The following is a 52739-nucleotide window of genomic DNA, read 5'->3' on the forward strand; positions in this document are numbered from 1 at the left end:
TCCTTGCGACCGCCAGCGCGTCCTGCCTGCGAGGTCTTCCCGTTCTTCTTCATCGTTCCGTGGCATTCGGGCAAGGTGGGTTACGTCATACCATTCAGACAACCACATTCAAACGGCTCCCAGGCCTTGCCCCGCAACGCGCCACGTCCCGTTCCGGACACACATTCTGGCCGACCTCGAAAGTCCCCACCGCCACATTCAAACACCTCTCAGACCTTGCAGCACAAGGCATGAGAGGCGATTTCAGACACACATTCTGGCCAATAACCCCACTCTTGCTCTTCTTGCTCTTCTCCTCGCCATCTGCACGTAACTTTTCATACTGCACTCGCTCTGCCTTAGTAGAACTTGCAAGCCTATCCGGTAGATCATTTACTGCAAGAATTGGCTCGATGTACAGCGAATATTTGTAATGTCGTTCATTTAACCCAAGCACTCTCTCGCATTCTTCCTCAAGCTGCGGCGGTATGGTTATGCCGTATTCAAGAAGTAGGTGATGGATTCCATATAGATTCGTAACATTTGACTCCAGATAATCGAAAACACTGGAATAGATTTCCGCCGGACTGATACCGTATTCATCTTTTTCCGTAGACAATGAATACTTTAAGGAGCTTTCTGCAATCTCTTTTACCGTGTTCAAGCTTTTTTCTAGTTCGAGAATTCTATTCTGCTGGAATTCACCCATGGCTTTCCCCGCAACCACGCTCCGAAATTCGTCATCTAGAGGGAAACGATCAGGTTTGCTCTGGATATACTTCAGCAGTTTTCGTCCCACGAACCGAGAAGTCTCTTCGTTGGAGGGACATCCTCCATGAACAGTGCCCCAATCGATGAACGGGATACTCGTTTCAGTCTTTCGGTGAATCCATTTAAGCCCGATCATTGTCCTTGCCGCTGTCATGAAATCTGGTGCGAATGGTGTAAAAGTCACCCACTTACCCTCAACTTTGAGCGCACAGATCCAACCATTTTGAAGCACATACCAGTTTTCATGTGACATCACGTCTCTAGCCAATTCAGTGGACACTCGTTCGTTGTCGCTCCTCGCTAATGATCCTTGCACTTTCCTCGGAAAGAGAGTCGCACTCACATTCAGGCCGTCAACGAACTGTTCAAAGTCGTCCGGCCTTTCGAAATTCAGAACCTCCCTGCGCAAACGCCAAAGTTGCCTGCACCTCTTCAGCTCCGGCAACGGTATATCCACGTTCATGAGAATCCGAAGCACATCATCACCAGTGAGCTTTGATCGTCCTGTAAAGATGCTCTTGGTTCTATCTTTGCTGAATCCCAGCTGCTTACCTACATCTTGCAGCTGCATGTGCTTTGCTTCCGCATAGTTCCTTAGCGAAGCCACCAACATTTTGCTATCGATTTCCATACTCACCTCGGCCGCATCTGCTTTTTCAAATTTAGTTATCCCAATGATATCAAGGTCTCAAGCCACGTCAGGTGTAATTTCTGCACTCGAAATTCGTCAAACCAGAATGCATGTTTTTAGATGGAATCACCGACGAACACGAACGAAAGGAGGTGAGCAACATGGCAAGCACCACGGACCCGATTTTGCACGTAGAAATCGTGCAGGGTGTGAGCAAGGCGGGTAAGCCATACGAGTGTCTCGAGGTTCTTCTTGGAGAGGACTCCGTTGGCCGTCTCTTCCCAACTCCACTGGAAATGCGCTCCATCAAAGCCGCTCTGCAAGATGAATCAGACATGACGTTCTATTTTCTGCTTAATGGCTGTCCCGAAGTGCCGGAGCGAACCTCAGCTCCGGCAATCCATCTTCACTGTTTTCACATTCGTCATGTTCGAACCAGTCCAAGGAGAACCAATGGATTTCATCACCAAAGCGCAACTGTTCGCGCAAGACCACTTCATCGTCATCGCAATCGTTCTCTTCGCCCTCCTCGCTGTGTGCGCGTTCTTCATCGCACGCCACAACAGCCGTGCAGCCCGCAAACATGACACACTGTGTGCAAAACCACTCAGCCTGTCGCCAGGCGAGGAGAAAGCAGTGAAGGTGCGATATGCAAGGAACCCCAAGCGCATGATCTTCTTGTTACCCGCCGTACTCACTACAGACGAAGACGTGAATGCATGGGCAGATGCGGTTGCCCCACGTCTCGGCCGCGCATTCCAAGCAGTGAGCGTAGAGACAGTACCGCAGGGGTTGTTCTCAAATGCGAAATACCGTGTCACATTCGCCCCGATTAGAGGAGCTTCGATGAATATATTCAGACACCATCGGGAACTGCTATCAGACCGATATTCTCTCGGTCTTGACATCGCCGACCCGAAGAGGACAGTCACAATCCCGCGATCTGCACATCTTGCCGTCATCGGAGAGTCCAACAGCGGCAAAGGTAGCGTCATTGCCAACATCATCTCTCAGGAGGTGGCATTCGGCGGTGAAATTTGGTTTATCGATTTGAAAGCAGGCATGGAAGCTGAGAATTACTGCAACGTACTGGCCCGCAAAGCCTACACCCTCGAAGAAGCACATGATCTGCTGACTGATTTCAATTCGAATGTTGACACACTAGCCGCCGAATGGCGCGGTAGGACGCGCTCTCTTACCGACGCCCAGACATGTCACCGGTTGCTTGTCATCGATGAAGCAGCGGACATGGTTCGATCGGGATCGAGCAAAAAGCTATCAGACTCGTGCATCGAGCTAGTGCGATCGATTCTCTCACGATCCCGCGCTCTAAACTGCATGGTCATGGTCGCCACCCAGAACCCGCGGGTAAGCACCAGCTTGCCATATCGAAGCCTATTGCTGACAACCTTGGCACTTCGTCTGAACTCTAAAAGCGAAGCCACCATGGCGCTAGGCGAAGATGCGGTAAAACGTGGAGCTCGCCCATGGCAGATACCTTTTTCTCGACCTGGCGATGGGCGAAGCGTCAGCGAAAGCCCAGAGCCAGCAGAGTCACCGCCTGACAGATGCATGGGGCTACTACGACGCCCCCTGTTGAGATGTGAGATGAGGGACGAAAATGAGTGACAAGAAGAACAACCCGAATGAGAAGGGCCGGTATTGGGCCGGCCTGATCTATCCCGGCGACAGCTGCCCGGACAACTGGCAGGAGCTTATGCAACTGTCGGGTCTGCAAATCCTTGTGTCCCCACTGCACGATCTGGATATTGCTGATGTCAAAACCGGTGAACTGAAAAAGCCCCATCGCCATGTAATCGCAATGTGGATGAACACCACTACGCGCCGGAACGCACAGCGGTTTTTCGAGCAGTTCAATGGCCCCAAGACCATCATTCGTTTGGAAAGCCCTCGGGGCATGGCTCGATATCTCATCCACCTCGACAACCCGGAGAAGGCTCAGTACCTACCTGAAAACGTACTGGCCTTCAACGGTGCCGACTGGCAGAAGATAGCCATCCCCGACGACGACAAGCAGGAGGCGATGTCCATCGTGAATCTTGTCGCCGACAACGGCATCCAAGGATATTACGACCTACTCAAGCTTTGCGAGCAGGAACATCCTGACCTACTGGACTTCGCCGCCCGGCAGACAGTGTTCTGCCGCGAAGTGATATGGAGTTACTGGCACGCAACAGCAACAAGCCGAAGAAGGAGGTCGATCATGACTGAGAACCAAACGGACAACATCGCCAACAATCAGCCTCAGTTTTTGGATGTGTCCGACCTTCAGACGATGTTCGGTGTCGGACGTTCCAAGGCCCGCCTGATGATGGACGCTCTTCCTTCTATTCGAGTGGGAAGGAAGGACTACGTTACCGCTACGGTCTTGAACACCTTCATCGCTGAAAACAGCGGTATTCCCATTAAATGGCCCAAATGCAAACGCTGATCAACAGGTACAGACCATGGAGAGGCCCTGTAAAGTGCAGGGCCTCTCCATCAGGTCACTTCTTCTTCCGCGAACCACTCGGAGCCGCCTGAGAAAGGGCCGATCCTGCCAGCGCCTTTGTTCGAGCACTCGAACGGCCATCGCGAAGGGCCGCAGATGCTTTCCGGGCAACAGCATGGGAAGTTTGCTTTGAATTTCGTCTCGACATGGTTCCACCCCCTTCGGTCTCTTCTATCCCTCAAGCCATGTAACAAGATACCACAATATTCGAACAAGTGTTCGATTATTCTATGAGCATACTAGACACATATGCAAGCCCGACAACCCCAACCGGTACCATGATAGAAAAACTCGGGAGGCGTATCTTAAAGGAAGCTAGGGAGGCACCTGTGATCAACGCAGACAAACCCAATCGTTGGAACGAAGACACACAAGCGTCGATTCTGCAATACAACGATTGGTTCTTTGACTACGCCCCCAGCACTTATCAGTCAGCTCGCGGCGAATGCATCGAAAGTGTTCAACGTCTTCTTGACGACACCGACTATCTTCGTTCCCTAGACGAGCAGTACCTTTGGGACAATCCCGAAAATCTTGCGATAGTTCGCATGTTTTGTGCCCCGCCCATCGCCCGAGAAAGACTGGCCGGACTAGCTCAGGTTAGTAAGAGCATCGTACAGTCCATGGAAAAAGGCAGCGTCCCGCGAGGACGTTCTCACGTGCAACGCAAAGAGGCCATTAGTCGTATGATCCCCGTCCTTAAACGTTTAACAGATACACAACTTTGTGCGTGGCTGACGGAAGGCTCATGCCCATCCGACAGAGAAATCGAAATCGCGTCATGTGTTGCCGGAGATCGCTTGTGCGGTTCCTTAACCGATCCGTTAATCAGGAATGAACAAGAGCACCGCCAACTGTCCAAGCTGGATGCATATCTAGATGCGCGCGGATATTGGAGAGTTGAAGATTCATCCGTACAAGCTTTTGACATGCGCCCCGGCACATACAGCCATCACAAAAATGTCGGCATGTACAAAAACGCCACAGACGCATCGGACGGCATGGTCAACACCCCTGTAGATATGGCAATCATGCCTTTCAACTCCAATCGTCCATTGCTTATTGAGTGCAAATGTGCTGGAGACGCAACCAATACCAATAAGCGTAGAAAAGAAGAGGACACAAAGGTCTCTCAGCTCCGCGGAACTTATGGCGACGTAACCCTTTATCTATTTCTCTGTGGTTATTTTGAAGCGACATACCTAGGTTATGAAGCTGCCAACCACATGGATTGGGTTTGGGAACATCGCATCGAAGACTTTAACGAGTTGGTGCCCCGTGCAGAATAAAAAGGAAAGCACAAGGCAGCGGAGGCAAGAGCTCTTTGATTCCTCCCACTCCCAAGAAGAACGTAATGAGCATGGCCAGTTCCCCACACCATACCCGCTAGCATCTATTATTGCTGAAGACCTGCTCTCTCGGGTAGGGAAAAATGTCTCCGTACTTGAACCTTCATGTGGCACAGGCGCGTTTATTTCCGCGTTATTATCAATATCTGATCAAATCAAGATCACGGGCGTAGAAAAAGATTTATCACTTTACGAGACGGCACAGCAGCTATGGTCCAGCGATACTTGTCACATAATCAATAATGATTTCTTTGACTATGCATCAATGGAATCACAACAGTTTGATGCCATTATCTCCAATCCGCCGTATTCGCGTCATCATCATCTGTCACAGTCCGAAAAACGTTTTTATTCTCAACTCACCGCCACCTTTTCTGGAGTTAGTCTTTCTGGTTTGGCTGGATTACATGCATACTTCTTGTTGACTGGAACGGGAATGCTAAAAGAAAATGGCGTAGGATCATGGCTTATTCCTTCTGAACTTTTCTCAGTAAATTATGGCGCTCCCATTCGTAAATTCCTCACTCAGAATGTTTCACTTGAGCGAATTCACTTCTTCGACCCGGAAAATTTACAGTTTGACGATGCACTAGTTACATCTTGCGTCGCTATTATTCGAAAACGGAAACCGGACACTAGGTCATACGCTGTATTCACTTATGGTGATTTTCTAAATCCTCGCAAGACAATAGAAATTCCTTTGAAAGAATTAACAAAACTGTCGAAGTGGCAACACCTTGAGGGCTACTCAGGCGAAGACGTGTCAAGCGTTCAGATATTGGGCGACTACTTTAAAGCCAAGAGAGGTATTGCTACCGGCGGAAACTCTTTCTTTATTCGTTCCCGTAACGAATGGCATCAAAAAGGTATATCAGACGAATGGCTATATCCCATTTTGCCTTCTCCGAGAACTTTCCATTTGCCAGAAATCACTTCAGATGAAACCGGATGGCCACAAGAGTCCGATACTGCACTACTGAATATACCCAAGTCCTCCAACTATGCAGCACTTCCGCTTTCCATACGAAAACATCTCGACGATTGCCCCGAAAAAATTAGGAATGGTTACATTCTTAGGCACAGGACTCCATGGTACTCGATTGGCAGTGTAACATCTGCACCTATTGTTTGCACCTACATGAGTCGTTCCAAAGAAACTCCTTTCAGATTCATCAGGAATCGGTCAAACGCAACAATGACAAACACATATTTAGGACTATACCCTCAGACCGCAATGTCTGACAATGAACTTGATAATATGTGCGAAGCATTAAACAATATCCCTCCTGAAATATTAATCAATGGCGGCCGCGAATATGGTGGCGGGCTAAAAAAATTAGAGCCGCAAGAACTCATGTCGTTGCCGATTACTTTTTGAAAATCTCGAGGAGACTCAGTTACAATCAGAGTCTCCTCATTATTTCTTTCAATCTTATCTATCCTTCAAGTAACTTACCCATATAGTCAGCTGCTTTACGATCATTTTCGCCAACCTCTTCGGCGTAGATGTTTAATGTGGTGTTCAAGCTCTCATGTCCAAGACGTGCCTGCACGGTCTTGGGATCGACTCCGCCCGCAACCAGTAGCGTTGCCTGTGCGCGTCGCAGCGCATGGAAGTTCGGGCCGACGTATCCGGTCCGTCGTGTGCGTTCGATGCCGCGCCGGTCGATGTAGGTGGTTTCGCTGGCGTAATGGGCGAGTCCTTCCTTGACGAAGTACTGTCTGTGCCATCGGCTGAAGTTGTCAGGGTCAAGGAATCCGCACAACTCGTTGCTGCACACCGGTGAAGACGATGACTGGGAGACGCCCGCCTCCGCGAACAATGCGTGTTGCTTGTCCCGCCATCTGGTTCCTTGCCCTCTTCCTGTTTGACATTTTTGTGTTGCTTCAGAAATCGGTGGAAATCCTTGTCAGTGAACGCCTCACCGGAGCCGTCCTTGTAGATTGCGTTATCAACCCATTCAAGCTTGGTTTCAACATCGGCAGTATGCGTCTGTTCTTTGATGCGCTCAAGCGGAGTCTTCTTCTCTGTGTAGCCTATCTTTGTCCAACCATCATGTCTTGCGATTTCAGGAGTCGTGTAGGCATAGACCATAGGAACTATCGGCGCTAATGGTTGAATCTTGTGAGTATCAGCCATGATTAGTTCATCTCCTTCACATGAGTTTCGATGAACTCAATCTCCTCAGGAGATAAGCTGTACTTCTTGTAAAACTGCTGGTCAATCTCAGGGACAGATTTAGACCAGTCAATGTCAGATGCAGAAGTGAAGTCTTGAAGGGGAACGTACTTCATCTTATCGGCATTCATGTCCTGGGTAACCTTCAAAATACTAAGCAAGCTTCTAAAGAATTTGGTACTCATGTATTTCAAAGCATTATTTGCCGTTAATTCAGAATTAAATCCACCTATGCCTAAAAACGAGTGAGTAAATCCATTATTTGGCTCTAAGATAGCGGGATTCGTAATCCTATCTCCAAATGCACCGCTGCCGTCGGCTTTAGGTATAACAACCTTGTATTGATTTCTCGTTATCTCACGAGTAAGACGACACGCATCCTTCGCATCGTCCAAACCCTAGAACGCTTCACTCCATCGGTGGTTCTTCTACAAAATCAGGCTATCGTGTCATGCCTAACACATATAGCGAAAAAGCAAATGCTTATTGTGATGCCTACTCCTACAACGCCCATGATGAGCAACGCAACAGCCATGCTCTTCCAGACTTGTCTCCTCGCTGAAGAGATCCGTCTCCTACTCAATGCGCCAAACAAAGCAATCAAAATCGGGAATGGTAAACAGAAAACGTTTACCAGAGGAATAATCAAGGTTATGTAAAGCCTTTACAACGAGGAAAACTGCACGTTACCGTAGAAGGTGGCAAATTGCTTGGCGTAGGATGCGCTGCCCCCCCTATAATTTAGATTCCTTCACGAGTAATGAAACAAACACATATTTTGGTCAAGCTCTTGCTGTTGTGCAAGSATTRTCTGAAGRTKAKRTKAWARGYCAGGATACTTSTKTGWMGRTRSATGKWWKTRWTCGGTGGGTTATAGGCCAAWTTGTGTGTCTGGTGGTGGTTTTATTCGGTGGCGTTTGGGTATCTGGTGCTGGTGTGGAATTCGTTCCAGTCGATGCCGGTTCCGTATCGGTTGGGTATGCCGAACGTTTCGTATGCGCCTTGGGGGCTCCGTTTCCCATGCCAGCCTGTGGAGTTCCTCGATTTTCTGGTCGGTGAACGCGTTTTCCACCAGCCAGGATGCGGGTTCGGGATGTTCGGTGCGTTGGTGGCACCACCAGCAGATCGCCTTGATCCGGCGCACCAGGCTCAGTCCCCTGTGATATCGGAGCATGCCGCGGATGCCCGCGTTCCATGACTCTATGAGGTTGTTCGTGGCCGGTATGGAGGCCTTGCAATCCTGCGGGGGTTCGAGGAACGTGAACAGGTGGCCTTCGCGGATGCGCCGTCGGATCATGCGCCTGGCCTCGACCAGCCGCCGGTGCGTTTCGGCGACGGTGCCGTCGGCGTATCTGCTTTTCTCGTCGAGGAATTCGCGGTGTTCCCGTTCCCACCCGTCGTAGGCGGACAGCCATGCGGCGGCTGAGTCAGGACCCGTGACCCGGCTGAGTTCCACGGCGATCTCGCGAAGCCGCCTGCCGGCTTCCAGCCTTGGCCTCATGCCGGTCAGCCGGGTGATGTTCATGCATACGTGGAACACGCAGCGCTGCACCTTCGTGTCGGGCCAGTGCGTGCGCAGCGCCTTGAGCACGCCGCCCCCGCCGTCGACCACGACGGCCAGGGGCGGGGCCATCCTGGCCATGAGATGGCCCCAGGCGGCGGAGTTCTCGCTTCTGGCGACGTACCAGCCGACCACATGGCCGGATGCGATGGCGATGAGAACGACCGCCCTGCGGTGCAGGTGGATGCCGTCGAGGTGCACCACGTCGTGCACCTCGTCGACCAGCGGGACCGGAGGCCACAGGCTCCACATCAGCTCGTTGGCCCGGCGCAGGGTACGTGCCGGCAGGCGGTGTTCCTCCTGGCTTTCCTTGGACAGCAGCCAATCCAGGGACGATTCCAGATCGGCTGCCCGCCGGTCGTAGCCGCGCGTCAGCGACCTGCCGCAGCCGGGATCCTTGCACCGCCAGCGCGTCCTGCCTGCGGAGGTCTTCCCGTTCTTCTTCATCGTTCCGTGGCATTCGGGGCAAAGTGGGGTTCTCATACCATTCAGACAACCACATTCAAACGGCTCCCAGGCCTTGCCCCGCAACGCGCCACGTCCCGTTCCGGACACACATTCTGGCCGACCTCGAAAGTCCCCACCGCCACATTCAAACACCTCTCAGACCTTGCAGCACAAGGCATGAGAGGCGATTTCAGACACACATTCTGGCCAATAACCCGATTTCGCAATGGTATTCATTATCCGGATCAGCATGGAAACGGATATTGGCATATATTTCGCCTAATACTTTGAGTACTTCTTCTGCGACTCGTCCATCAACGGTAGTGATATCTGTCGCAAATTCGCTCTCATCGGCGCATTCGCCGGATATGGCTCCGACCGGGGATTTGTCTATTTTCTCGGTCTTGGTCAACGTATGGGTATCTCTTACGGTTGTTTTGCCATGAAACCCCAGTTTTTTGAGCTCGATATCTTCTTTTGCCGCAGTATCCGTTACCGCGAGTATGAAATCATTCATCTTCCACTCTGTTTTGTTGGAGAGGCCGAGCCTTTCCTCTGCCTCGTCTCCACTCTGAACAGTGGAGTTTCCCAAAATATCAATCACCTGATGGAGGTTGTCCAAGGCTTGCAAAGCGGTCGTATTGACAACAGACCACGCGTGAGCCCCACCGTCGTCCTTCGCCTCATCTTGTTGCTGCTCTGCAAGCAGTGCAATTGAGGACAATGCGCCAGTGACCGTATCGTGGGTGCGACTAGCTAATTCCTGTTCACGTCTCAATAGTGCGGTTTCTCGCCGTGATTGTGCCAGTTGCCGTTCCTTCGCATGAAGCATTAGACCCAATGCCTCATATCCCGTGGAGAACATCACCAGAACCACATACATGAGATACAACACTGAAGCGATAGAGAGCAGAGTCCATGTCACCGCTCCACCCCAATGGAGCCAATCTGAAACAAAGCTTAAAACCAGCACAAATACGGGAAGAATGATGCCTAGACGGGCAAACCACCGATTCTTGTTCACAACCTGCAACACGACGTGAATCCATCTGACAGGATGCTTCCGAATTCCAGCTCTTTTATCGGCCAGCATGGACCAAACGACCGCATACACCACCATCAATAACAACACTGTCAGATTCCCCCACATCCAATCAGCACTATGGTGCGAGCGCCACAGTATGGCGGAAGCTGCGTAAATTATGCCAAGCGGTACCATCCCCGTAATGAATAATTGCAGGCGACCGAGTCTTCCGGTCTCGTTTCCCAGCGCATTCACCTGCTCAGGAACCTGTTCCGTATGCTCACTGTTCATGTGACCTTCCCTTCTCGATCTTCAAAGTCGAAGCAATCGGCCCACGGTTTAATTGGCCGATGTATCGAATGCCGCAATGGTTATCGGAATGTGCTTGCGCATAACGGCACAAGTCATATCCAATACGTAAGAGACTGTTGCTTCAACCGCGTTGTCACCTGTATGGGTCACATGGCAGGGTTTATCACTCCGCGCTGTCTATTGCTCAGCCAGCCACAATGCGACTGCTTGGCTACGGGTATGGGCACCCAGCTTGTCAAAAATCCTATTTGTATATGTTTTGACTGTATTCATCGAAACGTCCAACTCAGTGGATATTTGTTCGGTCGTGTACCCTCGGGCAAATAATGTGATCACTTCAACCTCTCGGCTCGATAATGCACGCCTCTTATCATCGCCAGTGAGCGGGTTCATCTTATGCGCCAAAGCGTTATCAGCGGTATGAAATTCCACATCTTCTATCGATGAAGCCCATATCCCTCCAGATAGCAGCGTTGTGACCGCGGAACGGATAACCGCCAAGCTACGTTTCGGAACGATTCCCTGTGCGCCGGCTTCCGCCGCCAGCGCTGCATACACATGAAGGGGGAATGATGTTATTGCCAATATTGGAATTCTGACACCGGATTCCCTGATCTCGGCAATGCAACTGTCTCCACTCATATCGTTCAAGGACATATCGGCGAGCAGGATATCAGGTCTGGTAGCGTCGTCTCGGCACATTGCTATCGCTTTGCTTCCCAAGGTTGCACACCATACCGTGGCAGGGAGGCTTGTTTCTAAGCAGTGCGAAAGCACCATCAGAGTCAGTTCGTCATTATCCAGGATCCCGACTTTGAAACCGCTAATACCCTGACCCGAACCCATGTCCACAACCTTACGCAACACCCCAACAAGCGCCAATTGTTTATAAGTTGCATGTCACCTAGTAAGGGGACATCGTGTACTACCCGATATTCGAGAGACTTAGTTATGTTCACGACTTCTCAAAGACAGCCTCGGCAGCGACTGTTCGATACCTGACTGCAACGAAGTCAATAAGACCACTTGAATAGGCTCTGCATATTGTGCGAATGGGCCCGATGACACCGGCAGAAAGCCTGGCCATCGGGCTCATCGTATCCATTCATTGCGCACCTATTCATGCCAGCATGCTGAATATCAACGCATAATGTCGGCGCGACATACGTGATGTCATTGCATAGCACCCACAGCACCATGAGTCTGATCCAATCCCTCATATAGAGGGAAATCATCGGCAAGCTTCGCAACTCGCGCCCTCAGCGCGGGCACATCCGCCGATTTGCCATCGCGTAGTGCAGTGGCAATGACATCCGCGACCTCGCTGAATTCCTTGGCTCCGAATCCACGAGTGGCGAGCGCCGGCGTACCGATGCGCAAGCCCGAAGTGACGCGTGCCGGACGCGGGTCCCATGGGACTGCATTGCGGTTGACGGTGATCCCGACTTGGTCAAGGAGGTCTTCGGCGTCTTGTCCGTTGAGTTCGCTGTTGCGCAGGTCAACAAGCACGAGGTGGACTTTGGTGCCTCCGGTCACCAGAGAGACCCCACTTCGAGCGACGTCATCTGCAAGAAGACGTTCCGCCAGTATGGATGCGCCTTCAAGCGTCCGGCGTTGGCGGTCTTTGAACTCTTCGCTTGCCGCAATTTTGAAGGCTACTGCTTTGCCAGCGATCATATGCATGAGCGGACCGCCTTGCTGACCTGGGAAGACCGCGGAGTTGAGTTTCTTGCCAAAGGTTGCAGCATCGCGCGAGAGGAGCATGCCTGAGCGCGGGCCTCCGAGGGTTTTGTGGATGGTGGTGGAAACTACGTCGGAATATGGCACTGGGCTGGGGTGCAGTCCTGCCGCTACGAGTCCTGCGAAGTGTGCCATATCGGTCCACAGGTAGGCACCGACTTCGTCTGCTATTGAGCGGAAGGCTGCGAAATCAAGATGTCTTGGATATGCGGACCATCCAGCAATGATCATTTTGGGATGGGTTTCGAGTGCTTTCTCTCGTACCATATCCATATTGATGCGGTATGTGTCCGGATCCAATCCATATGCCTCAGCATGATAGATTTTGCCGGAGAAATTGATCTTCATGCCGTGGGTGAGGTGCCCGCCGTGTGCGAGCTCCAATCCAAGCACGGTGTCACCCGGATTGACCAAAGCGTGATACACCGCGGCATTTGCCTGCGCTCCTGAATGGGGCTGCACATTGGCATATTCTGCGCCGAATAATGCCTTGGCTCGTTCGATAGCCAGTGTTTCGACTTTGTCCACTTCTTGACAGCCGCCGTAGTATCGCTTGCCCGGATACCCTTCGGCATACTTGTTGGTGAGCACTGATCCCATTGCCTGTAGCACTGCACGTGGTACGAAGTTCTCCGAGGCGATCATTTCCAAATATGTTTGCTGCCGTTTGAGTTCGCCATCGAGCACGGCTGCAACATCAGGGTCTACGGTTGCGATAGGTTGATTGAATACTGACATACGGCTCTCCTCTGTTGTGACCGATACAGCTCAAACCTTGAGACTGCTTCAGAACAACGATTCGCACTCAGTGCTCTTATCCTTCAGCCATCAGGTTTGTTACAAGCCTAACTCACGAATATCGGGTCTATTGTTTCCATTCCGTATCATACGAAAGCCCTCTTTGTACGCTTAACAAGTATTGAGCACATCTTCGCTGCAAGGAATACCGACCCAAAAAGACTTACAATGCACATGGAGGATAAAACATAGCTGCCTTGAGCAAGCGGAAGAAGATGGTCATGGTCCGCTCATTGTCGTGGATGAGAATTGGCATATCGGCGGTGGTTTTTGCCATATTGTCAGCCCTCGTTGAATTCTTTATTTTTGGCGATGCCGCACTGTTTTCGATCAAAGGGATTATTGGCATCGCCATACAAAAGGGAATATTCCTGGCGCTGATGGCATGCACGCCCAAGTACTTGAGCCGCACCAATTCCCCATACTAGGCACTCGCATATGCCGGTAAGGTGCAGCATGAGCCGTTCGCAATTATGACAATAATGCGTGGCTGAACTCATGCACATCCAATCTGTCCCACATGCACCAATGTCAGTCCTCTCCATCATGCCAGTTCAAGATTCCATGAGTATCCGCTGCTCGCGCATTGCACTCCGCTTTGTTCCGGGTTGCCATACCATGGATGCGTGGCCGATGCCTGCGCCACTGAACCTGACACCGACCGGAAGGGGACTCCCATGCAATACGATTTCACATCCGTCATGGATCGCCATGGCAAGGATGCTTTGGCAGTGGATGCATTGGGAACTATGCCGGATATGGCGCCCACTCCCCCAAAAGATGGTTTCAGCCTTATCCCCATGTGGGTAGCCGATATGAATTTCCCTACGGTTCCCACGGTGACTCAGGCAATAATCGATCGCGCTCAGCATCCTGCTTTTGGATATTTCACACCCACCGATGAGTATTTTGACGCCATTATCGACTGGCAACGCAAGCGCAATGGCGTCACTGGGCTGACCAGAGAACATATCGGCTACGAAAACAGCGTCATCGGAGGCCTTATCTCCACTCTTACCGCTTTTGCCGCTCCGGGTGATGCCGTGCTCCTTCATAGTCCGACATATATCGGTTTTACGCACAGTATTGAGAACAACGGTTTCCGCATCGTGCACAGCCCCCTGAAACGCGACGATCAGGGCGTATGGCGCATGGATTTCGACGATATGGACCGCCAGCTCAAGGAAAACAACATCCATGTCGCAGTATTTTGCAGCCCTCACAATCCCTGTGGTCGCGTTTGGGAACGTTGGGAAATAGAGCGTGCCATGGATGTTTACCGTGCTAACGACTGCATTGTGATCGCGGATGAAATCTGGTCAGACATCATCCTTGACGGCCATCAGCATATCCCCACGCAGTCAGTAAGCGAGGATGCCCGCGAGCGCACGGTCGCTTTGTATGCTCCTACCAAGACGTTTAATCTGGCTGGTTTGGTGAATAGTTACCACATTATTTACAGCAAGTATTTGCGTGATCGTGTGGTGGCCAAGGGTTCGAAATCTCATTACAACGAGATGAATGTGCTGTCTATGCATGCGCTGATTGGGGCGTATCGTCCTGAGGGGCATGAGTGGTTGGATCAGTTGTGTCAGGTGTTGAGTGGGAATGTGTCGTATGCGTATGACTATATTTCTACGCATTTTCCTGGGGTTTCGCTGTTCAAGCCTGAGGGCACGTATATGTTGCTGTTGGATTGCTCGGCTTGGTGTCAGGCACATGGGGTCGATATTAAGCAGTTGGAGCGGCGCGGCTGGGATGTTGGCGTTGCTTGGCAGGATGGCGAGATGTTCAATGCGCCGTGTTCGATCCGTATGAATCTGGCTTTGCCGTTCAGTTTGGTGGTTGAGGCGATGCAGCGACTCGAAGAGTATGTGCTTGTGGACTAGCATGCTTCGGATTCGCTAATGGGCTTCTCACATGGGAGGCTGTGCCTTTGCGTGTTTGCGTGTTTCACGTGAAAACACGGCCTCCTATGTCAACGGATTTGCAACTATCGATCCGCTACTCTGCGATTGGCTCGTCATAGAATGACAACACTGCTTTGAGATAGGTTTGCAGTGTCTTATTTGGCATGCTGAATATTTCGTGCAATGATTCGGGGAACTGCAGTTTGGTGATGTTGCCTCCTGCGGATCGGACCCGTTGCACGAATTTGTCTTGTGCTGGATTCATAACCCAAATATCGTGTCCGGCTTGGCATAGCAGCACTGGTGTCGTGATGTTTTGGCAGGCCTGTTCGCTCATCACGTATTGCGATATTTTTACTGATTGGCGAGCCCATTCATATGTGGCCGCATTGGTTTGGTAGCGTTCGTTTTCCGTGCGCAGCTTGTGGAACCAGCGTACGCGCGGCTGGCTTGCTCCCACGTGTAAGGCTTCGTCGAATTCGGGCGTGAATGATTCATGTGCGTATACCATGCGCTCTCCGAATCCCAAACCGCTCATAATATCTCCGAAGAATCCGGCCAGCCATTTGGGCATGCCCAATGCAGGTTCGATCATTGGTGCGGATAGCACAGCCTTATCAAATACGGTGGGATGTTGTTCCAATACCGCCGCTCCTATGCCGCCGCCCATTGAGTGGGAGAACAGGTACAACGGCTTGCCGTCTGCCATGTGACGCCCCACTGTTGAGGCGAATTTCGCCAAGTCTTCCACATATCGATGCCAATCATCGATGTGCACCAGTGACGGGTCGTCAACATCGCGCACGGAATAGCCATGTCCCCTGTGCTCGAAGACACAGACCGAGTATCCCGCCTGTAGGAAATACCATGCCATTTCGCTGTATTTTGCGGCGAACTCGGTAAACCCGTGGGAGATGACAATGGCGCCTTTGAAGCCCTTAGATGAAGGCGACTTCTCGCTTGTCCCTGCCTCGAACCGCTTGAAGTCGTAGCACACATAGTGCAATGAGCCTTCGTTTGGCGGAACGGGCAGGTTTTCGGCCTGTGCTGGCTCCATCCACCCTTCGTCTTTGCACTGTTCCAATGCGGGAAGCACCGTCTGCATCATGATCTGGTCGTATTCAGCCTCGTCCAACAAAGGAATCTCAACCTGACCATTCATAGCCATGACAACCTCCTACCAAACACCGCTCACCAGTGATATCAAGCCTTTCCATAATGCCATTAGGTAGGACCCAAATATTGTGCACCGCCTGATTCCAAAAACAACTAAACACAGATGTCGCTGGCAACGACTCACTTGACGCAATTATCGACCATATTCGCAGATACTCAATTCTGTCTCTACATCACTGAGGCGGCTGCTGTTCAGTGTGTCTCCTGCTTTCAAGATATCCCGCGATGACATCCTTCATCAGGTAACACACGAAATAAAGGTAGAACACAGTACGTCCCACTGCGTTGTTATACACCAGTACGAGCGTGATAGGCACTAAGCACAATAGGATTTCTCTCAGCTTCTGACCTTTCCCTCCATATACTGGTGTGAGACAGAGCCAAACAAAACATGCAAGCATGCCGATTCCACAAATTGACAGAAATACCCAACTTGGCGATTCCCTGCCCATTTCCTCTGCAAAATTCATGGACGTGGTGAACAATAGCAATTCAGACAGCCAAATCGCTTTGTTTGAAGTAGAAGAAATGGGAGGGAAATTCATCATCGCACCTCTTTCACATTATTGCGGAATTCAATGGAGGTATTCCCCATGTAGCCGTTATGCAGATCCCTTTTCTCTGAGCAACAGCTCCAACTATTTTTACTGCCAGGTCAGCGAACCAAGCTGCACCAATGATGGTGATACCGCCGGCGACCACGCCCGATATTGGCCCAAACGCTGATGCCATAGCTGTTAATGTTGCAGCCAATGCAGCGGGGCTTACCGAAGATGCCGCTGTCAGCGCCGCCGCAAACCCTACAGTGAGATCCATATATGTGAGATATACGCCTCCGCATTTCTTGGCCCGAGCGCCTCTGCCATGTACATTGCTGTGCGGCGAAACCCCATTGGCAACATTCAAGACGTCGTTGGTCAAGAAAGCGTAGTCCGCATCAGAGAAATCGTACCCCTCTTTTAGTTGCTGTTCCGATAAGGACAATTTCAATGTTTCCCCATCAAAATAAAAGAAACTCCCTATTCCAGCAATCTTGTCTGTTCTATTCCTAAGCTCCGTACTTATTTCAACACTAGCCACACAGCCGGCAGAACCCCCTGGAAATTCCGCAGCTGATGCTGCACCTAACGGCATTATCGACAATGTCAAGAGCACAGAAACGATCAGTGAAAACAGTGACATTACCCCTTTTTTTTCTTTCATGATTCCTCCTTGAATCAATGGCTCTGCATCGTCGAAGAGCTACTTAATTTTATCTCTACGCCTTTGGTAACGACTAAGCGTTTCCATTTCATATATGACATATCCAGACACTGGCGCAGTCCTTCACAACGATTTTGCGCATGAAAATGTTCGAATGTCGAGAAAACCGCCGTACACCACGTGCGAGAATATCAGACTGCTCACGTCCAAACACCCGCCCAAACACCTCCTGAATGAAGAATTTGCAAGTATTATCAGTGACTTTTGGCGCATGTGCCCTTGCCGCGTAGGATAGGAGACGATTAGAAAGGGATGACTATGAGCGTTCTCGAACGATTTGAGAAGAGCGTGGAAGGCGCCGTCAACGGCGTATTCGCCAAGTTCGGGTCCAAGGACCTGCAACCCGTTGACCTTGCTCGCGCTTTGGAGCGTGAGATTGACGCCGAAGCCATGCCCGTGGACCGCGACCGCACTGTGGCCCCGAACGAGTATCGTTTCAAGCTGAGCACTCCGGACTTCGATCGCATCGAGCAGTGGGGCAGCGAGACCTTGGCGAACGAGCTTGCCGACAACCTCACTCAGTACGCCAAGAGCCAGCGCTATGCTTTCGTGGGCCCGGTTGTGGTGATTTTCGAAGAGGATCTCGACCTCACGAAGGGCAATTTCAAGCTTTCCGCCGAGTCCGTTCAGGGCAATGCCGTACCGGTCACCACGGATGATCAGGCTCAGGACAATCCCATGTTGGAGATCAACGGCAGCCAATACCTGCTTACCAAGGAGCAGACTGTTATCGGGCGCGGTTCCAGCTGCGATATCGTTATCGACGATCCGGGCATTTCCCGCAAGCATTTGGAGATCGATATCACCGATAACGGGGTGATCGCCCGCGATTTGGGATCCACCAACGGAACCTATGTTGAGGGGCATCAAGTTCCAGCGGCTACACTATTGGATGGCAATACGATTACGATTGGCCGCACCCGTATCCTGTACTGGGCTTCATCGCAGGATCAGGAGTAGCCCCGCGCAGGAACTGACAACTAGGTTATGATCACAGAACTGACATTTGCGATCCTCAAGTATGGATTCCTCATCCTGCTTTGGGCGTTCGTATGGCTGGCGGTCCGGTCCTTACACAGAGATATCGAAACCCTCAGCCCACGCAAGTCACGCGCACATCGCCGATCCGAGCGACGTGCGCGCAAAGCTGTAGCCACACCACCCGTAGCCGCACCGGCGCGTACTGCAGGTGGCCCTTCGACCAGCGAAATGCCGTCCACTCCTCGCAGTGACCAGCCAACTTTGCTGATAGTTATTGACGGCCCCTTGGCCGGCTCTTCTGTGCCATTGGGCAACGCCCCGATTACTTTGGGCCGTTCGGCGGCCAATACAGTCGTGCTCGATGACGAGTTCGTATCATCCCACCATGCCCGCGTGTATCGCGATCCATCGTCACAATCCTGGGTCATCGAAGATCTGGGATCCACCAACGGCACCGTGGTCAACCAGCGTCGTATCGACTCTCCGGTCGCCCTTCCTGCGCGCGTACCGGTTCGTATCGGCGCCACCACATTCGAACTGAGGTGATGTGCCCGATGCCGAATGACGCTCCAGCGAAAACGCTGTTCCTCTACTCCACAACCGTTTCAGATGTGGGAACCGTGCGTAGCAATAATCAGGATTCCTCGTTTGCCGGGGAACGCCTGATTTCCGTATGCGATGGTATGGGAGGGCACGCTGGAGGAGACACGGCTTCCACGATAGCCATTCGTTCACTGGCTCATATCGAGCAGGATAATCTGCGCGAAGATGTCGCAAGTGTGGCCAATATGATGGACGTTTCCGTTATGGCCGCCCATGACGCCATCGTTGGCAAGGCCAAGCGCGAGCGCCGCCTTTCCGGCATGGGGACCACCGTTACCGCCGTGGCTTTGGTTGCGGGATATTGGATTCTTGCCCATATCGGCGATTCCAGGGCGTATTTGTTGCGCGATGGCAAATTGATGCAGATGACTTCTGATCACAGCTATGTGCAGCATCTCATCGATACGGGTCATATCACCGAGGCCGAAGCGCGCAACCACCCGCAGCGCAATGTGGTAATGCGTGTGCTTGGTGATTTTGACATTGACCCCCATCCCGATATCGCCATACGAAAAGCTCATCCCGCGGACCGTTGGCTGCTGTGTTCCGATGGTCTGTGTGGCGTTTTGGAGAATTCCACCATTGAAGAGGTGATGTCCACCGTCTCCGATCAGGAGGAATGTGCTCAACGCTTGGTATCCATGGCTTTGAAGGCAGGCAGCACCGATAATGTCACGGCGGTAATAGCCGATGCAACGCTGGCTTTGGACGCGGACGCCTTCGACCTGCCACATCAGACGCCTCTTGTCGGCGGCGCTGCCGGCGCAAGCCTTGAGCCCATCGCCGATATCGTCAACAAGCCGATTGCCTCTGCACCCGCATTGCGTTACGGCAAGCAATCCCCTGCCCAGAGGGCCGCAGCGCTTACTCAGGACAATGAAAATGAAACCGTATCACCGCGTGTTGCACAGCCTTCGCATATGCGCGAAGACTCCGAAGAACTCTCTAATCCAGATACTGGCGAAATTCCAGTAGTACAAAAGCAGGATGGGCGCTATTCCGCGGATCCCAATGATCCAGAGGTTGCAGATGCGATTCATCATGAGAAGGCAGAACGACGCAAGGCATCTCGTAAGCGCCGTCATTGGACTCGGTTGAGCACGATTGCCGCCACGATACTCGTTCTCATGGCTCTTTCCGCTGCAGCATTTGGCGCATACAACTGGAGTCAAAGCAAATATTATCTTGGTCAGAGTGATGGCGTGGTGACGATCTACCAAGGAGTTCCAACCGATATCTTCGGATGGAAATTGTCGCATGAGGTCGAACGAACCACCATTTCCACCGCCAGCTTGCCGCAGGATTGGATTGACCAGCTGAACAGCGGCATCAGCGCAGACAGCCTCGACGAAGCCCGTAGCCATGCCAGACTCATCAGCAGAGAGGCCCAAAAGCTAGAGAGCTCTCAGTCTGGATCTTCTTCAGGTTCCTCCTCTTCAGCCTCACCATCGGCAAGCTCGTCAGCTACCTCTGGAGCCTCCGCTTCAGCGTCTTCTTCGGCGTCGCAGTCGGCCTCCGCTTCTGCTAGCGAAAGCGGGTCCCAGTCATGACTGCATCACGATTACGTCAGATATCGCTTCTGCTCTTCTCGATGGCGATCAGTTTCGCCGCCTTCTTCCAGATGTTTGAACGCACCGCTGGGTCTTTCCCGGGTTCCTTCGCCATATTGTTGGGCGTTGTTGCGGTTATGTTCTTGGCTCTGTGGGCGTTATTGCTGAGATTCCAACCTTATGCGAATCAGTCCATTTTACCGTGCGTACTATTGCTTACAGCCATCGGCACGACGATGATTACCCGCATAGACCAAGAGACAGGCACGGCTGTCGGCCAACGCCAGTTGATCTGGACCTGCATTGCGCTTGTCGTCGTCGGTGTGCTGGTTATCGCCTTGCGAGATTATCGCGTGCTACGCCGATTCTCATACATCAGTATGGTGGTCGGTCTGGCATTGCTGCTCTCCCCTATGATTCCCGGACTCGGTCGTGAAATCGGCGGCGCACGCATCTGGATCGGCATCGGCAGTTACAGTATCCAGCCAGGCGAATTTGCCAAGATCTTCCTGGCTTTCTTCTTCGCATCCTATCTTTTCGACCATCGTGACCAGCTCGCGATTGGTGGCAAAAAACTGCTGGGCATGCAAATGCCCCGTGTCAAGGATCTTGGACCCATAATCGTCGTATGGTTCGCTTCTATGGGCGTGCTGGTCATCCAGCACGATTTGGGCACCTCACTGATGTTCTTCGCCATGTTCGTATCCATGCTGTATGTGGCCACAGGACGCAAGGGCTGGGTTGCCATAGGGTTTGTCGCCTTCGCAATCGGCTGCGTGGTCGCCGCCAAGGTTTTCGCCCATGTCGGCTACCGCGTCGACGCATGGCTCCACCCCTTCGATTCTGAGATTTACAACCGTTATCCAGGGGGTTCCGCACAGATCGTAACAGGCCTGTTCGGCTTGGCTTCCGGAGGCATGGCAGGAACCGGCTTGGGCCAAGGCCATCCGAATCTCACACCGCTGGCTAATTCCGACTTCATTTACTCCTCTGTGGGCGAGGAACTTGGTCTGGTCGGCTTGCTGGCCATTTTGATGCTGTATGTCATCATCATTTCCTCCGGTCTTATTACCGCCATGAAAATCAAGGACGGATTCGGCAAGCTGCTGGCTTCCGGATTGGTGTTCACCATGGCATTCCAGGTCTTCACTGTCGTTGGCGGCATCACTTTGGTCATCCCGCTTACCGGCTTGACCTTGCCATATATGGCTGCCGGCGGTTCATCGCTTATCGCTAACTACATTCTTGCCGGTCTGCTGATCGTGATCTCCAATGCGGCGAACCAGCCCGAGCCCGAAGTTTCATCCGATACTTTCCAATATGAAGCCTTGGCGGTGTTACGCGACCATGAACTCAAGGAGCGTGCAAAAACGCCTCGTACCGTGTCCGGAGGTGCTCAATGAATAAGAACCTCCGTCAATTGTTTACTGCCGTTATCGTATTGTTCGCAGTGCTGGGCCTTTCTTCCACGGTAATCACTGCAATCCAGGCGAATACCCTGAATAACGATCCTCGCAATGTGCGAGCGCTCTACCATGAGTTTGGCGCACCTCGCGGCTCGATTCTTGCGTCGGATGGCACGGTATTGGCCAAATCCGATCCTGTGAATGACGCCTTTGAATATCAGCGTTCGTATAGCAGCGGTGACGTGTACGCGCCGGTGACCGGCTATTTCTCCATAAGCCAGCGCGCTGATCGTGGCATTGAGGCATCTCGCAATGAGCTTCTCAGCGGTCAATCGGATGCGCTGTTCTGGCAACGCTTCAAGTCCCTGCTCTCGGGCACTGAGAACAAGGGCGCTTCGATAGAGACATCAATCGACACCAAGCTGCAGACCTTGGCATATCAGTTGTTGCAAGACAAAGATGGCGCGTTGGTGGCGATTGAACCTTCAAGCGGACGCATTCTGGCTATGGTGAGCACGCCAAGCTATGATCCCAACCAGTTGGCATCTCATGACGGCACCGCCGTAAACCAGGCGTATTCCACGCTCACCGCAGACGCCAATAATCCCATGCTGAACCGGTCTACCTCACAGCTCTATCCTCCAGGATCCACATTTAAAACCGTGGTTGCCGCAGCAGCCTTGGAAACCGGCAATTATCAAGTCGATACCCAAATCCCAGCCGGCGCAGGGTACACCTTGCCCGGCACCAATACTGTGCTCACCAATGTGGAGTCGGCAGCCAATGGTTCCAATGGTACGATTTCCTTTGAAGACGCATTGGCGTATTCATCGAATACCGCCTTTGCACAGCTTGGCGTTTCATTGGGCGATGACGCAGTATCCGAACAGGCCAAAAAGCTGGGCTATGGAAGCTCGATAACCTTGGACGGGTCCGATTCGACAGGTCTTCCTATGAAGGCCATAGCATCCTCGTTCCCGACAGGCGTCAGCGATGACAAGCTGGCCCTTGCATCCATCGGACAGGGCGATACGCAGTCGACGCCTCTGCAAACCGCAATGATCGCTGCCGCCATTGCCAATAAGGGCAAGCTTATGCAGCCGACCTTGGTCGATCGGGTGCGTTCCAGCGATCTGTCAGTGCTCTCTTCCACAACGCCTTCGGTGATGTCTCAAGCATTCAGTGAGGATACCGCCAACAAGCTCACGCAGATGATGGAAGCCGTGGTCACCAAGGAAAACACGAATCTGGCCATTGACGGCGTCTCCGTCGCCGCAAAGACCGGTACTGCGCAAATCGGCGCCAATAACGAGTCCATTGACGGCTGGGTCATGGGATTCGCTCCGGCGAATGATCCGAAAATCGCCATCGCAGTGGTTGTGCACAATACTGATACGGCAGGCTCATACGCCGCAGGCCCGATCATGAAGCAAGTGATGGAGGAGGCGCTGAAGCAATGAAACTGATTGAAGGACAGCTCATACATCGCCGCTACCGTCTGGACTCCAGGCTTGCACAAGGTGGCATGGGCGAGGTTTGGAAGGGCTATGATATCCAACTCGGCCGCCCTGTGGCCATCAAGGCCCTGCGCGGTGATACCAATAATGTCGAGGCCAAGCTGCGTCGCTTACGGGCTGAGGCACATAATTCCGCCAATCTTGCGCATCCCAATATCGCTGCGCTTTTTGAATACTATGAGCATGACGGCATTGGCTTCCTCATCATGGAGTATGTGCCGAGCCGCTCTTTGGCGGATCTCTTCCATGAGCGTGGTGCAATGCCTCCTACCGAGCTGTTGCCTATTTTGATTCAAACCGCTCGCGGTCTGTTTATTGCGCATTCGCATGGCGTGGTGCATCGCGACGTAAAGCCTGCGAACATCATGGTTTCGGACGAGGGTGAAGTGAAAATCACTGATTTTGGCGTCTCCTACTCCACCGATCAGGAACAGATCACCCAGGATGGCATGGTGGTTGGTACCGCTCAATATATTTCGCCTGAGCAGGCTCAGGGCAAGCAGGCCACGCCGCAATCCGACATCTACTCTCTTGGTGTTGTGGCTTATGAGGGATTATGCGGGCACAGGCCATTCACCGGCACAACGCCGGTAGATATTGCGGCAGCCCACGTCAATGATCCCGTGCCGCCCTTGCCGGATTCCGTTGACTTGCAGCTCAACCAGTTCGTCATGTCGATGCTTGCCAAGGATCCTTTGGACCGCCCGCAGGACGCTTTGACCGTTTCGCGTACGCTTTCGCGCATCGAACGCAGAATCCTTGACCAGCAAACTTTCTCAGATGATTCGACAACCGTCGTTTCAGGAGGCCGCATTCCGCGGCGTGTAGCCAGTTCTCCCCATGCTGCACCGCCCCTGCTACGGGCATCCAAGCATGATGATCAACCGGCACAAATCTTCATAAGCGCCACACCGGAGACCCGGGTGGCCAGTTCGACCACTCAGGCACAGTGGAGGGAGCAGCAATGAACAGCAATATGCCAACTTCGTTGGCGAACGGCCAATATCAGCTCGGTCAGCTCGTCGGACGCGGCGGCATGGCCGAGGTGCGAGTCGCTTTGGATACGCGGTTGGGGCGTACCGTAGCGGTGAAAATCATGCGCTCCGATTTGGCCAACGATGAGATCTTCCTCTCCCGGTTCCGCCGCGAGGCTCATTCCGTCGCCCAAATGAACAATCCGAATATCGTGAATATCTTCGACTCGGGCGAAGAGGCGATTACTACGGATGATGGTCGCACAGAACACTTGCCATATCTCGTTATGGAGTATGTCAAGGGCCAGACGCTGCGCGATATCATCAAGGCCACCGGCCCGCTCAGCCAGCGGGATGCCTCGCAAGTGATGCTCGGCGTGCTCAATGCCTTGGAATACTCGCATCGTATGGGAATTATCCACCGCGATATCAAGCCCGGAAATATCATGATTTCCGAGCAAGGCGTGGTCAAGGTCATGGACTTCGGCATCGCTCGTGCCTTGGACGATTCCGCTGCCACCATGACGCAATCCCAGGGCGTTGTGGGCACTGCCCAGTATCTCTCCCCTGAGCAGGCTCGCGGTGAAACCGTGGATATGCGTTCGGATTTGTATTCCGCCGGATGCGTGCTGTATGAAATGCTTACCGGAAAGCCTCCGTTCACCGGTGATTCCGCAGTGGCAATCGCCTACCAGCATGTTTCTGAGGTAGCCACTCCACCTAGCGCGGTAGTGCCAGGATTGCCGAAGATGTGGGACCAGATCTGCGCAAAGGCAATGGCCAAGGATCGTCAGAACCGGTATGCCACGGCCGCTGAGTTCAAAAACGATATTCTCGCGTTCATGAACGGTGGAGTGCCGGTTGCCGCCGCTTTCAACCCACTCACCGATCTTTCCAATATGCGTGCTCGCAAGCAGGCTGAGCAAACGGCCACCACCGCGGCACTGAATCCTGCCGAGACTGCGGCAACCCAGGCTTTCAACCCGGTTACGGGGCAATTTGAAGCCGTGCAGCCTCAGGCTTCCACAGGATTGCGCACACGGCCGAACAACGTGCCGCCGCGGAGAAGAAACGGCGCAAGAAGAGGATCATCGTCGCATCAATAGTCGGAGGCATCCTCATCATTCTGGCCATCGCGGGAGCAGTATGGGCGTTCACTTCCGGCAATTCCGCTGAAGCCGATACGGTTGTTGTTCCGACCTTCACGTCCACGACCACCAAGGATGCGGCTGAGGAAAAGCTCACCGCAGTCGGTTTGGTTATGGATGCGCGTCAGGATACGGATTCCACAGAGCCCGAGGGCACGTTCACCAAGCAAAGCCCTGCAGGCGGCGAGTCAGTTGCCAAGGGTTCAACGGTTATCGTGTGGTTCTCTGCAGGTCCGCAATCCGTTTCTGTGCCGGACGTCACCGATAAGAGCCAGGACGAGGCTCGAAACCTTTTGGAAGATGCTGGATTCAAGGTGTCGTCTTCAACCAAGACCGAGAACAGCGCCACCGTTGCCAAAGACAATGTCACGCGCACTGATCCGGCCGCAGGTACCGCTCAGACCAAGGGCACCACGATTACCCTGTATGTTTCCTCTGGCATGACCGAAGTCCCTGATGGCTTGGTCGGGCAACCGCAGGATTCAGTGCTTGATACGCTCCATAAGGCTGGATTCAACACATCCGTGGTGCAGGAAAACTCCGATTCGGTCGCTTCCGGTTCTGTCACCCGCATTGATCCAGGTTCAGGAACCTTGGTGGAGCAAGGGAGTTCCGTAACCGTGTATGTCTCCTCTGGCAAGGAGCAGGTCACTGTTCCGACCATCTATGCTGGAATGACCTATGCCCAAGCCAAAGCCTTGCTGGAGGCTGCCGGCTTGACCGCCGCCTCCTCCGACTCCAATGTCAAGGACAGCGACACAGTGACTTCGATCTCTCCGGCTGCCGGCACCAAGGTAGACAAGGGGTCCACTGTCACTCTGTCGACAAGCAGCTCGTCGAATAGCAGTTCGTCCAGCAGCGGTTCTTCATCTGAGCAGAACTAGAGTCAGGAGAATCGTCGTTCAAGACGGCATTTATCCCGTTTGACATGGTTGTGGCCTGCAATACATACCGGTATTGCAGGCCACAACTGATATTGATGCCACCATATATAGCGCCATCGCCAGCTCAAGCGGCAAACCTCGCCTAACTGGTCCGGACTATTGGACCGCCACCTTGGGCTGCAGGCCTTCGGAATTGGCAACGGCATTCGTCTGCCCACACACGGCCAGCCAATTGGCCAGAAGTCGATAGCCGTCCTCAGTCATCACCGATTCTGGATGGAATTGCACTGCGTAAAGAGGCAATTCACGGTGTCTGATGCCCTGAATAGTGTCGTCACCTTGAGCACGAGCCGTAATCACCAACTCTTGAGGCATCGTGTCCGGCTGAATGGATAACGAGTGATATCTCGTTGCAGTCATGGGGTTGGCGACCCCCTCAAAAACGCCACCCTTCTCATGGTCGATCAGGCTGGTCTTACCGTGCATGATCGTGGGAGCGTGACGCACATCGGCACCGTACACCTCTGCCAGCGCCTGCAAACCGAGGCATACGCCGAACATCGGCTTCTTGACCTTTGCGCATAGCCTGATCATATCCTCGCTTATTCCGGACTCCGCAGGAGCTCCAGGACCGGGCGAAATAAGCACGCCATCATATTCATCCAATATGCCAGTGTCGCCACGACGGAGCGCTTCCACCACATCCGCGGCGTCATTGCGGATTACTGTGACATCTGCACCCAGTGTGGCCAGATATCCCACAATGGTGTAGACGAAGGAATCATAATTATCCACCACAAGAATGCGTGCGCTATCCGTCATATCACTCCAATCACCACAGGGATGGCCGATTAGCGTCCGCTCCCGGCAGCCAAACAGCCACATGTTCGACAGTCTACTGAAAGTCGGCTACACCTCGGTCAACTTTGCTCATATTCGCCATGCACATACGGCAACTAGGTGCAATACAGCGAACAAATAGCCGAATATCCCTACTCCCGAGCCCAAATCAATAGGGCTATTGCCAGGCCATGCCCTCTCGGTCATATATATCTCAAGGAAGGCCTCAGAAGGCCGTGTGCGCAACTCACATGCCGACCGCGCTCCCAGCATCCAACACCGATATCACATACAAAAGATGGTCGCTATCCCAAAGGACAGCGCGCACCGCAGTAACTACTCGCCGTGCATTACACGGTCACATAACTTGACATATCACGCAGGAACGGAATGGTGGATGCCGCCCACGGGAATCCCCACTGGAAGAGCGCCGCAGCACCCGCTACCAGCAACAGAGCCATAAGCAACAAGCGTACTGGGAACACGCCCGGCTGCAGACGAGTCAGTCCGCCGTAGATGCTCAGATCCGGCTTACGGCGCTGACCCAGGCGAATGGCCCTGCGGGCCGGCCAACGCCACGCCACTGCGGCGGCGAGGAACAGCACCACATATGCAATCAGCAACATCATGATGAGCGGCTGAAGAGACTGCAGTCGAGCGACAGCGGATACTTCCTCGGTATTGGTGAATTTCACCGCGCCATTCGAATCAGTGGTGGAAAGCTCCTGCGGAATACCGTCCGACACTTTGGCCCAGTATTGCAATTCGCCGAATACGATCCAGCGATGCGTCGGGGCAGTGTACTTCGGTTCACATGTGGTCAGCGTAATCATGCGTTTGGTGGCGGCAACAGTCGGATCTTCCGGATTCGGCGCCACAACATAGGTATCTTCAGGCAACACGATCTTATAACTGGTGTATTTGTATACATACCAGTAATCCTGAGTACGAACCACAATAGAATCGCCCTCTTGCATCTTATCCACATCGCCCAAGGGCTGACCGTATCCGGTACGGTGACCTGCAACGGCAAAATTGCCCAATTCGCCAGGCAATTGGGAATCGGGATAATGCCCCATGCCATGCTTATTCAGCTGTTCCGCATCAGTTCCTTCCACGATATTGCGCACCCATTGGTTGCCAAAACGAGGTATGTAAATCTCAGCTATCAGATCACCGTTCTGCGGATTTTCTGGCTGAACTGGCGGATCGCCTTCTTGGGCCGCTGCGATAGAAGTGCTATCAGAGGCTGTGGGATCTGACCAACCTACGGACTGGCGCGTCTCATTCTGGATGTGTTCCGCTTCCACTCCTGTCCACCACAGCTGCCAGACCACATACAGTCCGCAAATCAATCCCAGCGTGACGAGGATTTCTGCAACGATGCCGACGACTTGCCATCCCCAGCCGCCAGAACGGCGATTCTGTGGTCTGCGAGAAACCCCAGCAGCGGCTGCTGCACTATTCGCCGATGATGGGTCATCATTGCCATCGGAGATGTTGTTTGGCTCTGCAAACTGTCCCAACTCATCTACCGAGTCCAATGACGAGGAATGCTGTCCCGAAGCATGTTTCATCAGTTACCTTCGCTTTCGTCCTTGCTCACTGTGGCATAGCGCAGTGGCTGCAGCAACGCCGCGGATTCGGGGAAATCCAAAGTGTCTTTGGTTTCCACCTTCCAACCCAACCCGAATGCGCTGACATATTGTTTATATATGGTGATGGCCTGAGATTGATTCAATGCATCAATCATGCCGTCTGAAGAGCCTATTGCTGAAATCGTGTACGGCGGGGAATATTGCTTTCCTTGCAACATCAGCACATTGCCGATGCATAGCACTGCCGAATTCGCCAGAACACGCTGATCCTGGATCATCATGGATTCGGCTCCGCCTGCCCACAGTGCATTCACCACTGCCTCGATATCCTGTTGGTGAATCACATAATCATTGATATTGGCAGTGGATCCGGAATCCCCCACCATATTTTCCCACAGAGGGGAATCATCCAAGGTGACTGTGACACCTGGGCCTTGCACAGCCGGCAAAACCGTGCTGGAACCCGCATCTTCACTGGCATCGGTACTGCTGCTGTTATCCCCTGCCAAAGTATCCAGCGCGTTGATTTTGGAATTCAGATCGTTGATTTCCTTCTGCAATTCATCCACTCTCTGCACCCGCTGCTCAATCAGCTGCGCAGTGTCAGAAGTGACTGTTGCCGTGCGATTCACGCGCACATTGGTCATGAGCAGATAACCGGAAAAAGCGACCACGACGAACACGGCCAAGCTGCCCATCACAGAGTGCTTGACGCCATGCTTTCCGGTGCGTTTCGCCATAATATCCGATTCCTTCACGCCGTTATTCGCTGGTTTCGAGTCTAACCACTATTATGACTTTTAGCCTATTGAATGGAGACTACGCTAATGGCTGATGAAGAGCTGCACGAGAACACCGCAACCGCGGATGACGCTGAGCAAGTTGACGAGGCTGTAACCGACGTTGCAGATACGTCAGATGTTGATGAGTCGGACGACGATGTTTACGGCTTCCCGATGGAGAAGGTCGAGGCCGTGCTGAATGCCACTGTGGACAAGTCTGAAGTCACTCCACAGATGCGCCGCATGATGCAACGCCAAGCCGAAAACACTCGCCGCGTGGAGGATTCGATTAAGGGGACCAAAGCCAATCCGGCATGGTTCGTTCCTCTGTTCTGCGCTTTGATGATTATCGGTCTGGTCTGGGCGGTGACCTACTACCTGACCGGCAATTACCCGATCCCTGGTATCGGCGCATGGAATCTGGCCATCGCATTCGCGATTATCATGGTCGGCTTCCTGATGACCATGTGGTGGCGCTAAAAACTCCCAACGTAGTTCCACTCTGAATACCGTGCGTATGGTGATGAAACGCCATGCGCACGGTTTCGTGTACTCTTTTGGGGTTTTCCGACGCCATTAGCCCCCATTAGCCAATCTTCCACATAGTCTTCGGATCAGATCCGTCTCTCGCGAATCTTTGGACCTCATCGCAACGATGCGCAGCCCGTTACAACCGATGCGTGCGGATAACGCAATGTCTCCCGTCACGATCGGTTGCGGCAAAGAGATAGGCAGAGCCACCGTCGCGCAAGCGCAGTTTTGCACGCAGCTGCTGCACGCTGAGCGGGAAGTTGCGCGTGGCGATATTCGCATGGGTCAGATCTGAGACAAGCGAGCGCAGTTCGCGCTTATTCATGGTGCTGACGGCTTCTATGGCAAAGCCACGGCCTGGGAAGTCTTCAATGGGCGTATTGCTGACAAATAGGTGGCTGTTGGTGCTTACTGGTGCTGCAGGGTAGCGTTCGGACACGATATCGAAGGCGCCCGCTTTCATAAGCGAGGCATTGGGTTCATAGAGATATTGTTGCTGTTCGAGTGGCTCTCGTTGCGTGGCCGCCTCTGCTTGGATGTTTGCGGGCGTGCTTTGCATCAGGCCGTTCCATTCATAGGCCACGATGCTGCTGTCGTTGACGCATACCATATGTACTGGCTGGTCGGGTTGGTGGTCGTTGCGCAGGACCAGCAGCAGTTCTTTGCATTCGTTGCCTGTTGAGACTATGTGTATTTCGCTTACTGCGCCTTGGAAGTCTTCTGCGGTTTTCCGCCAGTCGAGCATCGGAGAGAGTTTGAGCATGACTATTGGGGCTATTGCGAGCATTCTGCGATGCAGTGCGAGCACATCCGGTGTGCAGTCTGCTATGGCATATGTGCGCGAGCCGTGTGAATCGCGCCTTGCGGGGTCTGCGAATATGAGCGATAGCCGCTGGTTGCGCTCTTCCAAATCGGCCAGTAGCTCTTCGGCGTCGCCATTGCGAATGACCGTCTGATTAAGGCCGAGGATATTCATATTGTGCTGTGCTATTTCGCAGAGATGCGGTTGGCGTTCGACATATATTGCCGTGGTGAATTGCCGTGCCATATATGAAAAGTCCACCCCGAAGCCGCCTGTGATATCGGCCATGCTACTGGACTGTGCTTCGGCTTCGGCAGGGTTCGATATTTGATTCGCATTCAGTGAGTCATTGTCATCGTCTTCGGGTTTTGTGATGCTGCTGTCAGGCAGTGGCTTGGAACCGTCCTGATTGTCGCGCAGGATGCGTTGAGCGAGCTTGGCTTTGTATTGTGCCGTGAATTGCGAGGAGCATTGTTCCATCGAGATATGCGGCGGATAGATGATGCCATCGTGTTCCGCCCACTGTGGAAGCTTATGTTGTGCGGTTTGCCAGCCCGCGATCTGATCCAGGGCAAAGGGCAGATCCAGACCATCGGTGCGTTTGGCTTGTAAAGCGAGCGCTCTGACGTCCTCATGCCTGTGCGCTTTGATGAATGCTTGGGTCTGCGTGCTGATTTCCACGAATGCTATTCTACGGAACCATCGGTATGCGCATGCTATTAGCACCGCGCGTAATCGGCCATTATGCCGCCCTCTGCACCTGTGTCCCTTGCGTGATACTGACACATACACAGCCGGAGTGCAACCATATCAACGGCTCGTGCATAGTGCCGGGGCGTGTTTCCCTGTCGTGCACAGAACGCAGACATAAACATACTCATGCGCAGTCCTTAAAGGAATGGCCCTGTGGATTTGCATCCTCTACTGGTGGCGTCCGTAATTCACATTCACGAGTGCGGTGAGTCCCAATACCCACTTGGGCACATTGAGGAAGCTTTTGTTCTGATCCAGCTGGGCTATGGCGGCCATATCCTCTTCGGTTAATTCGAAGTCGAAAATATTGAAGTTGGAATCGATATGTGCCGGATTCTTTGATCCTGGGATGACGATATTGCCTGCTTGAATATGCCAGCGCAGGATGACCTGCACCACTGATTTGTGATATCGTTCGGCCAATTCTTTGAAAATGGGCTCATTGAGTACCTTGGAATTGGCCGATCCGAGTGGATACCAGGCTTCCATGGCGATACCGAGTTTGGAGAGTCGAGCCCGTGACTCATGTCTTTGCCAGTATGGGTGGCTTTCCGCTTGCACAAGCGCCGGCTTGATCGTGGCCTGATCGAGGATGCGATCCAGATCCTTGTCGATGAAATTCGACAGGCCTATGGACTTCACCTTTCCTGCCCTTACCGCATCTTCCAGCGCTACCCATGCCTCGGTGTACTTGCCGACTGGCTGGTGAAGGAGCAACAAGTCCAAATAGTCCACATTCAGTCGGTGCAGCGTGGAATCGATGGCTTTGGCGGCTTTGTCTTTGCGGTAATTGGACGGCCATATCTTCGACGTGAGGAATATTTCCTCTCTTGGCACGCCGGACTCGGCTATGCCTTGGCCGACGGCCTTTTCATTCATGTAGAAATTCGCGGTATCAATAAGCCGATATCCATGCCGCAATGCGCGGGCTACGGATTGACGCGCTTCCTCGGAGCTGAGCCGATAGGTTCCCAAACCGAGTGTTGGTATATTCTCGCCATTGGACAAGGTCACATATTTCATCGCGTTGACTCTCCTTATGCCGAGGCGCATACGGCCAATGCATTGTGCTCCTGTTGCCCGTTCACATGCATGTTGCCGTAATGCTGCGGCTTTCCGCATTCAGAAGGTGTTTCATATGAACGTTGTATTGCTCGCATTCAGACACAGGGCATATCGTTTCTGCTGTTTTGCTTTCTCACTCTACTCTGCGCACTATGAAGTGGGACTGGATTCCGGCCAGTTCCGCATATCGCATAATTGCGCTGGTAGCGGCGCATGGGAGTATTGGGTTTGCGATACAAGCTGCATGCGATCCATTCCGTGAATCCCTTTGGCTATCCGCTCAGACCGTGATCAGCAGGTTCACACGGATAGCCATGGGAGCAGTCGGAAATGCGTCCGGCACTCCTCCTCTATCTCCGCTTAGCGCATCCACACGGACAGCGCCTTTTCCTGTGTATGCCGGGAGTTACACACTGTACCCGGTAAATTGTGGATAAGTACTATCCACATTATCCACAAACTATCATGCCTGAAAATTGGGGAAAAGTGGATATCTCTGTGGATAACTTAGAGGGTTTCCCCACAACTATCCCCCGCTTATACCCACACTATCCACATGCTTGTCCACAATTGTGGAAAACTACATCACTGTAATTTACCTTGTGAGCAATGGCGCCGAATTGCATACGGAAATCCCGCTACAACAGCACCAGTGCCACCACAAGGAGACAGGTCACCGTGCCCCCATACACCCACATGCGCCTGGTGAATGACCATTTTCTCCATGCCGGGACTCCCGAAACTAGCAGCCACGTGAGGACGCCGCCAATAATGAATCCGCCCACATGTGCCTGCCATGCAATATTCGGAATCACAAGAGGCAGAGCAAAGTTCACTGCCATCCAAATCAGCATGGAACGAATATCAGCTCCGATGCGGCGGAATACCACCAATAGTGCAGCAAATAATCCGAAAAGCGCCCCCGATGCGCCATATGCCGACATCGCCCAATTGCCAGTAATAGTGCACCATGCACTGATTCCGACCGCGGCTCCCAAGCCGGAAATCACATATAACGCAAGATAACGCCAATGCCCCATCATGCGTTCCAAAACAGGGCCCACCGACCACAAAGCAACCATATTAAACAGGATGTGCATAAGATTCGGCGCATGCACAAACATGGAGCTAAACCAAGTCCACGGCTCGATATGCACATATGCCGGTGCATATACCAAAGGAGACATAAGCCGCGCGAAGAGAGTCGGAGACAACATATATGTGAGCATCTCCACAATCCAAACGGCCACGCATACTGCGATAATCGCGACGGTGATAACCGGACCTCCGGAGCGCCATTGCGCCTCAATTGTTCGTCTGTCGATACGTTGCATACGCTTACTTTAGCCGCTATCTTTCCGCAGCTTCTTTGCCGGCTTACAGCAATGCATAACGTCCACTCAATCGTTACAAACGGGGAACTAAGATAGAAGATAGAGTTGACTTGAATGGGCAGTCAGCGTAACCGGGAAAGGAGCCGTCATGGAACGCAAGTCCAACGGTTGGAAATTCTTCGCACTACTCTTCGGCGGTCTGCTCGCTGCAGTTATCGGACTGTACATCTACAAGCAGCAGAACCCTGATTACGATCCTTGGGAGGAGCCATGGGAGAATAGCTCTTCTCCTGTGGATCTGGGCTTGTCCAAGGACGAGGACGAGAGCGACGAAGAAGAAGAGGCCGCTCCGGCGGTAGAAGCCGCATGAGATTTCTCACAACACAACCGTTTAGCCGGCGCTGGGCATTGATTGCCCCGCCGGCTTTTTGCTACCCATCAATGGAATGGCTTTTGATCGCGATAACCAACCGGCAAACACAATGGCTTGGCAACATGCGAAATATGGAACTATGCGCAATGCAAGGCGAAGACAATGACACCGTAAATATCAATAGGCCGCGCGAATCCGAATGAATTCACGCGGCCTATTGAGGTCGGATCAGGCTTCAACCGCTCATCCGGCAGCAGAGCCCGTGCGCATCGTTCTCACTCAGGCAAGCGGACCGGTGTGCCAGATGCGTTCCAGATAATCCTCGATGGAACGATCCGAGCTGAAGTAGCCGGAGTTGGCCACGTTGAGCACAGCCATACGAGCCCACTTCATCGGGTCACGGTAGGTTGATTCGATCTCGTCCTGAATGTCCATATACGCACCGAAATCAGCCAGGGTCATGAAGTAATCGTGGGTCAGCCAGTCGTTGACCAGATTCTCGTAGGTCTTTTTGTCACCCTCGGAGAAGGTGCCGTCGGCAACCATATCGATGGCCTGCTTCAGGCGAGGATCCTCTTCGTAATACCTGCGGGATCCGCCGTGATCGTAGTCGGCTGCATAGAGGGCATCCACCTCGTCAACGGTCATGCCGAAGAGGAAGAAGTTCTCGGCGCCGACGCGCTCACGGATCTCCACATTGGCGCCGTCCAGAGTGCCCACGGTCAGTGCGCCGTTCAGGGCGAACTTCATATTGCCGGTACCGGATGCTTCCTTGCCCGCCTGGGAAATCTGCTCATCGAGGTCGGTGGCAGGAATGAGGTTCTCCGCCAGCTCGATGTTGTAGTTCCATGGGAAGTAGACAGAGAGCTTGCCCTTGGTGGCTGGATCGTTGTTCACCACGCGGGACACATTGTTGATGAGCTGGATGGTTTCCTTGGCCATTGCATATCCCGGTGCGGACTTGGCTCCGAAGAACACCGTGCGAGGAACGATGCTGTCCACATCAAGCTTGCCGGACTTGATATCCGCATAGGTGGAAATGACGGCAAGAATCTTCAGGGACTGACGCTTGTATTCGTGCAGACGCTTGACCATGGTGTTGAACATGGTGTCCGCATTGATTTCGAAGCCGTACTTGCGCTTGGCGAAATCAACAAAAGCACGCTTATTGGCCTGCTTGACCTCAGCGAACTTCTTGACGAACTCGGCATCGTCAGCCAACGGCACCAAGCCCTGGAGCTTCTCCAGATCGCTCATCCAGGCATCGGTTCCCAGACCCTCGGTGATGAGGTCGGACATGCGCGGATTTGCCATGCGCACGAAACGACGTGGGGTTACGCCATTCGTGACATTGGTGAACTTGTCAGGATATGCATCGGAGAAGTCCTTTAGCGTCACATCCTTGAGCAGCTGGGAATGCAACTCTGCCACACCATTGACATGAGAGCCGCCGTATGTGGCGAGATATGCCATGCGGACGGAAGCATCTTTGCCATCGGTGTAGATGCGCATGCGCTCGATCTGCTTCTTATCAACGCCCTGTGCAGCGAGTTCCTTGACGAACTGATCGTTGATCTTCTTGATGATTTCAAGATGGCGAGGCAGCAAAGCGCCGATGAGGTCTGCGGACCACACTTCCAGTGCCTCAGGAAGCAGAGTGTGGCAGGTGTAGTTGAAGGTCTTGGAAGTAATCGACCAAGCGGTATCCCAGTCATATCCGTACTCGTCGATCAGCACACGCATAAGCTCCGGAATGCCGATAACGGGGTGCGTATCGTTGAGCTGGAAGTTGATCTTCTGCGGGAATGTGGTCAGATCCGGCTTGTCTTGCCCTGGATAGAACACGCGAATGGCGTCGTGGATGGAAGCGGAGACGAAGAAGTACTGCTGCTCCAGACGCAGTGCCTTGCCCTGAGGGGTTGAATCTTCCGGATACAGGATCTTCGAGATATTTTCAGCAACGACCTGAGGACGCACGGCGTCCAAATACTCGGACTTGTTGAAGGTGAGCAGATCGAACTCATCGTAGGACTTGGAGGTCCACAGACGCAAGGTGTTGACGCGACCGGACTTGTAGCCAGGGACCATATAGTCCACCGGCACTGCGCGGACAGCCCACGAAGGCTTCCATACGCGCTTGCCGTTCTCCTCAACGACTTCGCCTCCGAAGTTCACGCGCTGGGAGCGGCCATAATCGATATGGCCCCATGGCTCTTCGTTTTCCAGCCAGTAATCAGGCGTCTCTACCTGCTTGCCTTCTTCGTCGAACTCCTGCTTGAAGATGCCGTATTTGTATTGGATGCCGTAGCCGAAGGCGGGAACACCCAGAGAAGCCAGGGAATCGATGAAGCATGCTGCCAAACGACCAAGGCCACCATTGCCCAAGCCAGGCTCATACTCAGCGTCGATAACATTCTGCGGATCATGTCCGAGATTCTTGACGGCCTCTTCGAATTGTTCAGTCAAGCCGACATTGAGCAGTGCGTTGCTCAACTGCTTGCCCATCAAGAACTCTGCGCTCAGATAGCCGACGGCCTTAGTATCGCCGTTGATCATATCTTGCTGTGTTTGCATCCACGCATCCATGAGGTGGCGACGTACTGCGCTGGCTGCCGCGACATAAACATCTGCGTCGGTTGCCTGCTGCTCGGTCACACCCTGCGTGTATTTGAGCTGCTCGCGGATTTCATCCGCAAACTGCTCCGCTGAAATAGGGGACTTTGGTGCGGTAATTTCGGTCATTCTATGACTCCCTTAAACGGATACACGTCTAAGAACCATTATGCCATTATGCCTTGCTATGCCTCATTACATCTAGGCACCGCGCTTGGTGCGCAGCATATTGCATACGTTCTCATAGAGCGATGATAGCACCTCATTGAAAGACTGTCACATAGCCAAAAAAACGTATGCAAATCATGCGTTTCCTGTGCTCCTAATCCAGCATAAAACTGTCGATTATATAAATATGCGCATTGCGGAATGCTCGACCGATGGATATTTCGTCGCAATTGCAAGGCAGAATACACACTATGGCAGTGATTTGCGAACATGATATTCCGCAAGGCAGGGACGCATTCCAGCAATGGCTAGAGGCAGCTCAGGAATATATCGTCCCCGCGTCCCCATCATCCGAGCCAGAATCCATGACGCTTTCGCAACGGTTGAATTTCGGCCCCGAACTTCCTCGTCCAGTGTGGGCCATGGCCGTGAGATACTCGTTATTCCTGCTCGAACGACTGGCACCCGGCGAGGGAGTGGAAGTGCGCGTGGCCCCGTGGGGAGCCATAAAAATCCTCGAAGGACCGGCATCTGATCCGCACAATCTCACACCTCCCGACGTCATCGAACTGGATCCCGACGTCTGGATGCGTTTGGCAACGGGAGTGACAACATGGAGTGAGGAGCGAGAAGCCGGTCGTATCAGCGCAATGGGCGAGCGCGATGATCTAAGCGATCTGTTGCCCTTGCGAATGCGATAAGGCACAGCCTTGCTCAACACTTGGCATGTCGGAATGCCTCCGCTTATACGTGTGCCCGTAATGCATTCCGCACTACGGGCACAACTCAGCAATCGCAGCGATTACTCCGACTTCGGCCTTTTCAAGGCGCTTGGCATCGGCATAGGAATCGGCCTATGCGGACGCGGCTTTGGCATATCTGCCTTGTTTTCGGATTTGGTCACCGGCATTTCACCGCTGGTGGCCTTCGCAGCGGCTTCCGCCGCCCATTTTGCATATTCATCAAGATCATCATCACCGGGTGCCGACACTTCTTGCTCGTCCTCAACGGCTTCGGCCTGAGACTCGTACCCGTCCTCACCGTCCGCAAACGGATCAAACGACCCCACGCCCGGTTCCTGCGCGCTCAGCTCCTTGGCGAGCTCGTCGTAATCGGTATCGGTTGTCAGATACTTGAGCTTACGGGCTATTTTCTGCTGTTTCGCTTTCTGACGTCCGCGGCCCATCTGACCCCCTGTAAATAATTACGGTAGCTTTCAATTCATCACATTAGAGAGTACCACTTGTTCGGCACTGTTTCATTGTCTTCTTGAACTTTTACGATAAAAGCAATATTTTGAACGGTTTTACTATCCCATCAAAGGACTGTGCAATGACGGATGAACCTCAGATGACTGCGGCCGGCAATGAAATGAGTGCCAGCTTCCTCGCAGCAAAGCAGCGTTCGGATGCAACTCTTGCCAAGTTGATCGAGAATCCTGCAAAATTCACCATGCTTACCGGCGATCGGCCTACCGGACGTCTTCATCTGGGGCATTACTTTGGTTCCATCCGCGAGCGCGTTGCCATGCAGGAGCGTGGCGTCAATACCAATATCATCATTGCGGATTACCAAGTGATCACCGATCGCGACACCACCGAACATATCGAAGACAATGTGCTCAATTTGGTGCTCGATTACATGGCGGCCGGCATTGATCCCGAAAAAACCATGATTTTCACCCATTCTGCCGTTGCAGCCGCCAATCAGTTGATGCTGCCCTTCCTCTCCTTGGTCACCGAGGCCGAATTGCACCGCAATCCTACGGTGAAGTCGGAGATGGAAGCTTCAGGCCATGCGCTTACTGGCTTGCTGTTGACCTACCCGGTTCATCAGGCTTGCGATATTCTCTTCTGCAAGGCCAATGTGGTGCCGATCGGCAAAGATAATCTGCCTCATGTTGAGATCACCCGCACCATTGCCCGCCGCTTCAATGAGCGGTATGCCAAGAAGAATCCGGTATTCCCCGAACCATCGGCAATCCTGTCCGAAGCGCCGGAGATCCCCGGCCTGGATGGGCGCAAGATGAGCAAGTCATATGGCAATTCCATTATGTTGGGCGCCACCGCTGAGGAAACCGCCAAACTGATCAAAAAGAGCCCGACCGATTCCGAGCGTCGTATCACATTTGATCCTATTGCTCGTCCGCAGGTTTCCGCTTTGCTGACCACTGCCGGTCTGGTTACCGGCCGCAAGCCCGAAGATATCGCAGAGGAAATCGGCGATGCCGGCGCCGGCGCATTGAAGGCATATGTTGTCGAATCGGTTAATGCATTCCTGGCACCGCACCGCGAACGCCGCGCAGAGTTGGCCAAGGATATGGATGCGATCCGCGATATTCTGCATGACGGCAATAAGCGTGCCAACGCCATCGCCGAGGAGACGCTGGATCAGGTTCGCAGTGCGATGGGAATGAAGTACTGAGCACGGTCTGATCCCATATTGCGAGGCGCACCTCGCAATGCCGTTCAATAAGCGCCGCACCTATTCGCTGGGTGCGGCGCTTTGCAATATCCGAATCGCGGAAGCATTGCTATTCCAGAACGCTTCGAATCGAAGTATCACGCAAAGTTGACTTGCAGCATCACTTGCAGATTCTGGTATTCTCGCGGTACTTTCGCCCAGTTGTGGCTGATGGCAAGATATTATTCGATTGCCGCTAACCATCTTTCCGTATTATCGCAGTTGCATATTGCCAACGACATGTCAGACGTCATAGCGCCAACTCTTATCGGCGAGCACGCGTGCCATGGCCAAACCGATGGGCAAGCAGACGATAACCATGAATGCCCTGAATCCCCAATCCAGGGATTGCTGGATTTCATACTGTCCCAGATGGAACATGGCTTGATACATATACATTCCGGGCACCATGATGACAATGGATGGCACTGTGAGACATATGCGGGGGTAGCCCAGATACAGCGGCAACTTCCCATGGCGGACGGCTTGGCGCCAGGCTGTGGCCAGCAGTCCTGCAAGTAACGCTCCGATGAATGCCGCAGCCTCGGGGGGCATGCCGAAATCCACGAAAGTCAGTCGTAGCGTATCGGTAATGGCTCCGATGATTGCAGCCGTGTAGCACATGCGCTGCGGAGAATTGAAAAGCACCGAGAATCCCCAGACTCCGGCAAATGCCGCGATGAATCGTAATCCGGCATAGACCCAAGGATTCAGATTCAACGGTTCGAAGCCCTGAGGGTTGAGGTGGACGATAAGCGCCACCATCCATGCGGCCAGCGTTGCCATAAGAATCAACGATAAGGTGTAGAACATCCTCTGCACGCCCGAGGGGAAGTCCAATTTGGCAATATCCAAGCCACCGGTGATCAAGGGGAATCCAGGAATCACGAAAAGCATTGCACCTATATATGCAGTATCGTGCTGCAATGCCACCGGATCGGCCAAACCGATGAGTCGCAATGTGCCGGTGCACACCAGTGCGGCCACCGCAACGGATACGAAGGTGACGAAGAACTGATTCAGTCTGCGCGCGAACATCAGCCTGCGAAGGAAATGACCGATACCGGCACCGACGAAGGCACCAATCATATCGTATGGCCCGCCGCCCAGGAGGAAAACGAAGGCCGCGCAGGCGATGGCAGCTCCCAATGCGGAAAAGGCAGGGGTGTACAGAGGCTTGCGGTGCTCGATAACATCGAGGCGATCATGTGCCTGACGCACGGTGAGAGGTTTGCGTTCAGATTGGTCAGCACTGGAATTGCTCGCAATGTTCGGGGCTTGTCCGGCTTCAGAGGCATGTGTATCAGTGAAAGCTTGTTCACCGTTTGAGCTTTTCACATCATCGGAGATAGGGGATTTGCGGCCTTCGCTTGGCGTTTGACCTGCTATGCGACGCGCATCGAGTTCCGCCTGTTTCTGCTTGCGTCGTTGCCGTGCGGCTTGCACCAAGGATTTCTGCGCTTCAGGAGCGTCCATGCTTTCCATAAGCGCTTCAGAGACCGATGCCTTGGCGTGATACATTGAACCGACACCACAATGGGCATTGAACCAATCCGCAAAATGCTCCAGCAGCCAGATGCGTTCGGTGTTCACGCCGGTTGTCGGCAGATCAACCACCTCAGTGATGCGGTTCTTGCCATCGGTGCAGGCGGCTTCGATATTGGTGAGATTCACATCGGCCCGAACATGGACGCCCAATGGATAAGCAATGCGGTGCATCATCTCTCGCACGCGGAAACTTCCCGTTCCGGCCCCCAGATCCAGCATGCCTACTCGCACGATGATGCTGGCTTTTGCGGCAATGCCGGCTTCCTCTACCGGCTTGTCCCAGTCACGCTCAATGTCTTCCATGTCAAGGGGAATCGCGTGGGAATGGTATTTGCGTACTGCGGTTGCGTTGGCATTTTGATTGTGCTGATCGGCTGGAGAACTCACAATACTAGTAGTAGCGTATGGTCTGCCCACAATGTGAACAGGCCTTGTCCATTCCTTATTTCCCTGTGTCACGTCATCAGCAATGCCCTATTTCGATGGCTCACAAATGTAAATTACCGCAGCGATGATGTGTTCTATATACATCGATGGAGTGCTGGAATATCGCTGGGTTATCGGCTTTTGCGTTTCTTAATGGTCTCGGTGAAATTCATATGAACAATGAAGATGTTGCAAAACGCATTGTCTCATATTTTTGCCCAAATATCGAACTAATTTCCATAGAAAAAGTATTTCGTAACATTTGTGTCAAAGTGTGAGTCCTACAATGTGCTATGCAACCGCTGAATACGAGGCTGTGGGCTCGCAACGGACGGCCAAAACAACCACGGAGGAGCCGTGGAGGACCGTCAGACCGAGCAACCTTACATTCGGTAAAGGAGGTCTGATGACAACACAAGAGGAACAAATCACTCCTGCGGACGCCACGATTGTGGCTTCTGGTTTGGGGACCAAGGGTCCGGAGGAGCGCACACTTCCCGATTCATTGAAGCATGACATGGATTTGTGCCTGCAAACCCTTCGCGAAGTGCTTGATGAATTCGATCCCGAATTGTTGTCCACTTTTGACACTGTGCTCAACTATGCAGTGGAAGCCAGCGCCGAGCACTTCTCCGGCGTTCTGGTTGATCCGGATCCAGATAACGATGGCCTGAAGAAAGCCGTCGAAATCATCGATGAGATGAATCTGCATGACGCACAGCTGTTGGCACGCGCATTCGCCACGTATTTCCACTTGGCAAATCTGTGCGAGGAGAACTACCGAGTCTCCGTTCTGCACCAGCGCGAGTCCGAAGTCAACGAGAATCAGGCAGTTGATCCGATCAATGAGATGACCCGCGCCTACCACCAGCTGCTTGCCGAGATGGGACCGGCAAAGGCCAAGGATCTGCTTGAGAAGCTCGAGTTCCACCCTGTGTTTACGGCACATCCGACCGAAGCTCGCCGCAAGGCCGTGGAAGGCAAGATCCGCCGTATCGCAGAGCTGCTGAGTGCGCACAAATTCCTCGGAGGAACGGATAAGAAGGAAAACTACCGTCGTCTCTTCAGCGAGATCGACGCGCTGTTCCGCACCTCCCCAATCGCTTTGAAGAAGCCGACGCCAGTCGAAGAAGCCAATACCATAATCGATATTTTCGATAACACCCTCTTCAACACCATCCCGGCCGTGTATCGTCGTTTTGACGACTGGCTGCTTGGCGACCGCGCAGGCCTCGTTGAACCGCAGTGCCCGGCATTCTTCCACCCAGGAAGCTGGATTGGCTCTGACCGTGATGGAAACCCGAATGTCACGGCCAAGGTGAGCCGCCTTGTCGCCCGCAAATTCAGCGATCACGTCATTGCCGCATTGGAAGAGTCCACAAGGAATGTCGGACGCAATCTGACCATGGAGTCGGATACCACGCCGGCAAGCCCTGAACTCGTGAACCTGTGGAACCACCAGAAGGAAATGAGCGAACGCCTCACCGACAAGGCTTCGCTGATCTCCACCAAGGAACCGCATCGCGCAGTCATGCTGGTTATGGCCGATCGCCTGCACTACACCATCGACCGCGACGCCGATCTGATGTATCACACCTGCGAGGACTTCATCAAGGATCTGAAGACCGTGCAGCGTTCGCTCGCCGACGGCAATGCACGTCGTGCCGCCTACGGCCCGTTGCAGGATCTGATCTGGCAGGCGGAAACCTTCGGCTTCCACATGGTGGAGATGGAGTTCCGTCAGCATTCCGTGGTGCATTCCCGCGCATTGGAAGACATTCGCGAGCACGGCCGCCACGGTGAGCGTGGTCCTCTGCAGCCGATGACCCATGAGGTGCTGGACACCTTCCGCGCACTGGGCTCTATCCAGAAGCGCAACGGCATGAAGGCCGCTCGTCGCTACATCATCTCCTTTACCAAGTCGGCGCAGAATGTGCGCGATGTATTCGAGCTGAATCGTCTGGCATTCTCCAATCCAAAGGATGTGCCGACCATCGACGTCATCCCGTTGTTTGAGCAGTTGGAGGATTTGCAGAACTCCGTTGATGTGCTCGAAGAGATCATCAAGATCCCTGAGGTGCAAGCTCGTCTAAAGGCCACCGGCAACAAGATGGAAGTCATGCTGGGCTATTCGGATTCCTCCAAGGATGCCGGCCCGACCTCAGCTACTTTGGCACTGCATTCCGCACAGGAACGCATTGCGAAGTGGGCAGAGTCGCATGATATTGATTTGACGCTATTCCATGGTCGCGGCGGTGCCGTTGGCCGCGGTGGCGGTCCTGCTAACCGCGCAGTTCTGGCTCAGCCAGTGGGTTCGGTGAACTGCCGCTTCAAGCTCACCGAACAGGGCGAGGTCATTTTCGCACGTTACGGCAACCCCGTTCTGGCCATTCGCCACGTTGAATCGGTTGCAGCGGCAACTCTGCTGCAGTCCGCTCCAAGCGTGGAGAAGACCAATACCGAGATGACCCACAAGTATTCGGATATGGCTGCCGCCTTGGATGAGGCTGCCCACAACCGCTTCTTGGATCTGCTCAATACAGATGATTTTGCACCGTGGTTCTCCACTGTGACGCCATTGAGCGAAATCGGCTTGCTGCCTATCGGCTCACGCCCGGCTAAGCGCGGACTCGGCGCCAAGTCGCTTGATGATCTGCGTACGATTCCGTGGGTCTTCTCCTGGGCACAGGCTCGCATCAATCTGGCAGCATGGTATGGCCTCGGTTCTGCCTGTGAAAAGTTCAACGATCTCGATACTCTTCGCAAGGCATACGAAGAATGGCCTCTGTTCAGCACATTCATCGACAATATCGAAATGTCGCTGGCAAAGACCGACGAACGCATCGCCAAGATGTATCTGGCTCTGGGCGATCGTGATGACCTGCGCGACAAGGTGCTCCAGGAGATGGAGCTCACTCGCAAGTGGGTGCTCAAGATCGTCGGAGACGAATGGCCGTTGCAGCACCGCCATGTGCTTGGACAAGCCATCCGCATTCGCTCCCCTTATGTGGATGCGCTTTCGGTCACTCAGGTACTCGCACTGCGCTCCTTGCGTCGCAAGGTGGATAAGGAAGAACTCAGCCAAAGCCAACAGGCAGAGTTCATCTACCTGATCCTATGCACGGTGTCCGGTGTGGCTGCAGGCCTGCAGAATACCGGCTGATTCACGCTGAATATCGCGAAGGGCGGTGGGTTCTCTTGCAGAGCCCACCGCCCTTTTGTATGTGATACGTATTTGGATTATTGGCACGCGCCGCCTTCTGGCATTGCTATCCATATAGGCAAATCCCAGGGTTACAGGCCAAATCCTACGCAGGCAGTACACGTATAGACTGCTCAAAAAAACTGTGCACCTCAATCGAGCAGATCAAATTGAGGTGCACAGTCAATACAGATTCGGTTTACAACTGTCCGACAAGATTCAGGCTTGGGGCGATGGTCGCCTCGCCTGGCTCCCACTTGGCAGGGCATACCTGGTCGCCGTGCTCATACACGAATTGGGATGCCTTCACGCGGCGCAGCAGCTCGTCGGCGTTGCGGCCCACATTCGACGAAGTGACCTCGTATGCCACAACCTTGCCTTCAGGATTGATGATGAAATCGCCGCGCTCTGCGGTTCCGTCAGCCTCGTTATACGTATCGAGGTCCTTTGCCAGCAAAGCGGTAGGATCAGCCAACATCGGGTAGGTTATTTTGGCGATATTTTCGCTGGCATCATGCCATGCCTTGTGTGCATAATGCGTATCGCAGGATACTGAATAGATCTCGCAGTCAAGTTTCTTGAATTCCTCGTATTTGTCGGCCAAATCCTCAAGCTCGGTCGGACATACGAAGGTGAAATCGGCTGGATAGAAGAAGAACACAGACCAATGGCCCAGCACGTCCTTCTTGCTCACCTCGCGAAAATCGCCATTTTGAAAGGCGTTTACGGTGAAATCAGTTATTTCGTGCTGCAGAAGAGTCATTTCGCTACCTCGCTGTCATTCATACTTCTGAACATTCGGCATATTGTCTGCCTGAATGCATGCGTGGTGCTGATGCCCTTCACAACGGCATCAGCCGTATTGCACTCTCTATCGTAGTCTTTGCGATGCAGATTGCCACAGAGAATCCTGTGGGGATACTCACATTGATTGCAATGGGATATCGATGTATATAGGGGTTTTTCTCACCCGATAACGAGACTGTCACCATCAACCCAAACTCATATCGTCCTCTCTCACCGCCTTATCTCCTCACACCGCCCTCTCATCCACTCCTCCGCCATAACCATCACGCCGAGACTCCTCTGGGTTCACCAACGTAGTACGATGAACACTGTCAAGGAGGTCACTATGGATAACGCCCAAGCATCTGAAGATCGCGAAGATTTCTCCTCATCAACCGCAAACGCGACCTGGAGCAGGCTGCTCGCAGGAAACAGGCGCTTTGTTGAAGGCAAGGTCCAACACCCGTGGCAAGACAAAGAAACACGCAATTCACTCATCGAACGCCAGAATCCTGATGCGGCCATTCTGTCCTGCTCTGATTCCAGAGTGCCTCCGGAGATCATATTCGATGCGGGTCTTGGCGATATTTTCGCCGTGCGAACCGCTGGACAGATGATTGATGATGCAGTGCTGTCCTCGCTTGAATACGCAGTTGACGATCTGCATGTCAGCCTACTGATAGTTATGGGTCATGAAGGATGCGGCGCAATAAAGGCCGCCGTCCAAGCCTTTGAACAACTCGGCCCCCAGGGCATCGCTGAATCCGATTCCTATATTCTCCACGCAGTCAGCCCTTCAGTGATTCAGGCTCATGAGGCTGAACTGGACGACAGCGCTGATATCGAGCGAGTGCATATTGCCCGCACTATTGAGCATCTGGTCGAGCGTTCCACAGTTATTCGGGAGGCGCTCTCCGAGGAGCGTCTGATGATTGTTGGCGCTCGATATGAGCTGACCACAGGCAAGGTAGAGGTATTGAGTTTCTAGCCACCAGCATTAACCGCAACACTGCCGACATTCTCGAATTCCGCGCTTAGCATCCGCCACGCGCACGGTTTTCCCCATCTCTTACACTGGGAAGCATGTCGCTCGGTTTGAACATAGTGTTGGTTTTCATCTTCCTGCTTGTCGGATCGATTTTCGCCGCAACTGAGCTGGCCTTGGTCAGCCTTCGCGGTTCGCAAATCGATCAGATGGAACAGGAGGATGCGCGGGGTGCACGGGTCGCCAAAATCGCACGCGATCCCAATACCTTTTTGTCAACAGTCCAAATTGGTGTGACTCTCTCTGGCTTCCTGTCAGCTTCATTCGGCGAATCCTCGATCTCGCCATCGTTGGTGCCTATCGTGGAAAGCTGGGGGGTGCCCACCAATGTGGCCGCGCCACTCACCACGATTGTGCTCACCTTGGTGATTTCCTACTGCTCTATAGTCATCTCAGAGCTTGTGCCAAAGCGCATCGCCATGCAGCGAGCCGAACAGATTGCCAGGGCGGTTGTGCCCGCAATCGATGTATTCGCCAAGGTATGCAAACCCATAATTTGGCTTATCGGCAAGAACACCAACGGCATCGTGCGTCTGCTTGGCTTTGATCCGTATGAGACGGAAAGCGAAGTTTCCGATGAAGAACTCCGCGTCTTGGTGAATACCAATACACGCCTAAGCAAGGATGAACGCACCATTCTTGACGATGTTTTCGATGCTTCTGAAACCATCGTGGCCGAGGTTATGCGCCCCCGCGCCGATGTTGTGTTCCTCGAAGGATCGCAAACCTTGGAAGAGGCAGCAGCATATGTGCGCGAAATGCCATACTCACGCTATCCCGTCACAGGCAAAGACTTTGATGACGTGCTCGGATTCGTGCATGTTCGTGATTTGCTGGATGTGCGCGATCCTAATGCCTCAACCGTTGCCGATGTGACACGTGAAGGCATTTCCCTGCCTGGCACATCACGGCTCCTGCCCAGTCTTGAGCTCCTACGCAAGCGCGGGATTCACCTGGCCGTGGTTATCGACGAATATGGCGGTACTGACGGCATCGTGACCTTGGAAGATATGACCGAGGAACTTGTGGGCGATATTCGTGATGAATATGATCTGCCGGAGGAAAAGGGCGGCGAGCGCACCGAGCGCACTGCTTTCGTCAATGGCGTTGCCACTATCGAGGGCGGTATGACCATTGAGGACTTCGCTGATTTGACGGGGATTGAGCTTGAGGATGGCCCATATGAAACCGTGGCAGGCTACTTCCTCGCACATACTGGAAAAATGGGTGCAGTGGGCGATGTGCTGCATTCTGATGACGGCTACGATATGGTGGTCACCAAAGTCGAGGGACGGCGTATTGACACCATTGAAGTGCGCAAGCGCGATCTGAGTCAGCCTCCTGTGCTGTTGAACGCTCCACATGCGGCCGACGATTCGCATTCCGACCAGTCCGCTCAATAACTGGTATCTCGGCCAAGTAGATAAGCACTAAGTAGGGGGACGCCTCAATGAGTGCAGGCGCCCCACTCAGATGGATGCGCGTTCTTCGAGGATAAAGACTGTCCAAGATCTGCCCCGCGCATATGGCCCGCTCATATGGCACAGACTCACTGCGAACTCATTCTTACGGCATTTGGTTATATTCGGGCAACTTGCCGTATTCCACCGAGCAGAAGGCCGCAATAGGACGACTGGCTTCACTTGGGTTCGGCTTATAGCGGAGCGTTCTCATAACCCTCAGCAGCTTCATTGACTAGAATGGGTGTTGTTTACATCCATTGGATAGAAAGGATGATCCATATGTCACTCTCATTCATCGTTCCCGGTTTGGATGAAGCCACTTCTGAGAAGGTAATCGCCATTCTGCAGAACCGTTTGAGCCAGGAGCAGGAGGCCGCTCTGGTGCTCAAGCATGCGCACTGGAATGTGAAGGGACCTAATTTCATTGCCGTGCATGAGATGATCGATCCCGAGGTTGATTCCGTGCTTGCTCAGGCTGATGAGACCGCGGAACGCATTGCAACGCTGGGTGGATCTCCTGATGGCCGCGCCGATTCGGTGATCCGTCACCGTACCTGGAAGGAATTCGATCTTGAGGGACGCCAGTCCACTGAGGATTATCTCAAGGCCCTGATTGAGTATTACGATTCCTTCATTGCTGATGACCGCAAGGCCATTGCCGAACTGGATGAGCTGGATGTCATCAGCTCCAATATCATTCAGGACCATGTGCAGGAGCTCGAGAAGTTCCAGTGGTTCATGCGTAGCCATCTGGGCTGATTCCAGCCATTAGAGCGCAAGGCAAATCGGCTGCGGGGCAATGAGGACCCGCTGATTTGCCTGACGAAGCGTCGTATGCCGTTATCTGGCATGCGGCGCTTTCGTATCTTCCCCAGTACTGCTGGCCATACGCCATAAGCGATACGCAAGATACCGATCTAGGCATGAAGAGCCGCGCATACGTGATTGCAGCCGATGCCGCCGTGAATCTGCATCATATTGCAGTGGTAATTTACGCTGCTTTACCTGAATAGATGGAATCACCTTAAGCTCGAATGTCGTCACCGTTCAATGACAACGCTATTCCTCATCCCTCGTGTATCGCATACACAATGCGACATCCATTTCGCTGTTTATGACACGAATATGAGATATCCATACTATGTGCAAGGCTTGGCGCAGAAAGGATTCAACGATGAACTACTCTGTGCAGGACATGCTTCAATCCGTCCTCGATAAAGCTGTGGCAGACGCGGACGTCGCTGGCGCCAGTGTGCTCGTCATGCAGCATGGTCAGGAACGTTGGTACGCGCAATCAGGACTGCGGTCCATTGAACGAAACGAGCCGATAACGAGAGACACCATTTTCCGCTTATATTCACAATCCAAGCCGATAACCGGTGCTGCTGTCATGTTGCTTGTGGAACGCGGAATCATCGATCTTGTGGAGCCAGTGAGTGCATATTTGCCGGGTTTCGTAGGGCAAGTCGTGCATCTTGATCGCAATGATACGTTGAGCAGCGGCGTTCCTATGCAGAAGAATGACGATACCGGAGTAGCCGCAGGCAATGCAGATGCTATTGTCGAAGAACCCGTGCAACGTGCCATGACGATCAGGGATCTGCTCACCATGACTTCTGGTTTGGTATATCCCGATGCAACGTTTGAAGCCGGACGGATTACCGCCAAGCTCTTCGATGAATTAGGAGACCGGCTCTATTCGGACAATCCCATGGGAACCGTGGAATTCGCCAATCGTCTCGGTCAATTGCCTCTGCGTTTTCATCCTGGCAGTCATTGGTCATATGGAACTTCGGCTGATGTCCTCGGCGCGGTTGTTGAAGTCGCTTCCGGCATGCGATTCGGGGATTTCTTGCAACAGGAATTCTTCGGCCCGCTGGGCATGACCGATACGTCTTTCTTCGTGCCGGCCGATAAGCAGCATCGTTTGGTTGCAGCATATGACAATCCCAAAGACCCTGTGAATGCCGTAAATAGAGGTCACGTGCTACGCGAAATACGCACCGATCATTTGGGAATCCCATATGCCGCCGACCATGCACCCGCCTTCGAATCAGGCGGAGCCGGCCTGCGTTCCACACTGGATGACTATGCGAAATTCGGGCAGATGCTCATTAACGGAGGCGAGCTCAATGGTGTCCGTATTTTCCAGCCCGATACCGTGCGCATGATGACCACGAACGGCTTAAAGGAAAGTCAGCGTCGCGACTTCTCCGATTGGATGCCCGCACATGGATACAACGCATTGATGGATGTCGCCATTGAACCTGGACTGGCCGACGAAAACTGCCATCTCGGAGAATACGGTTGGGGCGGATGGCTCGGATCCTATTTCTGCAACGATCCGACCACAGGAACCACGTTCCTTGTGATGATGCAGCTGACGAATTCAGGGACGCTGCCCTTCATCCGCAAAATGAAGAATATCGTGTGGTCGCATGTGTCGTAAACTCTGCGGGTATGGCTTGGAATACTAAGTATTTGCAAGCCATACTCGCGTTTCGATTTTGCGCGGGATGCAGTCAATATATGATCCGACGAATGCTGAAATCTGTCTTCCACTGCACTCTCTGGACGAGTGGCGAGGAAGAAATGGCATCGGTATCGGCTTTGGCATTTTGCCGGGAAGCAGGTGTTGCCAAAGCTGAGACCGTGCTCACCAAAGCACCATGCGATTGAGTTCGCGACGCCTTTGACGCCAATCTGGAAGATACCGATCCATATGACGTTGAAACTGTTCTCCGTGGCCTCTCGCCCACAAATGTGTCATTTCGTGAACCAGCACATATTCCAAATATCGGCTTTCCATCAGGCCGAGTTGCAAGTTCAACCGAATGCGACCTGTGGCTGGTGTGCATGACCCCCATCGCGAGGTCATGAGCCTCAGGGTGATATGAGTGGGCCCGCGGCCTATTATTGCGCCCCAATGATCCAGCAATTGAGGCAGCTGCGATTGGATATTCTGGGCAGCCTGTTGTTTTGTTGACTCAGACCATTCAATGTGCTGCGTTGCAGAAGTTTGTGGTGAATCAGTGCCGCCTATATGCTCGATCGCATTTTGATATGCAGCGCGTACTCGCTTTTGCTGTTGCAATATCCATGACCTACGGCTATGAACAAAGGATGCAATGGCTGCGTCTTTCATCCTGGTCGGTGCTGATATGACGATTTCGCCATGGGGTGGTTTCACGCGCAAATACATATTCTTGATGGGTTTGCGCACCAAGGAAACGCGCAATCCATCTATGTCTAGTTTTTGTTGGTTTGGCAATGTTGCTCTTTCTTACACACAATGATGCATATAGCCTACATCGCCGTGTCCGATTCTCTGCGAGGATAGTTGCCGGACGATGTGTCTGAATATTGCTCGTATGGCAGATAATTCGTGGCCGTGAGTTTATTGATACCTCTTTACTGACATCTCACTTGGACAGAAAACGCTGGTATTGCGGATCCTCTCTTTCCCTTGTAGTCTGCAATACAGACGGGAGCCATATGATTGCGCGACACGCGCATGTTTATGAATTGACTTTTATTCATGAGATGGTATTCTCTTCACTTGTGCGCTTTTGAAGCGTCAAAAGCGGGCCCGTAGCTCAGGTGGTTAGAGCGCATCCCTGATAAGGATGAGGTCGGAGGTTCAAGTCCTCCCGGGCCCACGCAGAAAACTTAAGCGGCTCTCGCCGCTCTTTTTTTCAGCACGGGGCTATAGCGCAGCTGGTAGCGCATCTGCTTTGCAAGCAGAGGGTCGCCGGTTCGAACCCGGCTAGCTCCACAGGAATAGTTCAACAAAAACCCTTGGAATCGGCTGATTTCAAGGGTTTTTGTTTATTTTCCACCGCCCTAAATCAGCTCTAAATAAACGCAAATCAATCGATTTAATCGCACAAGTATCGCACGAACGGTGCATAGACGGTGCACAAGAGATGCAAAATTCGGGTTATAGGCCAAATTGTGTGTCTGGTGGTGGTTTTATTCGGTGGCGTTTGGGTATCTGGTGCTGGTGTGGAATTCGTTCCAGTCGATGCCGGTTCCGTATCGGTTGGGTATGCCGAACGTTTCGTATGCGCCTTGGGGGCTCCTTTCCCATGCCAGCCTGTGGAGTTCCTCGATTTTCTGGTCGGTGAACGCGTTTTCCACCAGCCAGGATGCGGGTTCGGGATGTTCGGTGCGTTGGTGGCACCACCAGCAGATCGCCTTGATCCGGCGCACCAGGCTCAGTCCCCTGTGAT

At 53.0% G+C, this 52739-nt stretch carries 42 protein-coding genes, 2 tRNA genes and 3 pseudogenes; 26 read left to right on the plus strand and 21 right to left on the minus strand.

Translation table 11 applies throughout. The features are described from left to right. Window positions 1-94 precede the first annotated feature (94 nt). Entirely contained in the window at window positions 95-1381 is a 1287-nt protein-coding gene (locus tag BITS_RS00005; protein WP_238556502.1) for a hypothetical protein, read from the minus strand. A gap of 453 nt (window positions 1382-1834) precedes the next feature. Here BITS_RS00005 and BITS_RS09390 point away from each other — a divergent pair, with 453 nt between their 5' ends. The 4 genes from BITS_RS09390 (at window position 1835) to BITS_RS00030 (ending at window position 6620) form a co-directional block, all read left to right on the plus strand. After that, on the plus strand, window positions 1835-3010 hold the full coding sequence (locus BITS_RS09390) for an ATP-binding protein (protein ID WP_238556503.1): 1176 nt from the start codon (window positions 1835-1837) through the stop codon (window positions 3008-3010). Continuing rightward, window positions 3003-3833: a replication protein gene (locus BITS_RS08820; protein WP_238556504.1), complete on the plus strand. Its 831-nt coding sequence runs from the start codon at window positions 3003-3005 to the stop codon at window positions 3831-3833. The genes BITS_RS09390 and BITS_RS08820 overlap by 8 nt, the downstream gene beginning before the upstream one ends. Before the next feature lie 389 nt (window positions 3834-4222). Continuing rightward, the gene (locus BITS_RS00025; RefSeq protein ID WP_026642730.1) at window positions 4223-5182 is read left to right on the plus strand and encodes a XamI family restriction endonuclease; all 960 of its coding nucleotides are present in this window, start codon (window positions 4223-4225) and stop codon (window positions 5180-5182) included. After that, window positions 5172-6620: an SAM-dependent methyltransferase gene (locus BITS_RS00030; protein ID WP_026642728.1), complete on the plus strand. Its 1449-nt coding sequence runs from the start codon at window positions 5172-5174 to the stop codon at window positions 6618-6620. Before BITS_RS00025 ends, BITS_RS00030 begins: the two co-directional genes overlap by 11 nt. Before the next feature lie 58 nt (window positions 6621-6678). Here the strand turns inward: BITS_RS00030 and BITS_RS00035 are convergent, their stop codons facing one another. The 6 genes and pseudogenes from BITS_RS00035 to glyA all read right to left on the minus strand — a co-directional run bounded on the left by BITS_RS00035 (window position 6679) and on the right by glyA (window position 13243). After that, window positions 6679-7065 carry a tyrosine-type recombinase/integrase gene (locus BITS_RS00035; RefSeq protein ID WP_026642727.1) on the minus strand — a complete coding sequence of 129 codons (387 nt, stop codon included), beginning with the start codon at window positions 7063-7065 and terminating at the stop codon, window positions 6679-6681. A 319-nt stretch (window positions 7066-7384) separates the two neighbouring features. Further along, window positions 7385-7816, minus strand: coding sequence for a hypothetical protein (locus tag BITS_RS00045; RefSeq protein ID WP_051264390.1), 432 nt, complete (start codon window positions 7814-7816; stop codon window positions 7385-7387). Between the two features lie 508 nt (window positions 7817-8324). Continuing rightward, a pseudogene (locus BITS_RS00050) lies at window positions 8325-9465 on the minus strand (IS1249 family transposase). A gap of 154 nt (window positions 9466-9619) precedes the next feature. Further along, a complete protein-coding gene (locus BITS_RS00055) occupies window positions 9620-10744 on the minus strand; it encodes a hypothetical protein (RefSeq protein ID WP_026642704.1) in 1125 nt (374 codons plus the stop codon). Between the two features lie 198 nt (window positions 10745-10942). After that, the gene (locus BITS_RS00060) at window positions 10943-11611 is read right to left on the minus strand and encodes a response regulator transcription factor (protein ID WP_026642703.1); all 669 of its coding nucleotides are present in this window, start codon (window positions 11609-11611) and stop codon (window positions 10943-10945) included. 327 nt (window positions 11612-11938) lie between these two features. Next, complete coding sequence (glyA, locus tag BITS_RS00065) at window positions 11939-13243, minus strand: serine hydroxymethyltransferase (RefSeq protein ID WP_026642702.1); 1305 nt, start codon at window positions 13241-13243, stop codon at window positions 11939-11941. 257 nt (window positions 13244-13500) lie between these two features. On the opposite strand from glyA, the gene BITS_RS00070 reads away from it, so the two are divergent. After that, complete coding sequence (locus tag BITS_RS00070) at window positions 13501-13731, plus strand: hypothetical protein (protein WP_155804638.1); 231 nt, start codon at window positions 13501-13503, stop codon at window positions 13729-13731. Between the two features lie 249 nt (window positions 13732-13980). Continuing rightward, on the plus strand, window positions 13981-15192 hold the full coding sequence (locus BITS_RS00075; RefSeq protein ID WP_026642700.1) for a MalY/PatB family protein: 1212 nt from the start codon (window positions 13981-13983) through the stop codon (window positions 15190-15192). Window positions 15193-15307: 115 nt separating this feature from the next. Here BITS_RS00075 and BITS_RS00080 read toward each other — a convergent pair whose 3' ends face one another. Both BITS_RS00080 and BITS_RS00090 read right to left on the minus strand, forming a co-directional pair. Then, window positions 15308-16381: an alpha/beta fold hydrolase gene (locus BITS_RS00080; RefSeq protein WP_238556505.1), complete on the minus strand. Its 1074-nt coding sequence runs from the start codon at window positions 16379-16381 to the stop codon at window positions 15308-15310. 566 nt (window positions 16382-16947) lie between these two features. Then, window positions 16948-17592: a hypothetical protein gene (locus BITS_RS00090; RefSeq protein WP_052366664.1), complete on the minus strand. Its 645-nt coding sequence runs from the start codon at window positions 17590-17592 to the stop codon at window positions 16948-16950. A gap of 318 nt (window positions 17593-17910) precedes the next feature. Here BITS_RS00090 and BITS_RS00095 point away from each other — a divergent pair, with 318 nt between their 5' ends. From BITS_RS00095 to pknB, 7 genes and pseudogenes are all read left to right on the plus strand, one after another. Continuing rightward, entirely contained in the window at window positions 17911-18612 is a 702-nt protein-coding gene (locus BITS_RS00095; RefSeq protein ID WP_026642696.1) for an FhaA domain-containing protein, read from the plus strand. A gap of 27 nt (window positions 18613-18639) precedes the next feature. After that, window positions 18640-19179 (plus strand): FHA domain-containing protein FhaB/FipA, encoded by a 540-nt coding sequence (locus BITS_RS00100; RefSeq protein WP_034534350.1) that lies wholly within the window; start codon window positions 18640-18642, stop codon window positions 19177-19179. Window positions 19180-19187: 8 nt separating this feature from the next. Continuing rightward, a complete protein-coding gene (locus tag BITS_RS00105) occupies window positions 19188-20786 on the plus strand; it encodes a PP2C family protein-serine/threonine phosphatase (protein ID WP_026642694.1) in 1599 nt (532 codons plus the stop codon). Then, window positions 20783-22189 carry an FtsW/RodA/SpoVE family cell cycle protein gene (locus BITS_RS00110; RefSeq protein WP_026642693.1) on the plus strand — a complete coding sequence of 469 codons (1407 nt, stop codon included), beginning with the start codon at window positions 20783-20785 and terminating at the stop codon, window positions 22187-22189. Before BITS_RS00105 ends, BITS_RS00110 begins: the two co-directional genes overlap by 4 nt. Continuing rightward, entirely contained in the window at window positions 22186-23652 is a 1467-nt protein-coding gene (locus BITS_RS00115) for a peptidoglycan D,D-transpeptidase FtsI family protein (RefSeq protein ID WP_026642691.1), read from the plus strand. The genes BITS_RS00110 and BITS_RS00115 overlap by 4 nt, the downstream gene beginning before the upstream one ends. Next, complete coding sequence (locus tag BITS_RS00120; RefSeq protein ID WP_026642690.1) at window positions 23649-24677, plus strand: serine/threonine-protein kinase; 1029 nt, start codon at window positions 23649-23651, stop codon at window positions 24675-24677. Before BITS_RS00115 ends, BITS_RS00120 begins: the two co-directional genes overlap by 4 nt. Continuing rightward, a pseudogene (gene pknB / locus BITS_RS00125) lies at window positions 24674-26715 on the plus strand (Stk1 family PASTA domain-containing Ser/Thr kinase). Before BITS_RS00120 ends, pknB begins: the two are co-directional and overlap by 4 nt. Before the next feature lie 156 nt (window positions 26716-26871). Here pknB and BITS_RS00130 read toward each other — a convergent pair. From BITS_RS00130 to BITS_RS00140, 3 genes are all read right to left on the minus strand, one after another. Then, window positions 26872-27537, minus strand: coding sequence for an anthranilate synthase component II (locus BITS_RS00130; RefSeq protein WP_026642688.1), 666 nt, complete (start codon window positions 27535-27537; stop codon window positions 26872-26874). A 368-nt stretch (window positions 27538-27905) separates the two neighbouring features. Beyond that, window positions 27906-29132, minus strand: coding sequence for a class E sortase (locus BITS_RS00135; protein ID WP_026642687.1), 1227 nt, complete (start codon window positions 29130-29132; stop codon window positions 27906-27908). Beyond that, window positions 29132-29893: a DUF881 domain-containing protein gene (locus BITS_RS00140; protein WP_026642686.1), complete on the minus strand. Its 762-nt coding sequence runs from the start codon at window positions 29891-29893 to the stop codon at window positions 29132-29134. Before BITS_RS00140 ends, BITS_RS00135 begins: the two co-directional genes overlap by 1 nt. A gap of 87 nt (window positions 29894-29980) precedes the next feature. On the opposite strand from BITS_RS00140, the gene crgA reads away from it, so the two are divergent. Beyond that, a complete protein-coding gene (gene crgA / locus BITS_RS00145) occupies window positions 29981-30415 on the plus strand; it encodes a cell division protein CrgA (RefSeq protein WP_026642685.1) in 435 nt (144 codons plus the stop codon). 187 nt (window positions 30416-30602) lie between these two features. On the opposite strand, the gene BITS_RS00150 is transcribed toward crgA, so the two are convergent. From BITS_RS00150 to BITS_RS00160, 3 genes are all read right to left on the minus strand, one after another. Then, window positions 30603-31949: a THUMP-like domain-containing protein gene (locus BITS_RS00150; RefSeq protein ID WP_026642684.1), complete on the minus strand. Its 1347-nt coding sequence runs from the start codon at window positions 31947-31949 to the stop codon at window positions 30603-30605. Window positions 31950-32189: 240 nt separating this feature from the next. Further along, entirely contained in the window at window positions 32190-33044 is an 855-nt protein-coding gene (locus BITS_RS00155) for an aldo/keto reductase (RefSeq protein WP_034534347.1), read from the minus strand. A gap of 680 nt (window positions 33045-33724) precedes the next feature. After that, the gene (locus BITS_RS00160) at window positions 33725-34420 is read right to left on the minus strand and encodes a rhomboid family intramembrane serine protease (protein WP_034534346.1); all 696 of its coding nucleotides are present in this window, start codon (window positions 34418-34420) and stop codon (window positions 33725-33727) included. Between the two features lie 148 nt (window positions 34421-34568). Here BITS_RS00160 and BITS_RS00165 point away from each other — a divergent pair, with 148 nt between their 5' ends. After that, window positions 34569-34790, plus strand: a complete 222-nt coding sequence (locus tag BITS_RS00165) for a hypothetical protein (RefSeq protein WP_026642682.1) — start codon at window positions 34569-34571, stop codon at window positions 34788-34790. 282 nt (window positions 34791-35072) lie between these two features. On the opposite strand, the gene BITS_RS00170 is transcribed toward BITS_RS00165, so the two are convergent. Next, complete coding sequence (locus BITS_RS00170) at window positions 35073-37535, minus strand: glycogen/starch/alpha-glucan phosphorylase (protein WP_026642681.1); 2463 nt, start codon at window positions 37533-37535, stop codon at window positions 35073-35075. A gap of 290 nt (window positions 37536-37825) precedes the next feature. Here BITS_RS00170 and BITS_RS00175 point away from each other — a divergent pair, with 290 nt between their 5' ends. Beyond that, on the plus strand, window positions 37826-38275 hold the full coding sequence (locus BITS_RS00175) for a sterol carrier family protein (protein WP_026642680.1): 450 nt from the start codon (window positions 37826-37828) through the stop codon (window positions 38273-38275). A 101-nt stretch (window positions 38276-38376) separates the two neighbouring features. Here the strand turns inward: BITS_RS00175 and BITS_RS00180 are convergent, their stop codons facing one another. Further along, a complete protein-coding gene (locus BITS_RS00180; RefSeq protein WP_026642679.1) occupies window positions 38377-38760 on the minus strand; it encodes a DUF3073 domain-containing protein in 384 nt (127 codons plus the stop codon). Between the two features lie 146 nt (window positions 38761-38906). Between BITS_RS00180 and trpS the strand changes: the two genes are divergently transcribed. Then, a complete protein-coding gene (gene trpS, locus BITS_RS00185) occupies window positions 38907-39998 on the plus strand; it encodes a tryptophan--tRNA ligase (RefSeq protein WP_026642678.1) in 1092 nt (363 codons plus the stop codon). A gap of 282 nt (window positions 39999-40280) precedes the next feature. Here the strand turns inward: trpS and BITS_RS00190 are convergent, their stop codons facing one another. Beyond that, the gene (locus BITS_RS00190; RefSeq protein ID WP_081693592.1) at window positions 40281-41888 is read right to left on the minus strand and encodes a threonine/serine exporter family protein; all 1608 of its coding nucleotides are present in this window, start codon (window positions 41886-41888) and stop codon (window positions 40281-40283) included. Window positions 41889-42417: 529 nt separating this feature from the next. On the opposite strand from BITS_RS00190, the gene BITS_RS00195 reads away from it, so the two are divergent. Beyond that, a complete protein-coding gene (locus tag BITS_RS00195) occupies window positions 42418-45174 on the plus strand; it encodes a phosphoenolpyruvate carboxylase (RefSeq protein ID WP_026642676.1) in 2757 nt (918 codons plus the stop codon). A 238-nt stretch (window positions 45175-45412) separates the two neighbouring features. On the opposite strand, the gene ahpC is transcribed toward BITS_RS00195, so the two are convergent. Then, window positions 45413-45976, minus strand: a complete 564-nt coding sequence (ahpC, locus tag BITS_RS00200; protein ID WP_026642675.1) for an alkyl hydroperoxide reductase subunit C — start codon at window positions 45974-45976, stop codon at window positions 45413-45415. Between the two features lie 369 nt (window positions 45977-46345). On the opposite strand from ahpC, the gene BITS_RS00205 reads away from it, so the two are divergent. The 5 genes from BITS_RS00205 (at window position 46346) to BITS_RS00225 (ending at window position 50956) form a co-directional block, all read left to right on the plus strand. Then, the gene (locus BITS_RS00205; RefSeq protein WP_026642674.1) at window positions 46346-46987 is read left to right on the plus strand and encodes a carbonic anhydrase; all 642 of its coding nucleotides are present in this window, start codon (window positions 46346-46348) and stop codon (window positions 46985-46987) included. A 95-nt stretch (window positions 46988-47082) separates the two neighbouring features. Next, window positions 47083-48447, plus strand: a complete 1365-nt coding sequence (locus BITS_RS00210; protein ID WP_026642672.1) for a hemolysin family protein — start codon at window positions 47083-47085, stop codon at window positions 48445-48447. Between the two features lie 339 nt (window positions 48448-48786). Further along, a complete protein-coding gene (locus BITS_RS00215; RefSeq protein ID WP_026642671.1) occupies window positions 48787-49266 on the plus strand; it encodes a Dps family protein in 480 nt (159 codons plus the stop codon). 56 nt (window positions 49267-49322) lie between these two features. Continuing rightward, entirely contained in the window at window positions 49323-49520 is a 198-nt protein-coding gene (locus tag BITS_RS00220) for a hypothetical protein (RefSeq protein WP_026642670.1), read from the plus strand. A 161-nt stretch (window positions 49521-49681) separates the two neighbouring features. After that, window positions 49682-50956, plus strand: coding sequence for a serine hydrolase domain-containing protein (locus BITS_RS00225; protein ID WP_026642669.1), 1275 nt, complete (start codon window positions 49682-49684; stop codon window positions 50954-50956). A 207-nt stretch (window positions 50957-51163) separates the two neighbouring features. Here the strand turns inward: BITS_RS00225 and BITS_RS00230 are convergent, their stop codons facing one another. Beyond that, window positions 51164-51709 (minus strand): M48 family metallopeptidase, encoded by a 546-nt coding sequence (locus BITS_RS00230; RefSeq protein WP_051264386.1) that lies wholly within the window; start codon window positions 51707-51709, stop codon window positions 51164-51166. On the opposite strand from BITS_RS00230, the gene BITS_RS09180 reads away from it, so the two are divergent. The 3 genes from BITS_RS09180 to BITS_RS00240 all read left to right on the plus strand — a co-directional run bounded on the left by BITS_RS09180 (window position 51636) and on the right by BITS_RS00240 (window position 52282). Next, a complete protein-coding gene (locus BITS_RS09180) occupies window positions 51636-51803 on the plus strand; it encodes a hypothetical protein (protein WP_162141993.1) in 168 nt (55 codons plus the stop codon). The two genes, BITS_RS00230 and BITS_RS09180, sit on opposite strands and share 74 nt — an antisense overlap. Before the next feature lie 289 nt (window positions 51804-52092). Further along, window positions 52093-52166: transfer RNA gene (locus BITS_RS00235), tRNA-Ile, on the plus strand. Window positions 52167-52209: 43 nt separating this feature from the next. Then, window positions 52210-52282: transfer RNA gene (locus BITS_RS00240), tRNA-Ala, on the plus strand. Between the two features lie 197 nt (window positions 52283-52479). Here the strand turns inward: BITS_RS00240 and BITS_RS09040 are convergent. Further along, a pseudogene (locus BITS_RS09040) lies at window positions 52480-52739 on the minus strand (IS256 family transposase); the annotation flags it as partial.

The sequence above is a fragment of the Bifidobacterium tsurumiense genome (assembly GCF_000741765.1).
In the GTDB taxonomy this organism is placed as follows: Bacteria; Actinomycetota; Actinomycetes; order Actinomycetales; family Bifidobacteriaceae; genus Bifidobacterium; species Bifidobacterium tsurumiense.

Bases quoted from the DNA above. Each gene is read 5' to 3' on its own strand.
- BITS_RS00005 (WP_238556502.1), bottom strand. From the start codon at position 1,381: ATGGAAATCGATAGCAAAATGTTGGTGGCTTCGCTAAGGAACTATGCG.
- BITS_RS09390 (WP_238556503.1), top strand. From the start codon at position 1,835: ATGGATTTCATCACCAAAGCGCAACTGTTCGCGCAAGACCACTTCATC.
- BITS_RS08820 (WP_238556504.1), top strand. From the start codon at position 3,003: ATGAGTGACAAGAAGAACAACCCGAATGAGAAGGGCCGGTATTGGGCC.
- BITS_RS00055 (WP_026642704.1), bottom strand. From the start codon at position 10,744: ATGAACAGTGAGCATACGGAACAGGTTCCTGAGCAGGTGAATGCGCTG.
- BITS_RS00060 (WP_026642703.1), bottom strand. From the start codon at position 11,611: ATGGGTTCGGGTCAGGGTATTAGCGGTTTCAAAGTCGGGATCCTGGAT.
- glyA (WP_026642702.1), bottom strand. From the start codon at position 13,243: ATGTCAGTATTCAATCAACCTATCGCAACCGTAGACCCTGATGTTGCA.
- BITS_RS00075 (WP_026642700.1), top strand. From the start codon at position 13,981: ATGCAATACGATTTCACATCCGTCATGGATCGCCATGGCAAGGATGCT.
- BITS_RS00080 (WP_238556505.1), bottom strand. From the start codon at position 16,381: ATGGCTATGAATGGTCAGGTTGAGATTCCTTTGTTGGACGAGGCTGAA.
- BITS_RS00090 (WP_052366664.1), bottom strand. From the start codon at position 17,592: ATGAAAGAAAAAAAAGGGGTAATGTCACTGTTTTCACTGATCGTTTCT.
- BITS_RS00095 (WP_026642696.1), top strand. From the start codon at position 17,911: ATGAGCGTTCTCGAACGATTTGAGAAGAGCGTGGAAGGCGCCGTCAAC.
- BITS_RS00100 (WP_034534350.1), top strand. From the start codon at position 18,640: ATGATCACAGAACTGACATTTGCGATCCTCAAGTATGGATTCCTCATC.
- BITS_RS00105 (WP_026642694.1), top strand. From the start codon at position 19,188: ATGCCGAATGACGCTCCAGCGAAAACGCTGTTCCTCTACTCCACAACC.
- BITS_RS00110 (WP_026642693.1), top strand. From the start codon at position 20,783: ATGACTGCATCACGATTACGTCAGATATCGCTTCTGCTCTTCTCGATG.
- BITS_RS00115 (WP_026642691.1), top strand. From the start codon at position 22,186: ATGAATAAGAACCTCCGTCAATTGTTTACTGCCGTTATCGTATTGTTC.
- BITS_RS00120 (WP_026642690.1), top strand. From the start codon at position 23,649: ATGAAACTGATTGAAGGACAGCTCATACATCGCCGCTACCGTCTGGAC.
- BITS_RS00130 (WP_026642688.1), bottom strand. From the start codon at position 27,537: ATGACGGATAGCGCACGCATTCTTGTGGTGGATAATTATGATTCCTTC.
- BITS_RS00135 (WP_026642687.1), bottom strand. From the start codon at position 29,132: ATGAAACATGCTTCGGGACAGCATTCCTCGTCATTGGACTCGGTAGAT.
- BITS_RS00140 (WP_026642686.1), bottom strand. From the start codon at position 29,893: ATGGCGAAACGCACCGGAAAGCATGGCGTCAAGCACTCTGTGATGGGC.
- crgA (WP_026642685.1), top strand. From the start codon at position 29,981: ATGGCTGATGAAGAGCTGCACGAGAACACCGCAACCGCGGATGACGCT.
- BITS_RS00155 (WP_034534347.1), bottom strand. From the start codon at position 33,044: ATGAAATATGTGACCTTGTCCAATGGCGAGAATATACCAACACTCGGT.
- BITS_RS00160 (WP_034534346.1), bottom strand. From the start codon at position 34,420: ATGCAACGTATCGACAGACGAACAATTGAGGCGCAATGGCGCTCCGGA.
- BITS_RS00165 (WP_026642682.1), top strand. From the start codon at position 34,569: ATGGAACGCAAGTCCAACGGTTGGAAATTCTTCGCACTACTCTTCGGC.
- BITS_RS00170 (WP_026642681.1), bottom strand. From the start codon at position 37,535: ATGACCGAAATTACCGCACCAAAGTCCCCTATTTCAGCGGAGCAGTTT.
- BITS_RS00175 (WP_026642680.1), top strand. From the start codon at position 37,826: ATGGCAGTGATTTGCGAACATGATATTCCGCAAGGCAGGGACGCATTC.
- BITS_RS00180 (WP_026642679.1), bottom strand. From the start codon at position 38,760: ATGGGCCGCGGACGTCAGAAAGCGAAACAGCAGAAAATAGCCCGTAAG.
- trpS (WP_026642678.1), top strand. From the start codon at position 38,907: ATGACGGATGAACCTCAGATGACTGCGGCCGGCAATGAAATGAGTGCC.
- BITS_RS00190 (WP_081693592.1), bottom strand. From the start codon at position 41,888: ATGGAAGACATTGAGCGTGACTGGGACAAGCCGGTAGAGGAAGCCGGC.
- BITS_RS00195 (WP_026642676.1), top strand. From the start codon at position 42,418: ATGACAACACAAGAGGAACAAATCACTCCTGCGGACGCCACGATTGTG.
- ahpC (WP_026642675.1), bottom strand. From the start codon at position 45,976: ATGACTCTTCTGCAGCACGAAATAACTGATTTCACCGTAAACGCCTTT.
- BITS_RS00205 (WP_026642674.1), top strand. From the start codon at position 46,346: ATGGATAACGCCCAAGCATCTGAAGATCGCGAAGATTTCTCCTCATCA.
- BITS_RS00210 (WP_026642672.1), top strand. From the start codon at position 47,083: ATGTCGCTCGGTTTGAACATAGTGTTGGTTTTCATCTTCCTGCTTGTC.
- BITS_RS00215 (WP_026642671.1), top strand. From the start codon at position 48,787: ATGTCACTCTCATTCATCGTTCCCGGTTTGGATGAAGCCACTTCTGAG.
- BITS_RS00225 (WP_026642669.1), top strand. From the start codon at position 49,682: ATGAACTACTCTGTGCAGGACATGCTTCAATCCGTCCTCGATAAAGCT.
- BITS_RS09180 (WP_162141993.1), top strand. From the start codon at position 51,636: ATGGCTGCGTCTTTCATCCTGGTCGGTGCTGATATGACGATTTCGCCA.
- BITS_RS00230 (WP_051264386.1), bottom strand. From the start codon at position 51,709: ATGTATTTGCGCGTGAAACCACCCCATGGCGAAATCGTCATATCAGCA.